Source organism: Tyzzerella sp. An114, assembly GCF_002161055.1.
Lineage (GTDB): Bacteria > Bacillota > Clostridia > Lachnospirales > Anaerotignaceae > Fimicola > Fimicola cottocaccae.
In genome coordinates this window covers 1-46,102 of the sequence record NZ_NFLT01000013.1, presented here as the reverse complement: position 1 = coordinate 46,102, position 46,102 = coordinate 1, and the positions used below count along the sequence as shown (strand labels likewise).

At 30.1% G+C, this 46,102-nt stretch carries 41 protein-coding genes, 3 tRNA genes and 1 rRNA gene; 2 read left to right on the top strand and 43 right to left on the bottom strand.

Going from position 1 to position 46,102, the window contains the following annotated elements:
• The 12 genes from B5E58_RS10540 to B5E58_RS10485 all read right to left on the bottom strand — a co-directional run.
• Positions 1 to 298, bottom strand: a 298-nt coding sequence (locus tag B5E58_RS10540) for a glycosyltransferase family 2 protein (protein WP_143597256.1), incomplete at its 3' end; no start/stop codon positions are given.
• An 8-nt stretch (positions 299 to 306) separates the two neighbouring features.
• Positions 307 to 1,263 (bottom strand): glycosyltransferase family 2 protein, encoded by a 957-nt coding sequence (locus tag B5E58_RS10535; protein WP_088109627.1) that lies wholly within the window; start codon positions 1,261 to 1,263, stop codon positions 307 to 309.
• Between the two features lie 16 nt (positions 1,264 to 1,279).
• Positions 1,280 to 2,266, bottom strand: coding sequence for a glycosyltransferase (locus B5E58_RS10530; RefSeq protein ID WP_088109626.1), 987 nt, complete (start codon positions 2,264 to 2,266; stop codon positions 1,280 to 1,282).
• A 12-nt stretch (positions 2,267 to 2,278) separates the two neighbouring features.
• Complete coding sequence (locus B5E58_RS10525; RefSeq protein WP_330395645.1) at positions 2,279 to 3,307, bottom strand: glycosyltransferase family 2 protein; 1,029 nt, start codon at positions 3,305 to 3,307, stop codon at positions 2,279 to 2,281.
• Positions 3,308 to 3,323: 16 nt separating this feature from the next.
• Entirely contained in the window at positions 3,324 to 4,424 is a 1,101-nt protein-coding gene (locus B5E58_RS10520; RefSeq protein ID WP_158097732.1) for an EpsG family protein, read from the bottom strand.
• 108 nt (positions 4,425 to 4,532) lie between these two features.
• On the bottom strand, positions 4,533 to 5,666 hold the full coding sequence (locus B5E58_RS10515) for a glycosyltransferase (RefSeq protein WP_088109623.1): 1,134 nt from the start codon (positions 5,664 to 5,666) through the stop codon (positions 4,533 to 4,535).
• Complete coding sequence (locus B5E58_RS10510; RefSeq protein ID WP_088109622.1) at positions 5,656 to 6,753, bottom strand: glycosyltransferase; 1,098 nt, start codon at positions 6,751 to 6,753, stop codon at positions 5,656 to 5,658. The genes B5E58_RS10515 and B5E58_RS10510 overlap by 11 nt, the downstream gene beginning before the upstream one ends.
• Before the next feature lie 6 nt (positions 6,754 to 6,759).
• On the bottom strand, positions 6,760 to 7,881 hold the full coding sequence (locus B5E58_RS10505) for a glycosyltransferase family 1 protein (RefSeq protein ID WP_088109621.1): 1,122 nt from the start codon (positions 7,879 to 7,881) through the stop codon (positions 6,760 to 6,762).
• A 2-nt stretch (positions 7,882 to 7,883) separates the two neighbouring features.
• A complete protein-coding gene (locus B5E58_RS10500; RefSeq protein ID WP_242956656.1) occupies positions 7,884 to 8,972 on the bottom strand; it encodes a glycosyltransferase in 1,089 nt (362 codons plus the stop codon).
• Between the two features lie 19 nt (positions 8,973 to 8,991).
• Complete coding sequence (locus B5E58_RS10495; RefSeq protein WP_088109619.1) at positions 8,992 to 10,119, bottom strand: glycosyltransferase family 4 protein; 1,128 nt, start codon at positions 10,117 to 10,119, stop codon at positions 8,992 to 8,994.
• On the bottom strand, positions 10,116 to 10,958 hold the full coding sequence (locus B5E58_RS10490) for an aldolase/citrate lyase family protein (RefSeq protein ID WP_088109618.1): 843 nt from the start codon (positions 10,956 to 10,958) through the stop codon (positions 10,116 to 10,118). The genes B5E58_RS10495 and B5E58_RS10490 overlap by 4 nt, the downstream gene beginning before the upstream one ends.
• A 26-nt stretch (positions 10,959 to 10,984) precedes the next feature.
• The gene (locus B5E58_RS10485) at positions 10,985 to 11,611 is read right to left on the bottom strand and encodes a sugar transferase (protein WP_088109617.1); all 627 of its coding nucleotides are present in this window, start codon (positions 11,609 to 11,611) and stop codon (positions 10,985 to 10,987) included.
• 304 nt (positions 11,612 to 11,915) lie between these two features.
• Here B5E58_RS10485 and B5E58_RS10480 point away from each other — a divergent pair, with 304 nt between their 5' ends.
• Positions 11,916 to 13,634, top strand: coding sequence for an S-layer homology domain-containing protein (locus B5E58_RS10480; protein ID WP_088109616.1), 1,719 nt, complete (start codon positions 11,916 to 11,918; stop codon positions 13,632 to 13,634).
• A 60-nt stretch (positions 13,635 to 13,694) separates the two neighbouring features.
• Here B5E58_RS10480 and B5E58_RS10475 read toward each other — a convergent pair whose 3' ends face one another.
• From B5E58_RS10475 to B5E58_RS10445, 7 genes are all read right to left on the bottom strand, one after another.
• Positions 13,695 to 14,975: an MATE family efflux transporter gene (locus tag B5E58_RS10475; protein ID WP_088109615.1), complete on the bottom strand. Its 1,281-nt coding sequence runs from the start codon at positions 14,973 to 14,975 to the stop codon at positions 13,695 to 13,697.
• 153 nt (positions 14,976 to 15,128) lie between these two features.
• Positions 15,129 to 15,593 carry a hypothetical protein gene (locus tag B5E58_RS10470; protein ID WP_088109614.1) on the bottom strand — a complete coding sequence of 155 codons (465 nt, stop codon included), beginning with the start codon at positions 15,591 to 15,593 and terminating at the stop codon, positions 15,129 to 15,131.
• A gap of 76 nt (positions 15,594 to 15,669) precedes the next feature.
• Positions 15,670 to 15,743 (bottom strand) — tRNA-Met (locus tag B5E58_RS10465).
• Positions 15,744 to 15,818: 75 nt separating this feature from the next.
• Positions 15,819 to 16,541, bottom strand: coding sequence for a M48 family metallopeptidase (locus B5E58_RS10460; protein WP_088109613.1), 723 nt, complete (start codon positions 16,539 to 16,541; stop codon positions 15,819 to 15,821).
• Positions 16,542 to 16,643: 102 nt separating this feature from the next.
• Positions 16,644 to 16,931 carry a septation regulator SpoVG gene (gene spoVG / locus B5E58_RS10455; protein ID WP_088109612.1) on the bottom strand — a complete coding sequence of 96 codons (288 nt, stop codon included), beginning with the start codon at positions 16,929 to 16,931 and terminating at the stop codon, positions 16,644 to 16,646.
• A gap of 102 nt (positions 16,932 to 17,033) precedes the next feature.
• Positions 17,034 to 18,146 (bottom strand): glucose-1-phosphate adenylyltransferase subunit GlgD, encoded by a 1,113-nt coding sequence (glgD, locus tag B5E58_RS10450; protein ID WP_088109611.1) that lies wholly within the window; start codon positions 18,144 to 18,146, stop codon positions 17,034 to 17,036.
• Complete coding sequence (locus B5E58_RS10445; RefSeq protein ID WP_088109610.1) at positions 18,143 to 19,426, bottom strand: glucose-1-phosphate adenylyltransferase; 1,284 nt, start codon at positions 19,424 to 19,426, stop codon at positions 18,143 to 18,145. Before B5E58_RS10445 ends, glgD begins: the two co-directional genes overlap by 4 nt.
• Positions 19,427 to 19,813: 387 nt before the next feature.
• Between B5E58_RS10445 and murC the strand changes: the two genes are divergently transcribed.
• Positions 19,814 to 21,202, top strand: coding sequence for a UDP-N-acetylmuramate--L-alanine ligase (murC, locus tag B5E58_RS10440; protein WP_088109609.1), 1,389 nt, complete (start codon positions 19,814 to 19,816; stop codon positions 21,200 to 21,202).
• 249 nt (positions 21,203 to 21,451) lie between these two features.
• Here the strand turns inward: murC and rlmH are convergent, their stop codons facing one another.
• From rlmH to B5E58_RS10320, 24 genes are all read right to left on the bottom strand, one after another.
• On the bottom strand, positions 21,452 to 21,931 hold the full coding sequence (gene rlmH / locus B5E58_RS10435) for a 23S rRNA (pseudouridine(1915)-N(3))-methyltransferase RlmH (protein ID WP_088109608.1): 480 nt from the start codon (positions 21,929 to 21,931) through the stop codon (positions 21,452 to 21,454).
• Positions 21,932 to 21,939: 8 nt separating this feature from the next.
• Positions 21,940 to 22,734 (bottom strand): MBL fold metallo-hydrolase, encoded by a 795-nt coding sequence (locus B5E58_RS10430; RefSeq protein WP_088109607.1) that lies wholly within the window; start codon positions 22,732 to 22,734, stop codon positions 21,940 to 21,942.
• An 86-nt stretch (positions 22,735 to 22,820) separates the two neighbouring features.
• The gene (locus B5E58_RS10425) at positions 22,821 to 24,074 is read right to left on the bottom strand and encodes a UDP-N-acetylglucosamine 1-carboxyvinyltransferase (protein ID WP_088109606.1); all 1,254 of its coding nucleotides are present in this window, start codon (positions 24,072 to 24,074) and stop codon (positions 22,821 to 22,823) included.
• Positions 24,075 to 24,358: 284 nt separating this feature from the next.
• On the bottom strand, positions 24,359 to 25,195 hold the full coding sequence (locus B5E58_RS10420; protein WP_088109605.1) for a hypothetical protein: 837 nt from the start codon (positions 25,193 to 25,195) through the stop codon (positions 24,359 to 24,361).
• A 9-nt stretch (positions 25,196 to 25,204) separates the two neighbouring features.
• Positions 25,205 to 26,593, bottom strand: coding sequence for a hypothetical protein (locus B5E58_RS10415; protein ID WP_088109604.1), 1,389 nt, complete (start codon positions 26,591 to 26,593; stop codon positions 25,205 to 25,207).
• A gap of 18 nt (positions 26,594 to 26,611) precedes the next feature.
• Positions 26,612 to 27,070 carry a hypothetical protein gene (locus tag B5E58_RS10410; RefSeq protein ID WP_088109603.1) on the bottom strand — a complete coding sequence of 153 codons (459 nt, stop codon included), beginning with the start codon at positions 27,068 to 27,070 and terminating at the stop codon, positions 26,612 to 26,614.
• A 148-nt stretch (positions 27,071 to 27,218) separates the two neighbouring features.
• A complete protein-coding gene (locus tag B5E58_RS10405; RefSeq protein WP_088109602.1) occupies positions 27,219 to 29,018 on the bottom strand; it encodes an ATP-binding protein in 1,800 nt (599 codons plus the stop codon).
• 20 nt (positions 29,019 to 29,038) lie between these two features.
• Entirely contained in the window at positions 29,039 to 29,731 is a 693-nt protein-coding gene (gene yycF / locus B5E58_RS10400) for a response regulator YycF (protein WP_088109601.1), read from the bottom strand.
• Between the two features lie 173 nt (positions 29,732 to 29,904).
• Positions 29,905 to 31,281 carry an NAD(P)/FAD-dependent oxidoreductase gene (locus B5E58_RS10395; protein ID WP_088109600.1) on the bottom strand — a complete coding sequence of 459 codons (1,377 nt, stop codon included), beginning with the start codon at positions 31,279 to 31,281 and terminating at the stop codon, positions 29,905 to 29,907.
• A gap of 204 nt (positions 31,282 to 31,485) precedes the next feature.
• Positions 31,486 to 33,699, bottom strand: coding sequence for an S-layer homology domain-containing protein (locus tag B5E58_RS10390; protein WP_158097731.1), 2,214 nt, complete (start codon positions 33,697 to 33,699; stop codon positions 31,486 to 31,488).
• A 250-nt stretch (positions 33,700 to 33,949) separates the two neighbouring features.
• Positions 33,950 to 34,930, bottom strand: a complete 981-nt coding sequence (locus tag B5E58_RS10385; protein WP_088109598.1) for a 2-hydroxyacid dehydrogenase — start codon at positions 34,928 to 34,930, stop codon at positions 33,950 to 33,952.
• A 390-nt stretch (positions 34,931 to 35,320) separates the two neighbouring features.
• Entirely contained in the window at positions 35,321 to 36,280 is a 960-nt protein-coding gene (locus B5E58_RS10380; RefSeq protein ID WP_088109597.1) for a ribose-phosphate diphosphokinase, read from the bottom strand.
• A 131-nt stretch (positions 36,281 to 36,411) separates the two neighbouring features.
• On the bottom strand, positions 36,412 to 37,773 hold the full coding sequence (glmU, locus tag B5E58_RS10375) for a bifunctional UDP-N-acetylglucosamine diphosphorylase/glucosamine-1-phosphate N-acetyltransferase GlmU (protein WP_088109596.1): 1,362 nt from the start codon (positions 37,771 to 37,773) through the stop codon (positions 36,412 to 36,414).
• A 378-nt stretch (positions 37,774 to 38,151) separates the two neighbouring features.
• On the bottom strand, positions 38,152 to 38,595 hold the full coding sequence (locus B5E58_RS10370; protein WP_088109595.1) for a SoxR reducing system RseC family protein: 444 nt from the start codon (positions 38,593 to 38,595) through the stop codon (positions 38,152 to 38,154).
• A 2-nt stretch (positions 38,596 to 38,597) separates the two neighbouring features.
• The gene (locus B5E58_RS10365; protein WP_088109594.1) at positions 38,598 to 39,329 is read right to left on the bottom strand and encodes a tRNA threonylcarbamoyladenosine dehydratase; all 732 of its coding nucleotides are present in this window, start codon (positions 39,327 to 39,329) and stop codon (positions 38,598 to 38,600) included.
• A gap of 73 nt (positions 39,330 to 39,402) precedes the next feature.
• A complete protein-coding gene (locus B5E58_RS10360; protein WP_088109593.1) occupies positions 39,403 to 40,017 on the bottom strand; it encodes a hypothetical protein in 615 nt (204 codons plus the stop codon).
• A gap of 132 nt (positions 40,018 to 40,149) precedes the next feature.
• Positions 40,150 to 41,334 (bottom strand): AI-2E family transporter, encoded by a 1,185-nt coding sequence (locus B5E58_RS10355; protein WP_088109592.1) that lies wholly within the window; start codon positions 41,332 to 41,334, stop codon positions 40,150 to 40,152.
• Between the two features lie 19 nt (positions 41,335 to 41,353).
• Positions 41,354 to 42,808 (bottom strand): aminoacyl-histidine dipeptidase, encoded by a 1,455-nt coding sequence (locus B5E58_RS10350; protein ID WP_088109591.1) that lies wholly within the window; start codon positions 42,806 to 42,808, stop codon positions 41,354 to 41,356.
• Positions 42,809 to 42,958: 150 nt separating this feature from the next.
• Positions 42,959 to 44,317, bottom strand: a complete 1,359-nt coding sequence (locus B5E58_RS10345) for a PFL family protein (protein WP_088109590.1) — start codon at positions 44,315 to 44,317, stop codon at positions 42,959 to 42,961.
• Positions 44,318 to 44,375: 58 nt separating this feature from the next.
• Entirely contained in the window at positions 44,376 to 44,645 is a 270-nt protein-coding gene (locus tag B5E58_RS10340; protein ID WP_088109589.1) for an ACT domain-containing protein, read from the bottom strand.
• Between the two features lie 209 nt (positions 44,646 to 44,854).
• Positions 44,855 to 45,688: a Cof-type HAD-IIB family hydrolase gene (locus B5E58_RS10335; protein WP_088109588.1), complete on the bottom strand. Its 834-nt coding sequence runs from the start codon at positions 45,686 to 45,688 to the stop codon at positions 44,855 to 44,857.
• 95 nt (positions 45,689 to 45,783) lie between these two features.
• Positions 45,784 to 45,855: transfer RNA gene (locus tag B5E58_RS10330), tRNA-Cys, on the bottom strand.
• 4 nt (positions 45,856 to 45,859) lie between these two features.
• A 5S ribosomal RNA gene (gene rrf / locus B5E58_RS10325) occupies positions 45,860 to 45,977 on the bottom strand.
• A gap of 19 nt (positions 45,978 to 45,996) precedes the next feature.
• A tRNA-Glu gene (locus B5E58_RS10320) sits at positions 45,997 to 46,068 on the bottom strand.
• Positions 46,069 to 46,102: the final 34 nt, after the last annotated feature.

Sequence of the window (46,102 nt, the reverse complement as noted above, 5' to 3'; positions counted from 1 at the left end):
TATATAAATCTATCCAGTCATCACCATCTACAAAACCTATATAATCTCCTGTTGCTATATTTAGACCCACATTTCTTGCTGATGATACTCCTCCATTTTCTTTATGTACAACCTTTATTCTATTATCTTTTTTTGCATATTCATCGCATATTTTTCCACAATTATCTGGTGAACCATCGTCTACAAGTATTATTTCCAAATTTTTATATGTCTGATTTATTATACTGTCTACACATCTATTTAAATATTTTTCTACATTATATATTGGCACTATTACACTTATTTTTTTATTTTCCATATAATCTGTCACCTTTTTCTTTTAACTAAAAATTTATACATAAAAGGCGTATAAATTACTAAGCTAATTTTAACTTTATCTCTAAATTTTATAATTTTACATTTATATATTTCTTTTTTATATTTAATAATATCACTTCTTATATCATTAAATTTTTCTATAAATTTATTTTCTCTTATTAATTGTGTTAATAAGTGTAAAGATATAAAAACAAATCTTTTTAAACAATAAGACTTTGTAATTTTATTATTGATTTCATTATCAATAAATATTTTAGTTATTCTTATCATGTCAAAACTAGCTAAATTTAATCCTGACATTATTATAGAACCTTGTCTAATTAAATAATTATATTTACATTCTTTAATAGCAATAACTTTTTTAGCTTTTTTTAATATATAATAAGATGCAAGACTATCTTCATTTCTAAAAATAGTTTCATCATATCTTATATCATCAAAAAGAAATTTTTTATAAAGTTTATTCCAAGCAGCTCCTTGTAATATTCCACCATCAATAAGCTCTTTTATTTTTACATCCATATCTTTATTTAAATCAATATCTGAATTTACTTCATCAAAAATTTTTCCGTTTTCATGTATATGTATTCCACATCTAATAATATCTGCTTTTTGTGATATTGCATATTTCATCATAGTTTCATACATATCGATATCAATCCAATCATCACTGTCTACAAATCCTATATAATTACCTGTTGCTATATCAAGACCTGAGTTTCTTGCTGATGAAAGACCTCCATTTTCCTTATGTATAACCTTTATTCTACTATCTTTTTTAGCATATTCATCACATATTTTTCCACAATCATCTGGTGAACCATCATCTACTAATATTATTTCTAAGTTTTTATATGTTTGATTTATAATACTATCAATACATTTATTCAAATACTTTTCAACTTTATATATAGGTACTATAACACTTATTTTATATTCTTCCATAAAACTTTACTCCATATCAATTTTTTAAAGCAACTCTTATATGATTTATTTTTATAAGAATTATATATAACCACAACATATAGCATATTATTAAAGCACAAGTCTTTTCTTTAAAAGTGTATACATTATCATTTTTTATATTGTCAATATATTTTCTTATTATATTTCTCATATAACTAACTTTATCTTTATATAAATTGTTAATAATACAACTATTTATAAGAACAATACAATTCCTAACAATTCTCCTTACAGCATAAATATATATTTCTCTATTATCAATTTCGTTACTAATTATTATATTAGCAACTTTTAACATATCAAATGAACTTTCAGATATTTGCACACCTGTTACAGAATCATTTCTTCTAAAATAATGATATTTTTTAATATTTGACACAAAAATTTTATTAGCCTTCTTCATAACATAATAATTAAAAAGCAAATCTTCACAATATTTCAAATCATTTTTTAAACGTATATTTCGAAGTAATGAACTTTTATAAAGTTTATTACATAAAACCCCCTCACTCCAACTTCCTTTAATAATATCAATTATAATATTATCGCTATTTTCAATAATATAATAATTTTCATTTAACGAAATATTTTTATCCGATATATTAAAATCATACTCATCTATAAATTCACATCTTGCTATATCTGTATTATAATATAAGCATTTTTTAATCAAAAACTCATACATATTAGGTTCTATCCAGTCGTCACTATCTACAAATCCTATATAGTCGCCTGTTGCTACATCAAGACCTGCATTTCTTGCTGATGACACTCCTCCATTTTCTTTATGTATAACCTTTATTCTACTATCTTTTTTTGCATATTCATCACATATTTTCCCACAACTATCCGGTGAACCATCATCTACAAGTATTATCTCTAAATTTTTGTATGTCTGATTTATTATGCTATCAACACATTTATTCAAATATTCTTCAACCTTATAAACAGGTACTATTACACTTATTTTATATTCTTCCACAAAAACACCCTGCTATCTTTTAATTCTTAAAAATATAGAAAACATATTAATATATATATACAATCCCAAAACAGATTTTTTTCTTATAAACTTAACAATAGTTTTTGTATGATTTGGTAATATATTTAAGTCAACTTCTTTTATAGCCTTTAAAATATCATCATTGTATAATATTTCTTTTATTATTTTAATTTTATCTTTCAAAGATTTTATTTTTCCAGCTTTCGCTTCATTTCTAATAACAAAATTGATAAGATACAAAAGGTAATAATTCAACTGAAAACTTATATCAAAATCACTTTCAAAACTTTTTTCTTTAAGTCTATAATATGGCAAAAGTATTATATTCCAAAGATTTTTATCATAGCTTTGAGTCATTGATTTTGGATTTATTCTATAATTATAAAGATGCTTATTTTTAATAAAATAAATATTATTTGAGTCAAGCATACAAGGATACGTAAATGCTGCATCTTCACCCATTTTTATTCTTGTATCAACTTTCATAATATTATTCTCAAGTACTTCTCTTTTAAAAATTTTACTCCAACAACTGGGAGTAAAACCAAAAGAATAATAACTTCCAGAAAAAATCATTTTAGGGTAAATATATTTTTCAAGAGATTTTTTATCATAAAATCCGCCTTCAAAATATTGTTTAGACTTAACTTTTTTATCTGGATATAAATGAAAAAAATCACATAAAACCATATCTGCATTATATTCTTTAGCTTTTTCCATCATATCAAAAAACATATTTTCTTCTATATAATCATCACCATCTACAAAACCTATATATTCTCCAGTAGATACTTTAAAACCTGCTTGTCTTGCACTTACAAGACCACCGTTTTTCTTATGTATAACTTTTATTCTATTATCTTTTTTTGAATATTCATCACATATTTTTCCACAATTATCCGGTGAACCATCATCTACCAATATAAGCTCAAAATCTTTAAGTTTTTGATTTAATATACTATCAATGCACTTATTTATGTATTTTTCCACTTTATATATAGGAACTATTATACTAATCAAAACAAACACCTCTATATCAGCTAAAATGAAGCCATATAAGACTACTTAAAGTACATGCATAAACCATATATATAACTGTATAAAAAAATATTAAACAGTTAATAACCATAATATTATTTTTTTCTTTATTTACATTTACAATAATACTTTTACTATGTTGCTTTTTAACTTTTTTATCCTTATTATCACTATATATCTGCAAGCCTATTATTATAAGTATGAAAACCATTGAAGGCATTAGAAATCTAACAAGTCTCAAAAAAACAAGTCCTGATGTAAACATTGAACCAAAAGCAAAAGCCATTGTAAAATTTATAAACTTCATATACTTAAACAAATCATCTTTATATTTAGATTTTTTTATAATAGGTATAAAATATATAAGTAATAAAAGAAGAATAACAAAAGTAGCTATGTTAGATGCATAAGATGCACCAATTTGTGTAATATCTATAACTTCTCCCATATGTCTTTCAGCTTTTCCAGCTATTAAAAGTATATAGTCATTATTAGAAAACTCACTTATATAACCTATAAAACTTGAACCAACAGCCATTCCAAGAAACATAAAGGGTGTTAAAAGTTTACTATCACTTTTTCCTGTTATAATGGTAAGTAATAAAATGACATCAAGCATTATAACGCTAGAATGAAGTCCAGCCATAAGAATAAAACCAATAATACATAAAAACTTATGTTTTTTCTCTACAAAAAAATAGTAGACACACAAACCAAATATACAAAAAGCAAGTCCGTTTCTAATACCACTACATATATCATAGAACCAAAATGTTGATAATATAAAAAATGACATTAAATATGTATACCATTTAGAAATATTAAATCTTACAGATGCTTTACAAATAATAATAAACATACTTCCATAAGCTAAAAATATTGTTATAGCTTGAAGATAATTGTTGCTAGGAAGTCTACTTATAAAATAAAAATAATATCCACATACAGGTAAACTTCCCCAACCACTTTCATCATCACTTATCATTTGTTGTAATTTATCCCAACCACCATATCTAAGATTTTCAATCTGCTTAAAATATCTTGTTAAATCATCAGTTTCGTTAGGAACTGCATTATATGCCATAATTGCCAAAGCCATTACAATAAAAATATAAGCATACTTAAATTTGTCTTTTGGCAAAAAATAATATAATATTGAAAAAGCAATAAATATACTTAAATATACTTCCATATATATGTCCTTTCATTATATATTGTCATAAATTTCCTCAAGCTTTAAAGCTACACTATTTATATCATAATCTTTACACAGATTACTTATATTAATAGAATTTCTATCATTTTTTATCATATATAAAGCTTTTTTTGCCCATTCCTTTGGAGATTGTTTAAGTGACATATAATCAACATTTTCATTATATTTAGCAGATTTTGAAACAGTATCTGAAATAAGACAAGGAAGTTTTGAGGCTTGAGCTTCAATAAGTGTCAAAGGAAGTCCTTCATACAAAGAAGGAAATATCATAATATCCATAGCTTGTAAAAAGTTCTCAACATCACGTCTTATTCCTGTTATTATAACTTTATCCAGTAGCCCTAGTTTATCTGCTTTTTTAATTATATTCTCCCTCTGTTCTCCATCGCCAACAATTAACAATACTGAATTATTATTAATTTTATATATCTCATAAAATACATCTAAAAGAAATGTATGATTTTTTACAAAATTTAACCTTCCTACATGACCTATCACAATACTGTCATTTAATTTCTCTGATTTTCTTAATAAATTTCTAATTTCATTAGAATAAAAATATTTATTTAATTCAATTCCATTATGTAAAATAATACCTCTTTTTTTAAATATCTTTTTTCCATAAAGATAATATCCAGCCTCAGGTCCACAAGCTATAATATCAGTTCCATATTTTACAAGAAAACCTTTCATAATAAAATGATAAAAAATAAAAAGGAAATTTTTTAAATGAGACCTTTGAATACATGGATTGGTCATATGAGAATGAGGAACTCTTTTTTTTACCCCTACCTTTGCAGCAGCTCTCATTACAAGTCCACTATAAAACATAAGATGAGAATGTACTATATCTATATCGTTTTCTATCATAAATTTTTTAAGATATAAATATTGCTTTATGTAACTTTTACCAACATTTTTAGGTCTATGAAAAATAGTTGCACCAGTTTTTAAAACGTAATCTTCCATAGGCCCTATATCCTCACCATTTAGATAATATATAACATTATATTTATCTTTATTTATATGAGTTTGGAGATTTATAGCAACAAGGTCAACTCCTCCAATTTTCAAAGGACTTACAACTATCATAAGATTTTTTTTCAATTTATTATTATTTATCATAATTCAAAATCTCCCCATAAAACTCCTGAAGCCATTTTGCACTTGATTTTATATCATATCCAGCTTTTTCAATTTCTTCACTCATATCTTTTCTATTGTAACCATTAGAATATTTTAAAATAGCTTTTGCCCATTGATTAGATGTTTGTGAAAGAGAATGTGTTTCTATTAACTCAGTAATTTTAACTTGATTTGAAATTGTATCCGAACATATAACCTTTATACCAGATGTTTGAGCTTCTACAAGTGTTAAAGGTAGACCTTCATATAATGACGGAAACACAAAAATATCTGATGCTGAAAGAATTGATTGTATATCACTACAAATCCCTGTAAATATAACATTTTGTTCAATACCCAAATCTACACATTTTTGTTTAACATTCTCTTTCAAAGCTCCATCTCCAACTAATATAAGTTTAGAATTTTTATGTTGAATTAAAATATCTTTAAAAATATCAACAACAAAGGTCTGATTTTTAACATTATTAAAAATACCTATATGACAAATCACAAAATCGTTTTCACAATTATAAAATTGTCTTGTATTTTCTCTTTTATTAAAATCAAATATATAATTTTCAATTTTTATTCCGTTTTTTAAATAATTTATATTATTGTTATAAAACATAAATTTACCAGCCAAATCAGAACAAGCAATATAATAATCAGCAAAAAAAGGAAGTATACACTTATTAATTTTGTGTAAAAACTTAGTTATCTTTCCTCCAGGAGCGTTAGAATTATGACTATGAACAATAGTTTTTAATCCACACAACTTAGCTACTATAACAGGTTCAATGGAGCTACATGAATTTATGTGAACATGAACTATACTATAATCATTATATTTTTTAAAAATATTAAAAAGCTCTTTCCAATATTTAAAAACACCCTTTCTTCTAGGATTAATTCTTATAATGCGACTACCTTTTTCAATATATTTATTTTCAAAATTTATTTTTTCTTTTGATGTTACAACAAAATCTATTTGAAATTCTTCAATATTATCATATAAACCATTTATTAATGTTTCAACCCCACCTAAGTTTGGAGATATACCAAAATATAAAACTCTATTGTTCAAAACAAATCACCTTTTTTTAATCAATATATTCTCATAAAACTCCTGAAGCCATTTTGCACTTGATTTTATATCGTATCCAGCTTTTTTAATTTCGTCACTCATATCTTTTCTATCATAGCCTTCATAATATTTTAATATTTCATTAGCCCATTTTTCCGAACTGTCAGACAAAGAATACATCTCAACAAGATTTGTTATTTTAACCTCTTTAGATATTGTATCTGAACATATAACCTTAAGACCAGATGCTTGAGCTTCCACAAGAGCAACAGGTAATCCTTCTCTTAAAGATGGAAAAAGAACAACATCTGAAGCTTGAAGAATTTCAGGAATATCACTTCTAACTCCTGTAAATATCACACATTCCTGTAAACCTTTATCTCTAACTTTATTTTCAATTTCACTTTTCAGCATGCCATCTCCTACAAGAAGAAGCTTTGAATTTTTATTTTTTTCATATACCTTTTCAAATATATCTATAATAAAAGTATGATTTTTTTGCTCATGAAATCTAGAAACATTTGTTATTACAAAATTATTTTCCAATTTTAATTCTTTTCGTTTTTCATTTCTTTTATTTTCATTATATTTGAAAATTTCTGTATCAACAGCGTTATTAAAAACTCTATAATTACTTTTATTTTCAATATCATTTCCAAACATCCAAAATCCGGCTTCCCTTGAGCAAGCAAACATATAATCAGATATATTAACCAAAGGCTTTCTATACATATTATTTACAGCTTGTCTAAACCCTTTTTGAGACAGAGCAATATGACTATGAGAAATAGCAAAAAGACCATGTTTTTTAGCTATTGGAATATATACAGCAGCTGGTCCTGTTGCATGTGCATGAATAATTTTATATTCTTTATGTTCATCAAAAAATTTGTTCCACCATTTTTCATATGAGAAATGATTTATAACATTATATCTTTCACAATAAAATATATTGCCTCCCAAATCATATATTTCATCATCATAATCTCCTTTATCAGTTTTATGCACAACAAAATCAAACTGCATTTTATCCCTATAAATATTTCTATACATATTCATAATCATTGTCTCGGCACCACCACGGTTCATACTACCGAAGACCTGTAATATTCTAATTTTATCACTCATAATTACACTTCCTTATATATATGTGCAAGATTTTGAGCACTATCTTTTATGTTCCAACCTTTACATTTCATAATATCAAAAGTATCTATCCTAAATTTATTAGATAACTCAATAGCTTTTTTTGCCCATAATTTAGGCGACTCGTCAAGAGAAAGCCTAATTGCATTATCAGTTATACAGACCTCATCTGTTATACAATCTGACATAATAACTGGTAAACCGGCAGCTTGAGCTTCAACAGCTGCAACAGGCAGCCCTTCATAAAAAGAAGGGAATAAGAAAACATCAAAAACCTGAAGTAATTTATCAACGTCTTTTCTCTGTCCCATAAATTTTATATCATCGTATACATTTAAACTTTTAGCAATATTAGAAAGTTCATAATCCTCATCTGCTCCGGCAAGCATAAGAACAGCATTACTATTAATTTTTTTAATCTCAGAAAATATTTTTATTATAAAAGGATGATTTTTTTGTGGAGGTTTAACTCTACCAACATGACCAACTACAAATTTATCACTAACACCCAATTTTTCTCTATACTCATCACGAATATTTTGAGAAAATCTAAATTTTTCACAGTCAACAGCATTATTTATAACAGTGACTTTTCCATTTTTAAAATCTTTTTCACTATACCAAAATATACCTGCATCTCTACCACAAGCAAACATATATGTAGTCATATTTTTAGCAATAATACTTAAAATTCTATTTATTATAATATTTCTCTTTTTAAATGAAAACCATGTGGAATGACAATGTATTGCTATATTCTTTACACCATATTTTTTAGCTGTTGGTGCAAGAAATACTGTCATAGCTGGATGATGTATATGTAAAAAACTGTACTCATCTTTATGATTTTTAAAAAATTTATCAATATCTCTAGTAAAAAAAGCTCTTAAGGAAGGGCGTTCTATTTTATATACCCTTCCTCCGAGCTTCTCAATGTCGCTTTTTCTCGTTCTTTCAGTATCTTTAAAATATATAATATCAAAATCAATATCTTCGGGCATATTGTTATAATAATTTAAAATAACACTCATAATACCATTTGATATTCCTATATCTGGTATAAAATGAAGCACTCTCAAAACCTGCAACTCCTTACTTCAAAACTTCTTTATATATTTCTTCCATTTTTGAAAGAACAACATCTTTTCCGAAGTTTTTAATTTTTTCTTCATTAAATTCTCTAAAACTTTCATTCATAGATTTATCATTGTATATAAAATTTATTTTATCACATATTCTATCAACATCATAAGGATTTACAAGAAAACCGCCTTTTCCATCTTCTATAAGGTCAACATTTCCTCTTATATCAGAAGCAATAACAGGCAATCCTGAAGCCATAGCCTCCATAAGAGCAACAGGCAATCCTTCTTGTAAAGAAGGAAATACAAAAACATCTGCCATTTTGCATATTTCTTGTATATCACGTCTATGTCCACCCAAAATAAATCTATCTTCAAGTCCTTCTTTTTTGGCAAGTTCTTTAAGATACTCTTCCAAAGCTCCAACTCCACATATGACATAATATATATCATCTTTTTTAGTTTTACTTATGGCTTTAATAACAACTTCTTGATTTTTTCTTATACTCATCTCACCAACAGAAAGAACCAAAAAAGCATCTTTAGGTATACCAAGTTCTTTTCTTTTTTCAGCTATATCAACAGATACATCTCTAAATTTAGGTATATCAACACCAATTCCGGGAACGTACTCTATTTTTTTAGCTTTAAATTTTTGTTTTGCAATATTATAATCTTCCTTATTTATAGTGATTAAAACATCTGTAAATTTAGAAAAGTACTTCTCTAATGTATAAAAAAGAACCCAATTCTTTTTGGGAGCACCTTTAAAAAAATGGAAACCATGAGCTGTATATATAACTTTTAAATCTTTTTTGCCTACACTTTTAGCAGCCATTCTTGAAAGAATACCACCAACAGGAGTATTACAATGTATAACATCATAATCATTTTCTTTAATTAAGTTTTTAAGCATTTTATAAGCTTTTATATTATTTTTGCTAATAGGAGAACGAGTAAAAGGAATAGAAAAAGCTTTATCATAATACTCAAGTTTAAGTCCCTTTTTCTCCATAAGGTTATCTCTTGCTGCTACATGTATTTCACAACCATATTTTTCTTTTAACATTTTCATAACATGAAGATGAAAAAGGCAAATATGACTTTGAACAGTTGCTGTAAATAAAATTTTTTTCATACTAAATTCCTCTTTTGCTCTATAATTTTGTCAACTATAATTTCAACTTTTTCAGATACAATGAATTTATTATTCAAAAAATCTTTTTCAGTATATTTTGAAAACTCTAACTCTTTTTTTCTTATTTCTTTAACACCATTATAGAATATTTTTTTAATTTCATTAATATCAGATATTTTTTTAGTATCACAGAATGAACGTGACAATATAACCATTGATGAACCAAGCCTATAATGTTCACAAAGTATATATTCCGCCGGAAGTTCTCCCTCACCTATGCTTGAAATTCCTCCAAATCCATACTTTATACCAGCTTTTTTTATTTTATCACATATTTTTTCAACAGTTCCATTAGAAAGAAGCTGAAACATAAAATCAAGACCATATCCAATATGAAGGTCATTAAGTCCTATATGTATTTCATCAATACCTTTTATAGTAAGTATATCATCTAATACATCAACAGCCTCAGGAGTTTCCAAAAGTATGCATACTTTAGCTCTACCATTAACAATATCTACAAATTTTTGAACTTCATATTTTGTCCTAAAAAATGGGAGCATAACTATATCAGCTCCCAAATTTATAATTTTATCTAATTCTTCACTACTGTTATTATTAATAGGATTTGTACGGACAAGAAGTTCTGCATTTTTAATAACTTTTCTTATTTTACCAACATCTTCAATAGTGTGATAAGAAATAACTGTATCAAGATATCCTTGTCTTTCCTCTTTGCCAAGTATTTCAAGGTCTATAAATATTCTATCAACACCACATTCATCAGCTATACAAGCCACATCTTCTCTATTAGTTATATACATAAGTTTTATACTCATAATAATTCTGTCCTTCTATAATCAAATCAAGCAGTTTTTTTGTTAAGACTATGAGAAACAGTCTCACCAGTATTCATGTTATCAGCTCTCATTAAAATTTTTATAATTGTTTTAAAAAATATTTTAAAATCATTAAAAAAGGACATATTTTCAATATATTCTATGTCATACTCTATACGCTTGTCCCAAGAAATGTCCTTTCTTCCATTAATTTGAGCAAGTCCTGTAACTCCAGGACGAACTAAAAATCTTTTTTTCTGTTCATTTGTATAATCCTCAAATTTCCATGGATGATATGTAAGAGTAGGTCTAGGACCTATTATACTCATCTCACCTTTAAGTATATTAAAAAATTGAGGCAACTCATCAATACTTAAAGCTCTTATTACTTTTCCTACTTTTGTTACTCTAGGGTCTCCCTTAAAACTGTACTGTCCTGTACCTGTTTTTTCAGCCCCAACACACATAGACCTAAATTTGTAAATATTAAAAACTTTACCATTAAGTCCTATTCTCTGCTGTTTAAATATGATTTCTCCTGGAGAATCAAGTTTTATAGCAGCAGCTGTAAAAAGAAATACTGGTGATAAAATTACTATCCCCAAAAATGATAATATAATATCAAGAAATCTTTTTACTTTTAAATAAAACATACTACCACCTTCTATAAATTACAAAATAAAAAAATTTTACTATATTATACCAAATTCCTCTAATTATTTCAACGAAATAATGTAATTAATATTTTTTTAGTAATTATAACAATGTATTAATAAAAAATCTTTTTAAAATTACCTTTTTTTTATAAAATTTCTTAAATAACCAAACATTCTTGACTTTTATGCTCAAGAAGGAATATAATAAGTTATGTATATATAATAATTCAAAAAAGTTATATTATAAAAAATGTAATTAAACTTTATATTTTAGGTATGACTTTTTGGAAAGGAGAAAGACATGAAAAAAGGATTTAAAAAACTTGTTGCTTGTTCAATGAGTATTGCTATGCTTTCTGCTATGTTCCCTGTTTCCGCTTCTGCTTTTGATTTAAACACAGTTAAAATCAACTCAAATCACGGAAATAACACAGCTATTGAATATTGTTTTGGAACTCCTGAAACAAACAGTATTTCTTACACAGCTACATTAAACATGACTGATAGTATGGCTAAACTTCTTACTGACTGGCATTCAAGAGAACTTGAATCAGCAAAATTCACTATCAATGTAGATGTATCAGTTACATCTGAAGGTACAAGCGAAAATGTAATTACTGATGGTTTAAAATTCAATACAGATGCTAATGGTAATATTGAATGTACTTTTAGCAGTACATTTTTAACACCAGACCCAGAACAGTTTGGAGAAATCGTTCCAACTGAAAGTAAAGATGAAAACGGATTTACAGTATATACATACAAAATACCTGTAAAACCATCAGAAATAAAATCACTTAAGATGATTGTAAATGATGATATGCTTGCATATATCAATGATAATACTATAACTAAAGATACAAAACAGTTTACATCAACAATAACATTAAGCGGTGTTTCTGCTGACCTTTCAGGAGGTGCTGTTACTGCACTTAGAAACGGTGACACAGTAAAAGTTTATGCTGATGGTACTGTTGACAGTATTATAAATGTTGCATTTGTTGCTAATGATGTTACATTCAAATTTGATGCTGATGAAGTCTACAATGATTTTAAAGCTGATACACATACTGTAACATTTAACTCAAATGGTGGTACATCAGTTGCTCCACAGACTGTTGTATGTGGTAATACAATAACAAGACCTGAAGTAACAAATGGTGTACGTCCTCTTAACAACTGGCTTGTAGTTGGAGAAGGAACAGTTTTTGACTTCTCAACACCTATAACAAAAGATATCACTCTTATAGCTGACTGGGGCAGTGGCTCTGGCGGCGGCACCGGCGGCGGTGGCGGTGGTGGAATTACTATCGAAGATGAAGAACCACCATTAGCAGACCTTAACCTTGAGGACCACTTTGCTTATATCGTAGGTTATGATGATGGAACAATTCGTCCAGAAAACCAGATAACAAGAGCCGAAGTTGCTGCAATATATTACAGACTTCTTACAGACTATGCAAGAACAATGAATCTTTCACGTACAACAAACTTTACTGATGTTAATGCTAACTCATGGTACAACACATCAGTTGCTACTCTTACAAATATGGGAATTATATCTGGTTATCCAGACGGAACATTTAAACCAGACGCTCCTATATCAAGAGCAGAGCTTGCAACAATAGCTTCTAAGTTCTCAGAACTTACAGAAGGTACAAGTACATTTACAGATGTTGCAGGTCATTGGGCTGAAGATTATATTAACTTTGCATACACATATGGTTGGATTTCAGGATACCCTGACAACACATTCAAACCAAATCAGGCAATCACTCGTGCCGAGGTTATGTCTCTTACTAACCGTGTTCTTCAGCGTGCAACTCACGCAGGAGATATGCTTGATACTATGAGAACATACACAGATGTTCCAACAACAGCTTGGTATTATGAAGCAGTTCAGGAGGCTACAAATACTCATGGTTATGAAAGAACAGAAGAAATCGTTGAAGGTAGAGGTTTCTGCTACGAAAAATGGACAGAACTCCTTCCAGACCCTGATTGGTCAACATACAACTAAAATTTAAAACAAAAAGTCAGTAGATTAATATCTACTGACTTTTTTATTATATTTATAAAATTATATGTTCTTTCTAACAATAAACATTGAAAAACAAGAAACAATAAGTTCTGACACTGTAAGTGTCCACCAAACACCTGTCATTCCAAAAAGTCTTGACATTATAAATGCCATAGGAACAATTACAACAAAACCTCTCATTATTGATATTATAAAAGCTGGTTTTGGATTATCTGTTGAGCTAAAAAATATTGATGTTATAACATTTATTCCAACAAAAATAAAAGCAGTAAAATAAAATTTCATACCATCAACAGCCATATTCATAAGTACAGGGTCATTTTCTCTGTTAAATATTGTGACAATAGGCTCTGCATATATAAATGATACTAAATAAACAACAATAGATATAGAAATAGCTGTTATTACGCCATATTTATAAACCTTTTTAACATTATCTTTTTCACCTTTTCCATAACTTCTACTTACAAGAGGCTGTATTCCCTCTGAAATACCTGTAAATATAGATATTATTACAAGGGCAATATTAACAATTATACCATAAGCCGCAACACCTGTATTTCCCGCAAGACCAAGTATTACAAAATTAAAAACAACTATTACAACTCCAGATGAAATTTCGCTTATTAAAGAAGAAACACCAAGAGCCCCTATATCTTTAATGACAGAAAATATGGGTTTTATAGCCTTTACATGGAAAGAATTTTTCTTTCTCCATATATGAGATGACTGTATTATAAGACTTACAACAGGAGCTGTACCAGTTGCCAAAGCAGCTCCAAATATTCCAAGGTTCATAGGGAATACATAAACATAGTCAAGTATAATATTAGATATACTTCCACAAGTCATTGCAATCATAGCGAGTTTTGGATTATTATCATTTCTTACAAAACAAAGCATTGTATTATTAAGCATAAACATAGGCGAAAACATTAATATTACTTTTAAATAACTGCTTGTCATATCCTTAGTGACTTCATCAGCTCCAAGAAGTAAACTTAAATTATCAGAAAATAAAAACCCTATAACAGCCAATATAAGTGATAAAAAAAGAGCGAAATATAAAGCCTGTGTAAAAACTACCTCTGATTTTGATATAGAAAATCTTGTTGAAGCTCCCATTCCAATCATAAGCCCTGACCCTTGAATTACATTAAAAAGTGGCAAAGCAAGGTTTAAAGCTGTAAGACCATCAGCTCCAATTCCTCTTGCAATAAACACTGTATCAGCCAATATATAAGCAGATATTCCTATCATACTTATAATATTTAAAACTACATATTTTGCAAAAGCTTTCTCAATACTCACATTCTCCATAAATCCCTCCAAAAAAAATACACTCTATAAATTGTATCTGCTAAGGCCTATCGATACAAAATCAGAGTGTAATATTTTTCTCTACCCGGCGGCAGAGATTTCCCCTATTTATTTTTTAATATTTTATCACAACAAACAAAATTCGTCCACATATTATTCAAAAAAGCCATTCAAATAGTTATAAACAGCTTCCCCATTACATTTATAATATGGTCTTTTAAAATCAAAACTTATATTTTTATTTATCTCATATTTATCCACAGACTTATATAAAGTAAAATTATCAACAAGCATTTCATTTTCAGCATTATACATATCAACAATAAAATATGTGACTATATCTGTATTTGTAGATTTAATTGACGTTGTAAATTTTTTCGATATTTTGTCATTTGACAAATCATCAATAAATTTTGATATTTTGTCTTTAGAAGAAATGTCATAATATTTTATATCACTACCACCATTAAATCCGGGGTGTATTATAACTTTTGTGATTTTTATTAAAGACACATCATTTTTAATTTTTTTAGATATAAGATTTTCAGGAAAGGTATAAACAATATAAATTAATACAAAAACAATAATAACAATTAAAAATCTTTTACTTTTAATCATAGAATACCCCCTTTTTAAAATTATATCATAAAATTTAGCAAAAAAATAAACCACTATAATTAGTGGTTTAAAGAAATTGCGGAGACAGGATTTGAACCTGTGACCTTCGGGTTATGAGCCCGACGAGCTACCGAGCTGCTCCACTCCGCGATATTATATAGTTTTTATCTAAAAATAATTATATCACTATCATATATATACGTCAACTGTATTATAACTAAACTTTTATATGCCATCTTTAAAATTATTTTCAAGACAATCTTTACGCTCTTTATAATCAGGCATATATTTTTTTATAACTGAGTAAAAATCTTTACTATGATTAAAATATATAAAATGAACAAGCTCATGAAGTACAACTTGGTCTATACACTTAATATCAGCTTTAATAAGCTGTAAATTTAATCGTATACTCTTTTTTGAAGGAGTACAGCTCCCCCATCTTGTTTTCATATTTCTGACAGAGATTTTAGGAAAATCTATATTATAATCAGATAAAAGTTCAATCATTCTTTCAACTGACTCTTTAAAAACAATATTACAATTAAATTCAAGCCAATCTAAATATAATTTTTTTATATATTCAGAATTATCATATGCAGTATATATATTTATATACATATTTTCATAATCCAATATAATATTGTTTTTCAAATCTTTAATAATATTAACTTTAAATTTATTTCCCATAAAAAACACAATTTTATTATTATAAATATCACTATCAATTTTATTATTCTGTCTTTTTTCAATATCAGCAATATTTTTAAATATCCACTTAGATTTTGATGAAACAAAATTTTGTATAAAATCTAAAGGCACATTATAGGGAGCTGACACATAAACCTTTTTATCACTTTTTAATCGTATATTGACACGGCGAATATTTTTTCTCTCAAGAGTGTATTGAATTTTATTGTCTTTATAATACAAATCATATATTTCCATAATAAATAATCTCCAAAAAATATTATAAAAACAATTTTATCATATATACCCCAAAAATAAAAAGAGCCTGTTTATAAAAACAGGCTCTAAATATAAATAAAATTATTCTTCAGTTATTTCTTCACTATCATTGTTTAAAAGAGCTGCTTCATATTTTTCGAGTACAGCTGTTTGAATTTTTTCTCTAGTTTCGGCATTTATAGGGTGTGCTATATCCCTAAATTCTCCGTCTGCGGTCTTTCTGCTGGGCATAGCTATAAAAAGACTATCTTCACGTTCGATAACTTTTATATCATGAACAACAAATTCATTATCAAAAGTTACAGAAACAACGGCTTTCATTTTTCCGTCTTTATTAACTTTTCTAACTCTAACATCTGTGATTTTCATAAAAATTCCCCCTTAGTTTGCCGAATGCCGATAAAAATTTAAACAGCACTCACTTACATTCTGCTTGAATATTATGCCCCAATTTTTTAATTATAAAAGATATTATATAACTGTTCCTTTGCTTATAATTACAGGGTTACCTTCTTCTCCTATAATCTGTTTTCCATCAGAAAGTACAACATCTTTATCAAGGATTGCATTTTCAACAACGCAATTATTTCCTATATAGCTTCCTTCCATAATAATGGAGTTTTTAACAGTAGAATTTTCTCCTGTATATACTTTACGGAATACAACAGAATGTTCAATCTTGCCGTTTAATATACTTCCGCTTCCTACTATTGTGTCGCTTACATCAGCACCTGCATTATATTTTGCTGGTGGTTCATCTTTTGGTTTTGTTTCAACAAAAGGAGCATTTTTTGTAAATATGTCTCTTACATCTCTGTTTAAGAAATCCATATTTGTGTTAAAGTAATCATTAACACCACCAGAAATTGAGCTCCAATATCCATCAAACTCATAACCATAGATTTTAAGAGTTTTTCTAAATCTTATAATAATATCTTTAACAAGGTCATATCTTCCTTCAGGAATAATCTGTCCAAGTAGACTTATAAGAAGTGTTCTTGATATTACATATATACCTAAGGAAGCATTTGAAGACTGAGCCTGTAAAGGTTTTTCTTCAAACTCATTAAGACGTTTGTCATCGTCCATCTGAAGTATACCAAATTTTGAAAGGTCTTTTCCTTCCATGTTTTTATATACAACAGTAATATCAGCACCTTTTTCAACATGGTACTTAATTACTTCTCTATAATCCATTTTGTAGATTGTATCACCAGATGTTATAACAACATAAGGTTCATTACTTCTCTTAAGATATGAAAGGTTCTGATAAATAGAGTCTGCTGTACCTCTAAACCAGCTATTATCGTTACGGCTTGTATAAGGTGTGAAAACAAAGAGACCTCCCTGTTTTCTTCCGAAATCCCACCATTTTGAAGATGTAAGGTGGTCCTGAAGAGAACGTGAGTTGTACTGTGTAAGTACAGCTACTTTGTTTATTCCTGAGCTTGACATACTACTTAAAGTAAAGTCGATTGCTCTGTAACAGCTAGCTACCGGCATAGCTGCTGCTGCTCTTAATTCTGTAAGTGTTCCAAGACCTTCGTTATTTCCTCCGGCTAAAATAATACCTATTGCTTTCATAATGATGCCCCCTCTTTGATAATTGATTTTCCGCTTTCAAGTTTATTTTCGGGGTAATCACTCTCTGTTGTGTTTCCAAAAATTACACAGTTCTTTCCGATTTCAACATTTGAAGGAATATTTGTATTATCCCCAACTACTGTAATACCTGTATTATAGATTTTAGGTTTGCTTTCGTTAGCAATATTTTCGCCAAGACCCATTTTTACATTAGCACCAACAGTACAGTTTTCATCAAGGATACATCTATCAATGTAACAGCCTGAGTTAATAACAGTGTTTTCCATAATAATTGAGTCTTTAACAACAGCACCTTTTTCAATTATAACTCCAGGTCCTAAAACTGAGTTATAAACTTCGCCGTAAACTTCACAGCCTTCAGAAACAATACTTGTAGAAACTTTTGCATCTTTAGCTGTGTACTGTGGAGGCTGGTGGTCACTGTTTGTATAAATCTTCCAGAAATCTTCATAAAGATTGAATTCTGGTAAAGTTTTAATAAGTTCCATATTAGCCTGCCAGTAAGACTCTATTGTTCCAACATCTTTCCAATAATCTTTAAATCTGTAAGCATACATTGTCTGTCCTTCACTAAGCATTTTAGGAATGATATGCATACCAAAGTCACTATCTGGATGAACTTTGCTGTCCTCAATTAAAGCTTCACGAAGTCTTGACCATGTAAATATGTAAATACCCATAGAAGCAAGGTTACTCTTAGGATTAGCAGGTTTTTCCTCAAACTCATAAATCTTGTCGTTTCCTTCAGTATTCATGATACCGAAACGGCTAGCTTCCTCAATAGGAACTTCCATAACAGCGATAGTAGCTGCACAGTTGTTTTCTTTGTGGAATTCGAGCATTTTTGAGTAGTCCATTTTATAAATATGGTCTCCTGATAAAACAAGAACATACTCAGGGTTATTGCTATCAATATATTCGATGTTCTGGAAAATGGCATTTGCAGTACCCATGAACCATTCACCTGAATCACCGCCGCCTTTAACATGTGGTGCAAGAATTGTTACACCGCCGTTTCTCTTGTCGAGGTCCCATGGAATACCAATGCCAATATGCTGGTTAAGTCTTAAAGGCTGGTACTGTGTAAGAACACCAACAGTGTCAACGCCCGAATTAATACAGTTACTTAATGGAAAGTCAATAATTCTATATTTTCCGCCAAATGTAACTGCTGGTTTTGCAACATTTCTTGTTAAAATCCCAAGTCGACTACCTTGTCCTCCGGCCAGAAGCATGGCCATCATTTCTTTTTTTCGCATAAACTCTTTACCCCCAATGATGCATTTTATAAAACTAAAGGCTTATTTTATTAAAACGCAATAAAATTTTTATGTAAACGCATTGTAAAATAGGCAATTTACACTAATATAATAACACATTTTTTCACACTTGTACACCAAAATTAAAAAAATTTAATTATTTTTTTACCATAATTTGATTGTTTTTTTACTTTTAATCAAATAAATCACATATTTATGTATACAATACACTTTTGTTACACTTTTTTCACTGTATTTTAATATTTTTATTCTATATTTATAAATAAAGTGATAATGACAATAATAATATAAGTATTATGGACTTTAAATTGTCATTGTAGTATACTCTAAAAAAAGAATTTTTTATGGAATTGAGGCGTTCACAGTATGAAAAGCGGTTTTAGCGAAAAATATAAAAATGTATATTTTATAGGTATTGGCGGAATAAGTATGTCTGGCCTTGCAGAAATACTCAAATCAAGAGGAGTAAATGTAGCAGGAACTGATATGAAAGTATCAGATACAACAAAACATCTTGAAAGTATTGGTGTAAAAATAAATATAGGTCATAAAAAAGAGAACATAACTAATGAATTTAATCTTGTTGTATACACAGCAGCAGTAAAACAGGATAATCCTGAACTTATAGCTGCAAAAGAATTAAACATAGACATAATGGATAGAGCAGAACTTTTAGGTCATATAATGGCAGAGTATGAAAATTCAATAGCAGTAGCAGGAACTCATGGAAAAACAACTACAACTTCAATGGTATCCGAAATACTTCTCTGTGCAAACACAGACCCAACAATATCAGTAGGTGGTATACTTCCATCAATAGGAGGAAACACAAAAGTAGGTACATCAAAATATTTTGTTGCTGAAGCCTGTGAATATTTTGATAGTTTCCTCAAATTCAATCCTCTTGTAGGTATAATACTTAATATAGAAGCTGACCATTTAGACTATTTTAAAACATTTGAAAATGTAAGAAAATCTTTCCACAAGTTCGCCCAAAGAATACCTGAAAATGGTATGCTTGTAATAAACGGAGAGATAGAAGACACTAAATTTATAACAGACAGCATAAGTTGTCCTTTTGAAATATACAGCACAAAAGATAAAAATGCAGATTGGTATGCTGGAAACATAATACATCACAGCGACGGAAAAAACTCTTTTGATGTATATTATAAAGGAAAAGACATAGGACAAATAAATCTTAATATTCCGGGAGAACACAATATAAGTAACGCTCTTGCTGCTTGTGCTGCTGCATACTGTCTTGGTATACCTTTTGAAAAAATAGCCTTAGGGCTTTCAAATTATGGTGGAACAAACAGAAGATTTCAGAGAAAAGGAACATATAAGGGAGCTTTAGTAATAGATGACTACGCTCATCATCCAACAGAAATAAAAGCAACTCTCTCCGCTGCAAGAAATGTAAAACATAATAGACTTTGGTGTATATTCCAACCTCACACATACACAAGAACATACAACCTTTTTGATGAGTTTGTAAATGCTTTTGATGAAGCAGATAAAATAATAATAGCTGATATTTATGCAGCAAGAGAAAAAGACACAGGATTAGTTTCATCAAAGGATTTAGCTGAAAAAATAAAAGAAAAAGGCAAAGATGTGACATATATAGGAAAACTTGATGATATTATCAAGTTTGTTTCTGAAAATTCAGAAGAAAATGACCTTTTAATAACTATGGGAGCTGGAGACATTTACACAGTAGGAGAAAAACTTGTTTCAATGGACTTATAAACATTATCCACACAGTTGTAAACAAGTGAATTATTGTCTACTTAAATATGTGATAACAATATTTTAAACAGTGACACAAATCATAATAAACATAAAAGCCTTGAGATTTTAATATAATCTCAAGGCTTTTTTATGCATATCATATAAAATTTTAATATTTTAATATATTTATAGAACACAGAAAAACATATTTAATAAAAATACTATAATTAAATATATGTATATAGTTATCCACAGCATTTTTAAATATTATTTGTGGTAAGGTTCATTCCTATTTATTTTTATAGCTCTGTAAATCTGTTCAAGAAGTATAACTCTCATCATCTGATGTGGAAAAGTCATTTTTGAGAAACTAAGATAATAATTAGCCCTATTCATAAAATCTTTAGACAACCCAAGGGAGCCTCCTATAACAAAAACAATATGGCTTACACCTCTAAGAGTTGTTTTTTCAACAAAATCAGCCAACTCCTCAGAGCTTAAATTTTTACCCTCTATGGCAAGAGCTACACAATAGGCATCATCTTTTATATTTTTAAGTATTCTTTCCCCTTCTTTTTTCTTAACGATTTCCTCCTCAGCCAAACTCATTGACTCAGGAGCTTTCTCGTCAGGAACTTCTATAATTTCAAGTTTAACATACTTTCCAAGACGTTTTGAATATTCATCAATAGCCATATTCCAATATTTTTCTTTAAGTTTTCCAACACATATAATAGAAATTTTCATATTTCACCTCAAAGTATAACAGGACAACTATTACTATAACGAGAAGCCATATCCATTTTAAGATATGTACCAACTTTTATATCATTTTCATTCAAAATACTTTTAACAGTCTCATAAGCCAAATGAGGTTCATTATTTTCATCGCTTAAATGACCTAAATAAATATGTTTAAGTTTGCCGTCCATAATTTCAGAAATAAGTTTTCCAGCAGTCTCATTTGATATATGGCCCTTATCTCCAAGTATTCTCTGTTTCAAAGCCCAAGGATATGAACCACATTTTAACATATCAACATCATGATTTGACTCTAAAAGAAGAACATCAGAGCCTTGTATATTTTCTTTAACAGTGTCTGTAACATGACCTAAATCTGTTGCTATTGTCATTTTAAAGTCTTTTGCAAATATACTGTAACCAACAGGCTCAGCCGCATCATGAGGTATATCAAAAGGCATTATACACATATCATTTATTACACAAGGTTCACCGCTATATATAAATTTTTTATTTCTACGTCCAATATTTCCTATTGTGTTTTCCATAGCCTCCCATGTTCCCTCAGTTGCATATATAGGTATATCAAATCGTCTTGATATTATTCCCGCTCCTTTTATATGGTCACTGTGTTCATGAGTTATAAAGAGAGCATCAATATTTGTTCCGTCAACATTTAAAATGTCAAGCCCCTCTTTTATTCTTTTTCCACTAAGTCCCGCATCAAAAAGTATATTTGTACTTTCGGTTCCTGCATATATACAGTTTCCACTACTTCCGCTGGCTATGGGACAAAATCTTACAGCCATTAAAAACACACCTCTTTTCAATAATTATTATAAATCATGATAATCATAAAAAAACGCTGAAACAAAAGTTCCAGCGTTTTTATAATTTATTTTACTCTTTTTATGTCAGCTCCAAGGTTTCCGAATTTGTTTTCAACATCTTCATAGCCTCTGTCAATGTACTTCACATTTTTAATTTCAGTTGTACCACGAGCTGCAAGACCTGCTATAATCATAGCTGCTCCCGCTCTAAGGTCTGTTGCACATACATCTGTTCCAACAAGTTCTGGAACACCGTTAATTCTTGCAACTCTACCTTCTATTGAAATATCAGCACCCATTTTCTTGAGCTGGTCAATATACTGGTATCTGTTATCCCAAACATTTTCAGTTATTATATTTTCACCCATACAAACAGTCAAAAGAGCCGCCATTTGAGGCTGTAAATCAGTAGGGAAACCTGGATAGCTCATTGTTTTTACATTTACGTTTTTAAGAGCTCTGTCAGATATAACTCTTATAGAGTCGTCTCCCTCCTCTATTGTTACATTCATTTCCTCAAGTTTCGCTGAAAGACAATCCATATGTTTCGGTATTATATTTTTTACAACAACATCTCCACCTGTAATAGCAGCAGCTATCATATATGTACCTGCTTCAATCTGGTCTGGAATAATTGTATATTCAGCTCCATGAAGTTTAGGAACACCAGTAATTCTTATTACGTCTGTACCAGCACCCTTTATTTTTGCTCCCATAATATTAAGGAAGTTAGCAGTATCAACCACATGAGGTTCTTTAGCTGCATTTTCAATTACAGTATTACCCTCAGCAAGACATGCTGCAAGCATAATATTTATTGTTGCACCAACACTTACTTGGTCCATGTATATTGAAGCACCATGAAGTTTTTCAGCATAAACCTTAACAACATTGTCATCAACAAAAACTTCTGCACCAAGAGCTCTAAAGCCTTTAAGATGAAGGTCAATAGGTCTTGAACCAAAGTTACAGCCTCCCGGCATAGCAACTTCAGCTTTTTTAAATCTTCCAAGAAGTGCTCCTAAAAGATAATATGAAGCTCTTATTTTTCTTACTTCCTCATAAGTTGCACTTACATTCTCAATATTTCTACTGTCTATTTTAAGAGTATGTTTATCTAAAAATTCGCATTTAGCTCCCATTTTTGTAAGAGTATTAAAAAGACTTGTAACGTCCTCAATACAAGGGAGGTTATCTATAAAACAAATATCATCAGCCATAATAGCTGCAGGTAATATTGCAACAGCTGCATTCTTTGCACCGCTTATGCTGACTTCACCACAAAGTTTTTTCTGACCATTAATAATCAGTTTCTCCATAGAATTACTCAAATCCTTCCACTTTTTTATCCCAACAAAAGAGACGATTTCATAATTGTTTATACAGTAAAAAAGCCTTCAAAAAAGGCTTTTTTTATACAATCTAAAATCAAATTACTTAAGAATTATACCACTAAAACTTAAAACAATAAAGACTTTTTTAATCATATAAAAATAAAACGGATTTTAGCTTATATTTTAGAGTTAAAACCCGTTTTTTTTATTAAATTTGCTAATATTATAAAGTTAAATTCTGTATTAAAATACATTTTTTTCATCAAAATCTATTTAATTTTATTTGTATAGGCGTTAACCATATAAGGCTGGTCCCTATCCATAACAAAAATAAAGTAATATGGAACAAGCTTAGTTGACATATCAACATCAGGATTGTCATCTGAAGGATAATCATAAACAATCTCAATTCTGTTTACAGTAGCACTTTTCCCTATAAAATCAGAGAATGTAAAAAGAGCCTCGTCTGCACCATAAATTTCAATTTTATCATCTGAATAACCTTCTATTTCACAAAACTTTATATTCGCCGTTTTTACGCCCTTATTATTAACAGTTATATCATATCTACTGCTATAAACAAATTGTCCTTTATACTTTTCACAGTATGTAAAAGTATATTCACCATCATTTTCAACAGTATTTAAAAGTGCAAATCTATTTGATTTCCCAGCAGATTGTGATAAAACTAAATCTGCCTGTTCTCGTGCAGTTTTAACATTAAAATTTTCATTTATTTCATCAGATTGATTATAATAAACTATAACATCATTACCTTTATAGGATACTGTTTTAGTATCACTTTTAAGTATATCTCTATCAAACTCTATTGAAATTTTTATATCTTCATTTTCAAAAAATGTATCTTCAATACTTTCACGAGTAACTGTAATAGGTTTTACTTTTATTTTTCTCTTTGGAGAGTAATCTTCTATTATATCAGTATAAATATATACATCTCTTTTTGCCAAAACTTCAATAGCTGATTTTTCTCTTGCTGGAGAAATTTTAAAATCATCTTTTTCATTTCTATTAAGCACAAAGAGGCAGACATTAAGCACTATAAGTATAATTATAACTGTTTTTTTAGCTATGCTCCAGTCCATAATAACCTCCTATTTTTCGCAATCCACAGAATGGACTTCTCCATTTATTGTTGTAAACCATTTGAGTTTTAAAATATCTCTACCACTCATATAGTATCCAAGTTTTATGTCCTGAACATTAGTTACTATGTTTTCGCTGTTATTTTCATACATAACTGTAATAGTTTCATCAAGAGCCTTTATAAACTCTTTATCAGCAACAGCAGTTTTATTATCTTTAGAATAGTTATAAGCAATTCTTCGATATTTTTTTACGCTGTTATTTTTTACACTTATCTCAATACAATATTTCATATCTGTCATATTTGATAAAACATCAGAAGGTATAAGAGGCATATTATTTACTGTATAATTAAAATAATAAACAGCCTCATCTTCATTTATTTCCCAATCTGCTAAATATACATCAGTTTTAAGAGATGTGTCTTGCTCAATAAAACTTTTAGCTACCGAATACGAAGTTATAAAACTTTGATTTATACTTCTATCAATAGGCTCATAATTATAATATTCAAGAAGACCTGTTGTCATATACTTTACAACAATATCATCATCACTAAAAAGATAAGTTCCTGTATTATCAGTTTCACTCCATTTTGATGTACTACTATCAAAAAATTGGTCAATATACATTTCAAGAGTTGCCAAAGAAAACTCTCCATTTTTTTCAAAAGGATTTACTCTTTTTAACACAGGATACACAAATTCAGTTTCAGACCATTGGGGAACAAAAATATCATCAGAAAATATATTAAAACCACTCTGTTTAGTTGATATATAGGTTATAAAATTATCTGATTTCATTTCTTCATTTTGTGCTTTTTCCAATGTATTATACAAATTTTGTGCAGACTTACTTTTCGATACATTACACTCATAAACTTTTTCCGTCTGTGAATTTATAAATAAAACTCTCAAAATAGAACCATAGTTCATTTGAGAATATATTACTATACTATCAAATTCAATATATTTTTCAAAAACATTATTTTTTTCAAATCCGTCCTCAAAATCATCAAGAGTTATAGCATGAGCATATTTAAAAATAACACATTTTGATGCCAAAACAGAGTTCCATTCCAACTCTGACTCTTTAACAAACTCACCTTTTGTAAGGACTTCAAAAATTGCATCGTTACCTTGTTCATATAAACCTGTTTCATCAGACTGTGCATAAAACTTCGAAAACTTTTTATTACCATAACCTGCAACAATTTCTAAAGGTTCCAATATATAAGTTTCACCACTGTATTTTATATTATTTTTCCCTATATTCTGAAAAACTGTATAAAAAAAGTTATGGCTATCGTTATTATAAAGCCATAACTTTCCTGTCTGAATCACGGCAGCTATGACCAAAGCAATGATTACAAAATTTTGTATTCTGCTAAGTCTCATAATTATCACCGTTGTGTATTAATATAAAACTACCGTGGTGCTCATACCCGGTATACTTATTCCATTCTCAAGCTCTGTTTTTATTTCACGTTTTTTTCTTTTTATAACACATTCACCATAACTTGAGTTTTTACCTTCTTTATCCGCAGATACAGAAACTATATTTTCTCCGAGTTCAAGCTCAACAGTCTGACTAAACAGACCAGTAGGACCTATCTCTATTTCATAGCTTGCGTACTCATTAAGCGTTCCACTAGCATTTTTTTTGCTAAGTGTTATGGAAATAAGAGAACCATTTTCACTAGAACCTGTTATAGTTCTAAGTTTATCAAAAGTTGACTCTGTACCTCCAAGCTCAACTCCGCTTGTAACAGAAAATTCTACCTTATTGGAAGAAGAAAACTGGTCTGCATAAGCGAAAGTTGGAGCAATAAACATAAACAAAAGCACAAACAATGCTAAAAATTTAGTTTTCATCTCTATGCAGCCTCCTTCCCTTGCTATTTTATAGTTTTAAATCCATGTATAGACATTATAAAACAGTAATGTTACATTTATGTTACACGAGCCTTACGTTTGAATTACATTATATTGGAACACAAGGAAAATAGAGAAAATAGACGTATTAAATATCTTTTTCAATACTATTTTCATCAAATTTTTTATTAAACCATATTGTCATGGCAGTTCCTTTTCCATATTCACTCTCAACAGTAATTTTGCCTTTGTGTATTTCCATAATCTCTTTAGCTATGGCAAGTCCTAAACCTGTTCCACCCATAGCACGACTTCTTGCTTTATCAACACGATAAAATCTCTCGAATATTCTTGAAATATCCTCTTTCTGTATACCCATTCCCGTATCTTTTATTGTCAATTTATAATAATTTGCATCTTCATCTATAAAAGCCTTTATTTCAGCTTTTTCATAACTATATTTTATTGCATTTGTTATTATATTATTTACTACCTGTGTTATTCTGTCACGGTCACCTTTTATATAAACATCATTTTTATAAGGTATAAAATAAAGATTTTGTTCTTTTGCATCGGCATGAATTTTGTTTTGTTTAACAATTTCAGTCATATATCTATTAAGCTCTATTTCAGATACTGAAAGCACAATTTGTTTATTATCAAATCGAGAAAGCTGTAAAAGGTCATGGACAAGGAAAGACATTCTATCAGCCTCACTATTTATAATACCCAAAAATTCCATAGCTATTTCAATATCTTCCACAGCCCCATCCATAAGAGTTTCAGTATAACTTTTTACTGTTGTAAGAGGTGTTCTAAGCTCATGAGAAACATTTGCAACGAACTCTTTTCGCATATCATCAAGTTTTTTAGCCTCTGTTATATCCTGAAGAACAACAACAATACCATCAATTACGTCTTCTTCTCTATAGTAAGGTGTAAAGTTTGCTGTTATAAATTTTTTTCCTATTGGAAATGTAATTTTCTTTGAATTTTCAGAAGTTACATTAATATAAAGACTTTCACTTAAATTAAACTCTTTTATAAAATCTGTAAAACTCATATTAAATTCCGAAACTTCAAGCATATCCATAGCGGCACTATTAACATGAATAAGATTTCCTAAACTGTCATAGGAAATTACACCATCACTCATATTATGGAGTATTATTTCAAGTTTATTTTTTTCATTAGATATAATTTTTATATTTTTGTCCAGCTCTTGAGCCATATTATTAAAGCTAACTGTAAGCTGACCTATTTCATCTTTAGACTTAACAACAACTTGTTGATTAAGATTTCCACCGGCAAGAGCTTTTGCCTTTGATGTAAGTTCAAGAATTGGACCTGTAATAGTTTTTGCAAAAACATATCCCATTACAATAGTAAGGGAAAATGCCAAAAGAACAGCAATTATTATACTTTTTCTCGTCTGTTCAAGACCTGCTTTTATATCACTAGCATCTATTCTTGAAAATATCACATATTTAACATTACCCTCTGCATCTTTTACAGGTGAAGCATAGCTTATCCAATACTTAGCAAGACCGGAAGTATCTGTACTTCTCTTAAACATATCAAAGGACTCTGTACCTGAAAGAGCAGATATTACAGAAGCATTTCTATATTGAGGGAAAGGTGGCTCAACAACAGTTGTGGAAGCAATAGTATTTCCTTTAGAATTTATTATATTTCCTTGAGTATTTGATATACTAGAGCCTCCCTGTGAAAATTTCAAAAGCTCCTCTTGAAATTTTTCCTCATCTCCTCCGGAAATAACTTGCTCATTAATTCTCTCTGTATAAAGTTCAAGTTGAGTTTTAGCCTTATCCTGTTCTATATTTTGGAGACTTAAAAGTATATAAGTTCCGCTTACAATCATAACAATAAGAACAAGTCCAAGATACATTATAATAAGTTTATATTTTATACTCTCTTTAATTTTCATAAACACACCAGACCTTAAAATCAGCTATTAAAATAATAGCCTACTCCTCTTTTAGTGAGTATATAAGAAGGTTTTCCCGGGTCATCTTCAATTTTTTCTCTCAAACGTCTTATGGTAACATCAACAGTTCTAACATCTCCAAAATACTCATAGCCCCAAACTTTTTCAAGGAGAACTTCTCTTGAAAATACTTGTGATTTCTGCTGTGCAAGGAATTTTAAAAGCTCAAACTCTCTGAATGTTAAATCAATTACATTTCCATCTTTTTTAACTTCATATCTGTCAAGGTCTATAACAAGTCTACCAAAATCTATAATATTAGATGACATTTCAGATGTTTTTATGACAGCGTCATATTTTCTAAGATTAGCTTTAACTCTCGCCATAAGCTCTCTTATACCGAAAGGCTTTGTAACATAGTCATCAGCCCCAAGCTCAAGACCTAAAACTTTATCAACCTCCTCAGCTCTTGCAGTAAGCATTATTATTGGAGTTGACATTTTCTCACGAATTCTCTTACAAGCCTCATATCCATCAATTTTAGGCATCATAATATCTAAAAGTATAAGGTCAGGATTTTCTGTAAAAGCCTTTATAACTCCCATTTCCCCATCTTCCGCTGTAATTACATCATATCCTTCCTTTTTCAAATTAAATTTAATAATATTGGCAATAGCCTTTTCGTCATCAACGACAAGTATTTTTTTACCCATAAAATACCTCCAAAAACACCTTTAAAGGCTCTTTTTATTATTATAATTATTATATATTTACTAAATTTAATTATACTAAATTTAAAGTACAATGTAAAATTATAGAGATAATATTCATAAAATCTTAATAATATAAAAAGCCGACACAAAGTGTCGGCAAAAATATTTTAAATTTATTTATTAAGTATAATATCAGCAACATAAAGACCATTTGCAGCAGCCTGTGAAAGAGAGCGTGTAAATCCAGCTCCATCACCTATGGCATATATTCCGTCACAACCTTCAATTTCAAAATCAACAGTTTTAGGTCTTGCAGAATAATATTTACATTCTATACCATAAAGAAGTGTATCATAGTTAGCTGTACCTGGTGCAATTTTATCCAATGCATGAAGTGTCTCAACAATATTATCAAGCTGTCTTTTTGGTATACAAAGGCTCAAATCTCCTGCAACAGCTTTCATTGTAGGTCTTGTAGTTGACTGAGCAAGACGTTTTTCATCTGTTCTTCTTCCGTTTTCCAGGTCTCCAAGACGCTGTACAAGTACACTTCCACCACTTATAAGATTAGCAAGTTTAGCAACGTGTCTTGCATATTCAATAGGCTCTTTAAAAGGCTCTGTAAATCTTATTGTTGATAAAAGTGCAAAGTTAGAATTTTGAGTTTTTCTTGAAGCATCTCTATATGAATGACCATTTACAGTAAGTATTCCGTCTGTATTTTCAGTTACAACACTTCCACGTTCATTAAAACAGAACATTCTAGTTGTATCCCCATAACCTTTACTTCTGTACCATATTTTAGGTTCATAAATTTTCTTTGAAAAATGTTCCCATATCATAGAAGGAAGCTCTACACGAACACCAATATCAACCTGATTATTTTTAAGGGATATATTATTATCCTCACACCATTTTGAGAAAAATCTACTTCCAGCTCTACCAACAGCAAATATTATTTTGTCAGCAGAAATCATTCTTGTTCCTTCTCTATCTTCAATTGTTATTTCTTTTGTGTCTTTATTTACATCGACAGCTTTTGTATCTGAAAGTATTTCACATCTTTTTCCAACAGCAACAATAAGTTTTCTCATTGTCTCAAAATTGCTATCTGTACCAAGATGTTTAAGCTGAGCTTGGCTCATATGAAGGTCATTTTGTAAACATAATCTTTTAAGCTCATTGTCAGGCATAAATCTTTCTGTTGTAGCGCCATATTTTACAAGTATCTCGTCAGCCTGTTCAATATAGTTTATAACAGTTTCAGGCTCTAAAAATTCTGTAAGCCAACCGCCATACTCTGTTGATATTACATATTTACCATCAGAAAAAGCTCCTGCTCCTGCCATACCTTCCATAATAGCACATGATTTACATTTTATACACTTATCTGTTTTCTTTGCTACAATAGGACATATTCTCTTTTCAATTTCATGTCCCTTTTCAATTATAACAACTTTAAGTTCCGGATTTTTTTCTGTGAGACGAAAAGCATTCATAATTCCGCCTATACCGCCACCAATAATAGCAACATCATAATTCTTATTCATAGGAAAACACCTCCGAAAATCTAAAAAACAATATTTACATGTATGTGCACAAAACATCTTATTATGTACTGCAAACCTATATTTTGTCAACACAATTTTATATATTTTTTTATTTTTTATGTTTTACACAAAAAAGCAAATCTATTTTTATAAATATATAACAATAAAAAGGAGTATGCAAAGCATACTCCTAAAAATGTACAATTATATTTCTGTTACAGTTATAGTTGAAGCATATCCATTTGAAGGGTCAACCTCAACAACAACTTCATATTCTCTACCCTTGTCATTCATGTAATATTCAAGGTCATCAACAGACCTTTCATCACCTTTTACATTAAGAGTTGATGTTTTAAAATCAAAGGCCATTGTTGTTCTGTCTGGAGTTCTAACTTCAAGCTCTCCACGTCTGCTGTCAAAGTATCTAAGATCACCCTCAACTTTTTTAATATGAGCTTCAATTTTTGTTACTTTAGATGATTTTATTGTTAAGTTAGCTTCCATTGTTATATATCTATCATCAACAAATTTTCTAAGGTCATCAATATTATAATCGCTGTTTCCATCTATTGAAACACTTACACCACTAGCAATATCATATTTATTTGATGATGAACCTATTGCTATTGTTGATGATGTCATGCTCTTTATTACTCCTGATGTATCAGAACTACTTGTTGTTGTAGCAGTAATTCTTGTAACTTCATCTTTACTGTTAACTTCTATTGTTACAGATAAAGTGCCTGCACTGTCAAGCTTGTCTCTGAAATCATAGTAATCATATGTTTTTCCGTCAATTTTAAGAGTTGCGTTATCAATATCATCACCCTTAAAATTATATTCTTTATATGAACTTGAACCTGATTTCTTAAAGTTTACATATCTTCTGCTTACATCATTTATTGTACCTTTATAAGTACCATCACTGCTGCTATTATCTTCAAAATCATATTTTGAAACATAAAGTCTCTTAACGTCATCTCTACTGTCTGTAACATATTTTACATATGTTGTACTATAACTATCAAAAGCATCTCTTACATCTGTATATGATGAATTCTTACCTTCAAGATAGAAATCAACATCGTCAGATTCACCATTTATCCAACTATAATCTGTTGTGTATGTTCTTCCTGATTTCTTTATTGTAAGACCACTTCTTGATATACTTCTAAGTTCACCGTACATATAATCACTTTCTTTAGTAGTACAATCAAGTTTTGTAGCCTCACCTTTAACATTAAGACTTACCGATACATCAACTCTGCCTTTTTTATAAGCATCAAATATATCTTTCTGTGAAGCAGTCTTTCCGTCAAGAATATAATCACAATTTACATTTATATAATATTTAGCTGTACCGCCTGTACTCTTATTTATATAAACAATATCGTTATATATCTCATCAATAGTACCTTCAACTTTACCTATGTTCTGATTGAGACCAGGGTCAGCATCATATGTTATTGTAAGACTCTTTATGTCAGCTCCACTATAAGTAATATCTTTAAGAGTATCTCCAGCAGAAAGAGCAGTATATGTTGAAGTTCCTCCTCCAATATTTGTTACAGTTGTTGAAGAACTTGCAAAAAGACCTATTTTATCTCCATCACTCTTAAGTATTGTAACAAGATATGATGAACCCATATCGTTTACAGATATAACACTTCCTGCTGCAATAGTTGTTCCAGTTGAAGGCTGTTCAGTTTCTGATGAATTATTATTATCTTCATTGTTTGAGCTTCCTGTATTCATTTTATCATAAGCCTTTGTTATTATTGTAGCCATTTCAGCTCTATTTATGGCAACTTTAGGATTGAAATTGTTATTATAATCTCCAAGGAAAATTTCAAGTCTAGCAAGAAGTTCTACATACTGAACACTTGTGTCATTTACAGAAGATGCATCACTAAATGAAAGTTTAGCATCTGTATCAAGAGTATACTTATCAGACATAGCTTTTCCAAGTATTACAGCTGCTGCTTCACGTGTTGCATATGTAGGAGTTCCCTTTGATGCATTTGTAAATTTTCCAACCTCTGACATAGAAACTATTCCATATTCAAGAGAATAAGAAATACAAGGATATGCCCATTCAGGAACACTCAACTGTTTCATAACATAAGACCATTTGCTTTCAACACCTTCAGTACTCTTAAGGTTTCCAGTCTTATCAAGCATACTATACACAAGCTGAACAGTCTCAAAACAAGTAACGTTGTCTTTACCTCTGAAATAACGTTCTCCGTCAACAACTTCTCCAACCATAATTTCAAGCTCTCCGGCTCTATTTATAAATGTCTGAGCTCCTTGCCAAGGCACATCATCAATATCTTTAAATGTTACAGCACCAAAAGTTGGAACAACAGAAGAACAAGCCATTAACATGGCCATTGTTACCGCTATTTTGCGTTTCATAATTATCTTCCCCCTTTTATTTATTAAAAAAATCATTATAAAACTAATAATCTACTAATATTTTTTTAATTTTTTTATAATTTTAACATAAAATGGACTTTTATTAAATACAATATATACTAATTAATTCTTTCAATTTCATTACAAAAGTACATTTTATTTGTTTTGACGTATAATAATACAATTTTGTTCCCCAAAACAAAAAAAGATACCGAAAAAATCGGTATCTTTTTTGTAATATTTTTAAATATTATTTTACTTCATTAACAAGCTCTCTACCTTCTTCAAAAGCTTTTAAGTTATCAAGAGTAACTTTAGCAATAGAATTTAAAGCAACGTCTGTTAAGAATGCAAGATGTCCTGTAAGGAGTATATTTTCATTTGAAAGCATTCTTGAAAGAGTTGGGTCATGTTTTTCAAGGTTACTTCTGTCTTCGAAGAAATAATCATGTTCAACTTCACAAACGTCAAGACCTGCACCACGAACTTTTCCAGATTCAACAGCATCAACAAGAGCTTCTGAATCAATTAAAGCACCTCTTGCAACGTTTACGATTATAACGCCGTCTTTCATTTTAGCGATAGACTCAGCATTAATCATATGATGTGTTGATGGCATATATGGGCAGTGAAGAGATATAATATCTGACTCTTTGTAAAGTGTGTCAAGGTCTACATATTCAAGACCACTCTTTGTGTCTGGGTATGCATCATAGCATATAATTTTCATTCCGAAACCTTTTAATATGTTAATCATACATTTACCGATTTTACCTGTACCGATAACACCAGCTGTTCTGCCATAGAGACCAATACCGTCTAATCCAGCAACATTAAAGTTGAATTTAACTGATCTGTTGTATGATAAATGAACTTTTCTGTTTACTCCTAAAAGTAAAGCTGCACCATGCTCAGCAACTGACTCTGGAGAATAAGCAGGAACACGAAGAACAGGAAGACCACACTCTTTAGCAACAGCAAGGTCAACACTGTCAAATCCAGCACAACGAAGAAGTATAACTTTTACACCAACTTCTTTAAGTGTTCTAACAGCTTCTGCTGGAACTTCATCATTAACGAAAGAACAAGTTGCATCATGACCTGCTGCAAGTTTAGCTGTTTCTGGAGTTAATCTTTCATCAAAGAAAGTTATTTCATATCCATACTCTTTAGCTAAAGGGCCAAAAGTATCTTTGAAATAAGGTTTTGTGTCAAAAAATGCTATTTTCATTTAAAATCCTCCCTATAAAAGAACATATTATAAAAAACTTAAATAAATAACTTCAACTTTACTTTATAAATTTTGCTTTGTTTTACTTTTAACAATATAATACAATTTTACAGCTTTGTCAATAACCCTTTCATATAATTAATAGCTGTACACTTGTAAGTATTGCATAAGTAGTTACCTTTTATTCAAATAAAATATTTTTCCGTTTTTACTATAAAACTTACTCACTTTATGTAAAAAATGCCATATAAGAATATTGTATTTTGTTAATAAATACTCAATTAAAGTTTTGTATGTAATATACAATTTTTATATGTGCATTTATTTTTGTACATAAATACTACAAATAAAAAAAGAGTATGGATTATAATCCATACTCTCTTTTTATTATTAGTCAAATAATTTTGAAACTGAAATACCTTCGTGAATACGATTGATAGCATCAGCAAAAATAGGAGCAACAGAAACCTGTTTGATTTTTGCAATTTTCTTCTCTTCTGGAAGTTCTATTGTATCAAGTATAAGAAGTTCATCAATAGCTGATTTTTCAATTCTTTCAATAGCAGGACCTGATAAAACAGGGTGTGTACAACAAGCGTCAACTTCAATAGCTCCTCTTTCTTTAAGAGCATTTGCAGCGTTTGTAATAGTACCTGCTGTATCAATCATATCGTCTACGATTATAACTCTCTTTCCTTCAACATTACCTATGATGTTCATAATCTCGCTGACATTTGCTTTTGGTCTTCTCTTGTCGATAATTGCAAGAGGAATATCAAGTTTTGTAGCAAAACCTCTTGTTCTTCCAACGCTTCCAAGGTCTGGAGAAACAGCAACAAACTCGCTTAAATCTTCGCCATATTTCTGGCTGTAATAGTTCGTAAGTAATGGAAGTCCAACAAGGTTATCAACAGGGATATCAAAGAAGCCCTGTATCTGAGCACAGTGAAGATCCATTGTAAGAACTCTGTTAGCACCTGCTGATGTAAGAAGGTTTGCAACAAGTTTTGCACTGATTGGGTCTCTAGCTCTTGTTTTTCTATCCTGTCTAGCATATCCATAGTAAGGAATAACAGCTGTTATTCTTCCTGCTGAAGCTCTCTTCATGGCATCAATCATGATAAGAAGCTCCATAAGGTTATCATTTACTGGATAAGATGTTGACTGGATAATATAAACGTCTGCACCACGGATTGTTTCATTGATTTTCATTGAAATTTCTCCATCGCTGAACTGGCTAACTTCAGCATCTCCAAGTGATAATCCTAAACTTTTGGCAATTGACTTTGCAAGTTCAATATTTGAATTACAAGCAAAGATTTTGATGTTGCTTCTGCAAGTATACATCATAATGTTTGTGTCCCCCTAATTCTTTCGTTAGTTTAATAAAATTAATGGTTTATAATAAAGTTTTAAATTGATAAACAATTTCGCAAAGAATATAGTATCACAGTACTATTTAAAATTCAACACATTAAAAATTAGTGTTTTTTTGTCCAACCTTCAATAATCTGCTGTCTAGCTCTTGCAACAGCTAAAACATCTTCTGGAACATCTTTTGTTATAGTTGAACCTGCTGCTACATAAGAGCCTTTTTTAAGTGTTACAGGTGCAACAAGGTTAGCATTACAGCCAATAAATACATCATCTTCAATGACAGTTCTAAATTTCTTTTTACCGTCATAGTTTACAGTTACAGTACCACAGCCAAAGTTTATTCTCTCACCACAGTCACTGTCTCCAACATAAGTAAGATGTGAAATCTTTGTACCATTTCCAACATTTGAATTTTTAATTTCAACAAAGTCTCCAACTTTAACATCTTCACCAATATTTGAATTTGGTCTTATATAAGCGTAAGGACCTACTGTTGTGCGATTTCCAACCTTAGAATCCATACCAGTTGAAGCTTGGAATTTAACACCATCACCGATAATCATGTTTGTTATTCTGGCATTTGGGCCAATTTTACAATCTTCACCGATAACAGTTTTTCCCTCAATAACAGAACCAGGATATACTATTGTATCACAGCCAATCTCAACTGAAGCATCAATATATGTGTTAGCTGGGTCAATTATTGTAACACCATTTTCCATGTGTTTTCTGTTAATTCTCTTTTTCATAAGCTCTGTTGCCTCAGCAAGCTGAACTCTTGAATTAACACCAAAAAACTCTGTCACATCATCTGTTGTCATAGCATTAACATTACTTCCATCAGAGAGTATTATCTCAAGGGTATCAGGAAGATAATATTCACCCTGAGCATTATTATTTGTAAGTTTTTTAAGTGCACTTTTAAGTTTTGCACCGTCAAAACAATATATACCTGTATTTATTTCTTTTACAGCTTTTTCTTCATCTGTTGCATCTTTATGCTCAACATTCTTTTTAAAACTTCCATCTTCATTTCTTATAATATGACCATATCCAGTTGGGTCATCAACAATAGCAGAAACTATTGTACAGCCGTTTTTCTCGTTTCTATGGAAAGCTACAAGTTTTTCTATTGTCTCAGCTGTAATAAGAGGAGTATCTCCATAAAGTATTATGATATCTTTATTTTCATCTATAAAATCCTCAGCCTGCATAACAGCATGACCTGTTCCAAGCTGCTCTTTTTGTACTGCAAATTTAACTTTATCATTTCCAATGGCTTCTTTAACCATATCGGCTTTGTGTCCTATAACAACACATACATCTTCAGAACCACATTTAAAAGCTTCATCTATAACATAATCTACCATTGATTTATTTAAAATCTGATGTAAAACTTTAGGCATTTTTGACTTCATTCTTGTACCTTCTCCGGCAGCAAGAATAATCGATTTAAGATTGTCCATATGATACCTCCGTAAACCATATTAAAATTCTGTTAATTATATATTATTTATTTTCTCATTTTACAAGACTATTTTCAATATACTTATTTACCTAAAATAATATCCTATAAACCGATTTTACCAACAAAATTAGTCATAAGACATTAAAAATATTCAACACTTTAAAATTTATAACAAAAAATAGATTGTATGCTAAATAATTAACAAACTGCATATAATATGTACTTAAAAAAGTACATATTTTCACAATGAAATATTATGATTTTATTTCGTACGCTAAATAATTTTTGTGAAAAACATACATATAAAAAGTGTTATATTTTTTATAACTGTATATATACACAAAAAAAGCGGAGTATAAACTCCGCATAAAAACTCTTATTCACCCTTTTCAGCAGGTGTTGTTATTCTTGCAGCAATAGGTCTATACTTTTTACTCTCCCATCTTTTTTCTTGACTTCTAATCCATAAGTAAACAAGAGCAGTAAAACCAAAGCCCATTACACAACTTAAAATATCTCTATTTATAAAAGGAATTAAAGGTGATACAACAAAATATCCCAAAAGTATGCCAGCAACCAAAGCCACAAAAGGTATGCCGTACATAATCATAACAGCATAAAAAAATCCATTATCAGCAAGTTCAAGTTCAACCCACTGACCTTTCTCTGCATCGCATACATTTTCAGCTTCAATAAACATATCCTTTTCACTCATACCAGCAACACAAGCTCTACATTTAGCACAAGCCTCTGTTCTTGTCATTTTAACAAGGGCAAGATTATTATCTTTAATCTCCATAACAACGCCTTTTTCAGCCATAATCAATTCACCTCCGCCAAATCTTTTATAACCTCTCCGCCTATCATAAGTCCAGCCACTGGTGGAACAAAAGATATACTAGCCGGAGTTCTTCTTTTATTTGTATTTTCTCCTTTTTTCAAAAGTTCCTCCTCAGACATAGACGCCTTTATTGGTTCTTCTTTTGAATATAAAACTTTAAGTTTTTTTATACCCCTTGTCTTAAGCTCTTTTCTCATAACTTTAGCCAAAGGACACACAGAAGTTTTATATATATCTGTAATTTCAAACATAGCAGGATTAAGTTTATTTCCAGTACCCATGGAAGAAATAACAGGTATACCCATTCTCTCACCAGCAAGGACAAGAGCTATTTTTGCTGTGACAGTATCAACAGCATCAACTATATAATTACAATCATCATCTATTATACAGTCATCTTCCTCACCTAAATAAAACTTATTATATATTTTAACTTCTGCATTAGGATTTATATCTTTTATTCTCTTAGCCATAGCCTCAGTTTTATACATACCAACAGTACTTTCCAAAGCTATAATCTGACGATTTATATTTGATATACTAACAGTATCATTATCAACAAGTATAAATTTTCCAATACCTGAACGAGCCAGAGCCTCACAAACATATCCTCCAACTCCGCCTATACCAAAAACAGCAACCTTTGAATTTTTCAGTTTTCCAAGACCTTCATTTCCTATAAGCATTTCTGTTCTTATAAATCTGTTATCCATAAAAAACTCCTTATCATAAAATTACAGGCTTAATTATATCCCAAAACAAATTAAAACTCAACATCACAATTATCTAATGGAATATTTTACTTAAAAAAGTAAAACAACATATAACCAAAATTGAGACAGGATATATATAATAGGCATAATATGCCTTTGTTCCAAGAAGGCTAAATATTGCAAGAACCATAAATATTGCTGTTGTAAAAACGTATATAATTCCACATCTTCCTTTAGATAAAAAATATGATACTATAAATGATGTTCCAATAATTGCGAAAAAAGCTGATGCACAAGTAAATCTTACATTTTCAAAATATACAGCAACTATAAACAGACCAGCAAAAAACATAAAACTTCCAAAAACAGCATAGGCATAATTTTTTGTTTTATAATACATAATAATAAGCATTATTCCGGGAATGGCAAAAATCATACCTTTATATATTATTCCACCTATAACAGGTATTTTTATAATAAAGTCATATAGACATAAAACAAATACAAAAACACTTGAAATCAAAGCCCATGTTTTTTTCTTAGTATAGTACAAACAAAAAAGGGCTATTCCTAAAGCTATAATGGGGAAAATGCCATATGTAACATCAAAAAAGTTTATGGCAACAGAAAGTATAAATAAAACAACCATAATAACAGCCAGAAGAATTCCACTTCCACTTTTATTCATACAAAAGCTCTCCTTTTTATTTTAAAATATAATTTTTAAATATATACATAAAAAAAACACTTTTTGTCTGAAAAACAAAATCCCTCTGCAATCAAATTGCTAGAGGGATTTTTTGTATATTTTATATTAATTTTATTTTAAAGAAAACTTAGACTCTCTTTTTTTAATATACCACCTTGTTATAAAAAGTTTTATTAATGCTGTAACAGGCACAGCAACAACCATTCCAAAAAGACCAAAAAGGCTTCCAAAAACAGATAATGAGAGAAGTACAAGAACAGGGTGAAGTTCAACACTCTTTCCAACAACTCTAGGAACAATAAATATACTGTCTATCTGTTGAAGAACAAGAACAATTATGGCAGCATAGAGAGCTTTTATAGGTGTACCACTTAAAAGTCCAACACCAACAGCAAGTATAAATGCAACAATAGCACCAACATAAGGAATAAGATTTGAAAATCCTGAAACTATACCTATTACAAGAGCATAATTTATTCCAACAATGCTAAATGATATACTTATAAGAGTTGCCATTATAATTGCATCTGTAATCTGTCCACCAATATATCCTGAAAAGGTATTATTCATATCTGTAAAAACACCTTTTATTTTTTTTGCAGTATCATTTTTAAAGAACACATCTATGGCATCATTACAATAATACAATATTCTTTCTTTTTCAACCAAAAGATAAAAAGATATTGTAAGACCTATAAATGTATTTAAAACACCACTTCCAACCTTTGAAAATGAATTGGCAAGTCCCATAACATAATTAGTTACAGTTGTTGTAGCTGTTGCAATCCATTGTTGAGCAGAGCTTCCATTTACATTCTGTAAAAATCCAAACTCCTCAAGTTTAACATATATAAATGTTATAAGGTCGGAAAACTCCTGTATACTGGCATTAATCATATTTGCAAACATATTAGCATCAGCACTACCTATTTTTGCAATAAGCATTTTTACTATAATACCGATAACAGCAAATATTGTAATATATGTCAAAAGTGTTCCTCTTGTACGCACCTTAAATCTAGGGTCATCTTCCTTATGATTTTTAAAAGGTATTTTGTCCCATAAGATTTGAGTTTTATTATGAAAAATCTCAACAACAGGATTTACTATATAAGAAAACACAAGAGCTATTATAAGTGGTGACAGTATAGTGGTAATAAAGGATATAATCTGTCCTGCAACCTCATTAAACATATAAATATTTTTAATAAGTATACTTAAAACATATATCACTATTATTGTAAAAATAACATGAAAGGAAATTTTAAGGTATTCCTTATCCCATGGTAATTTCATATTATCCTCCTTAAATTAATTATTTAAGTCTGGAAAGTAAAGCCTTTAAGAACTCCCATGTACTTTCAGTAGATGAAATTTTAAGTCTCTCATCAGGAGTATGAACATCAAACATATCAGGACCTATTGAAATCATATCAATTCCTTTTATTTTTTCAGCAAAAAGACCACATTCAAGACCGGCGTGTATTGCCTCAACAACAGGTTCTTTTTTATAAAAATCACGGAATACATCTTTTGTTATAGCCAAAAGTTCAGAATTTGGATTAAACTCCCAAGCAGGATAAGCAGATGTTGCATAAGTCTTACCACCAAGAATTCTTCCTATTGTATCAATCTCATTAAAAATTATATCTTTTCTTGACGCAACAGAACTTCTTGCAGCACATATGAATTTTATGCAATCTTTTTCAGTTCTCACAATTCCAATATTATTTGAACTTTCAACAAGACCAGGTATATTCATGCTCATTGTAATAACACCGTACGGAATAAGTATAAGCATATCTCTTACAGAATTTTTAGTTTTTGTGTCAAAGGCTTTATACTCAATTTCCTCAACAGTTTCTTCCATAAATACTTTTATACCTTCTTCAACACCTGTGTATTCGTGAATAAATTTAGTTTCTATATCTACGAGAATACTTTTAATATTGTCTGATATATCCTCTTTTAAAAATACAAGAGCGTCACATTCTCTAGCAATAGCATTATCCATAAGACCGCCATTTACTTTTGAAAATCTCACATCAACATCATCAAGGGCAGCAATAACTCTACCCATTAATTTTTCAGCATTAGCTCTCTGAAGATGAATATCAGAACCACTGTGTCCACCTTTAAGACCTCTTATTTTTATAAAATATGGTTTAAAATCACTAGGTACATCTTCATAAATAACAGGTAATTCAGTAGTAATTTTCATACCACCACAACAACTTACAAGGAGTTTACCCTCCTCCTCAGTATCCATATTTATAAGTCTTTTTCCTTCAAGAATTGAAGTATCAAGGGCAATAGCTCCTTTCATTCCAACTTCCTCATCAGTTGTGAAAACACATTCAATAGGTGGGTGTGAAATTGTATCATCATCAAGGAGAGCTAACATATAAGCCACAGCAATTCCATTATCAGCTCCCAAAGTTGTTCCCTCAGCAAAAACAAAATCACCATCAACACGAAGTTTAAGACCTTCTTTAATAAAATCATGGGAAACATCGCTGTTTTTCTCACAAACCATATCAATATGTCCCTGAAGTATAACAGCTAAAGAATTTTCATATCCCTTAGAACCAGATTTTTTGATAACAACATTATTAGCGTTATCCTGATGTACAAACAAACCTCTATCTTTTGCAAAAGTGACAATATAGTCACTTATAGCCTTTTCATTTCCGCTTCCTCTAGGAATTCTACTTATCTCCTCAAAGTAATAAAAAACTTTTTCAGGTTTTAAACCTTCCAAAACTCTCATGAAATCCCCTCCATAAAATAAAAAATATACATTTATTATATTCAATAATGTAATAAATATAAAAACAGACTGCGAAAGCTGTATATTAATATAATCAATTATACATCATCGCAGTCTTTAATTGTGTTTAATTATATATAAAATTTTAAATTAATTTTTAAAGCTGTGGATAGGTGCAGGAATTCTTCCGCCTCTATTTATAAAAGCTTCACAGCTATATTTATTTACAGGCATAATAGGTGCATATCCTAAAAGACCGCCGAATGTTACAGACTCACCAACACCTTTTCCAATAACAGGTATAAGTCTTACAGCAGTTGTTTTATTATTAACCATACCGATAGCAGCCTCATCAGCTATAATACCTGAAATTGTAGTAGCTTTAGTATCTCCCGGAATTGCAATCATATCAAGACCTACTGAACAAACACAAGTCATAGCCTCAAGTTTTTCAAGAGTTAAAGCACCCATTTCAGCAGCTTCAATCATACCATGGTCTTCACTTACAGGAATAAAAGCGCCACTAAGACCACCAACATAAGATGAAGCCATAACTCCGCCTTTTTTAACATTATCATTAAGTATAGCTAAAGCAGCAGTTGTTCCCGGAGCACCAGCTTGCTCAAGTCCCATAACCTGGAATATTTCAGCAATACTGTCACCAATAGCAGGTGTAGGAGCAAGAGAAAGGTCAATTATACCAAAAGGAACATTAAGTCTTTTTGAAGCTTCCTGAGCAACAATCTGACCAACTCTTGTAATTTTAAAAGCTGTTTTCTTAACTGTCTCACAAAGTGTTTCAAAGTCTGTATTTTTAACTTCTTCAAGGGCTTTTTTAACAACACCAGGACCACTTACACCAACATTTATAACACAGTCAGCCTCTCCAACACCATGGAAAGCACCAGCCATAAATGGGTTATCTTCAACAGCGTTACAGAATACAACAAATTTTGCACAACCTATACAATCTCTGTCTTTTGTTCTCTCTGCTGTCTCAACAATAATTTCACCAAGTCTCTTTACAGCGTCCATATTGAGACCATTTCTTGATGTACCGATATTTACAGATGAACACACTCTCTCTGTAACATCAAGAGCCTCTGGAATTGACTCTATAAGAATTTTATCAGCCTTTGTAAATCCCTTATGTACAAGGGCAGAAAAACCACCTATAAAGTTTACTCCAACTTCTTTAGCTGCTCTATCAAGAGTTTTTGCAACACTTACATAAGAATCAGTGTTACAACCAGCAGCAGCAATAGCAATAGGAGTAACAGAAATTCTCTTGTTTACAATAGGCACACCAAACTGTTTTTCAAGTTCCTCTCCTACTTTAACAAGATCTTTAGCATATGTTGTTATTTTTTTATATATTTTCTCATTAAATCTATCAATATCAGAGTCAGCACAGTCCATAAGACTTATACCCATTGTTATGGTACGAACATCAAGGTTTGACTCTGCAATCATTCTGTTCGTTTCCTGTATCTCCATTCTGGAAAGCATAAAAATTATCCTCCTGTTTTACACTATATTTTTTTTAAAACCAACTGTCAACAAAACATCAGATACGGTGCATACAGTTGAATATATCCTCATGCTGCATTTTTATAACAACACCAAGTTCATTTCCGATATTTTCAAGGTCTGATGACATAACTTCAAAAGATTTTGAAGGATTTGAAATATCAACAATCATCATCATATTAAAGTAACCTGCAACAATAGTCTGAGATATATCAAGTATGTTTACATTAGTTTCTGCAAGATAGTTACAAACTTTTGCAATAATACCAACTTTATCTGTTCCTAAAACAGTTATTATGCTTTTCATAAAAAACGCCTCCTGAAATTTTTATATTTTAAAAAGCCAAATTAAAACTAGATTTAATTGTATCATAACAATTACAAATATATCAATATAAATAATAATAGTAAATAATCAATAATATATGTAAATAAACAGCTTATTACACAAACAAACATGTTCATATAATATAAACAACAAAAAGGTATATGTTAAAAACATATACCTTTAAATTATTATTTTAAAAGCTTTTCAAGGGCATAAGCAATACCATCCTCATCATTTGAAAGAGTAACAAAGTCAGCAACATCTTTAAGTTCTTTTGTAGCATTACCCATAGCAACACCAATTCCAGCATATTCAATCATAGTTTTATCATTTTCAGCATCACCAAAAGCAATCATGTCATCTTTTGTATATCCAAGAGGTAAAAGTGACAGACGAATAGCGTTAGCTTTATCAATGCCCTTTGCAGTAAATTCAAAATACATAGGTGCAGTAAATACGCAATTTAATGTATCTTTAAAAGGCTCCATCATAGCCTTATAATTTTCCTGTAAATAATCAGGCTCACCAGTTGTAAGTATTTTATTCATAGGATAATCAGCAAATTTTTCAAGGTCGTCAATTTCACAGAGTTTGTATTTTCCTATATTAGCCTCATATTTCATTACATTAAGCTCTCTATTCCAAACATGAACTATGTTATTGTAAACATCGTTTACATATATATAGTCATCTTTATAAACCATAGGGCGAACATCAAATTTTTTCATATGATTAAGAACTTTTTGACACATTTCAACAGACATAGCCTGATTAAAAAGAACCTCTTTAGTCTGGCAATCAATAACTTTAGCACCATTAAAAGCTACAATAATACCATGATGTTTATCCATTTCAAGTTCTTCAATAAAATCAATAAGACCTCTGTCTGGTCTACCTGATGCAAGAACAAGAACAGCACCTTCAGACTGAAGTTGTAAGAGTTTTTCTTTTGTTTTAGGTGTTATAACTTTTTCCTCATTGGTCAAAGTTCCGTCAATATCCATAATAATAACTTTTTTCATATTAAACCTCCTCTTTTTAATCAGTATAAATAAATATGAAATAAAAATCAACAAAGACACAAAAAAAGAACCAACAAATATGTTGGTTCTAAGAGAGGCGCTGATCGGATTTGAACCGATGAATAGAGGTGTTGCAGACCTTTGCCTTACCACTTGGCTACAGCGCCATAATCTCGGCGACCACTTACTTTCCCAGGCGGCTTCCCACCAAGTATCATCAGCCGTTTAGGTCTTAACCGTCGTGTTCGGAATGGGAACGGGTGTGTCCCCTAAACGCATCATCACCGAAAATTTTTATTAAATTAAAATGACCCAACCGGGAATCGAACCCGGGTTACAGCCGTGAAAGGGCCGTGTCTTAACCGCTTGACCATTGGGCCTTATTAAAATTGGCTCCCCGAGTAGGATTCGAAC

Bases quoted from the DNA above. Each gene is read 5' to 3' on its own strand.
- B5E58_RS10535 (WP_088109627.1), bottom strand. From the start codon at position 1,263: ATGGAAGAATATAAAATAAGTGTTATAGTACCTATATATAAAGTTGAA.
- B5E58_RS10520 (WP_158097732.1), bottom strand. From the start codon at position 4,424: ATGGCTTTGGCAATTATGGCATATAATGCAGTTCCTAACGAAACTGAT.
- B5E58_RS10515 (WP_088109623.1), bottom strand. From the start codon at position 5,666: ATGATAAATAATAATAAATTGAAAAAAAATCTTATGATAGTTGTAAGT.
- B5E58_RS10505 (WP_088109621.1), bottom strand. From the start codon at position 7,881: ATGAGTGATAAAATTAGAATATTACAGGTCTTCGGTAGTATGAACCGT.
- B5E58_RS10495 (WP_088109619.1), bottom strand. From the start codon at position 10,119: ATGAAAAAAATTTTATTTACAGCAACTGTTCAAAGTCATATTTGCCTT.
- B5E58_RS10490 (WP_088109618.1), bottom strand. From the start codon at position 10,958: ATGAGTATAAAACTTATGTATATAACTAATAGAGAAGATGTGGCTTGT.
- B5E58_RS10485 (WP_088109617.1), bottom strand. From the start codon at position 11,611: ATGTTTTATTTAAAAGTAAAAAGATTTCTTGATATTATATTATCATTT.
- B5E58_RS10480 (WP_088109616.1), top strand. From the start codon at position 11,916: ATGAAAAAAGGATTTAAAAAACTTGTTGCTTGTTCAATGAGTATTGCT.
- B5E58_RS10475 (WP_088109615.1), bottom strand. From the start codon at position 14,975: ATGGAGAATGTGAGTATTGAGAAAGCTTTTGCAAAATATGTAGTTTTA.
- B5E58_RS10470 (WP_088109614.1), bottom strand. From the start codon at position 15,593: ATGATTAAAAGTAAAAGATTTTTAATTGTTATTATTGTTTTTGTATTA.
- B5E58_RS10460 (WP_088109613.1), bottom strand. From the start codon at position 16,541: ATGGAAATATATGATTTGTATTATAAAGACAATAAAATTCAATACACT.
- spoVG (WP_088109612.1), bottom strand. From the start codon at position 16,931: ATGAAAATCACAGATGTTAGAGTTAGAAAAGTTAATAAAGACGGAAAA.
- glgD (WP_088109611.1), bottom strand. From the start codon at position 18,146: ATGAAAGCAATAGGTATTATTTTAGCCGGAGGAAATAACGAAGGTCTT.
- B5E58_RS10445 (WP_088109610.1), bottom strand. From the start codon at position 19,426: ATGCGAAAAAAAGAAATGATGGCCATGCTTCTGGCCGGAGGACAAGGT.
- murC (WP_088109609.1), top strand. From the start codon at position 19,814: ATGAAAAGCGGTTTTAGCGAAAAATATAAAAATGTATATTTTATAGGT.
- rlmH (WP_088109608.1), bottom strand. From the start codon at position 21,931: ATGAAAATTTCTATTATATGTGTTGGAAAACTTAAAGAAAAATATTGG.
- B5E58_RS10430 (WP_088109607.1), bottom strand. From the start codon at position 22,734: ATGGCTGTAAGATTTTGTCCCATAGCCAGCGGAAGTAGTGGAAACTGT.
- B5E58_RS10425 (WP_088109606.1), bottom strand. From the start codon at position 24,074: ATGGAGAAACTGATTATTAATGGTCAGAAAAAACTTTGTGGTGAAGTC.
- B5E58_RS10420 (WP_088109605.1), bottom strand. From the start codon at position 25,195: ATGGACTGGAGCATAGCTAAAAAAACAGTTATAATTATACTTATAGTG.
- B5E58_RS10415 (WP_088109604.1), bottom strand. From the start codon at position 26,593: ATGAGACTTAGCAGAATACAAAATTTTGTAATCATTGCTTTGGTCATA.
- B5E58_RS10410 (WP_088109603.1), bottom strand. From the start codon at position 27,070: ATGAAAACTAAATTTTTAGCATTGTTTGTGCTTTTGTTTATGTTTATT.
- B5E58_RS10405 (WP_088109602.1), bottom strand. From the start codon at position 29,018: ATGAAAATTAAAGAGAGTATAAAATATAAACTTATTATAATGTATCTT.
- yycF (WP_088109601.1), bottom strand. From the start codon at position 29,731: ATGGGTAAAAAAATACTTGTCGTTGATGACGAAAAGGCTATTGCCAAT.
- B5E58_RS10395 (WP_088109600.1), bottom strand. From the start codon at position 31,281: ATGAATAAGAATTATGATGTTGCTATTATTGGTGGCGGTATAGGCGGA.
- B5E58_RS10390 (WP_158097731.1), bottom strand. From the start codon at position 33,699: ATGAAACGCAAAATAGCGGTAACAATGGCCATGTTAATGGCTTGTTCT.
- B5E58_RS10385 (WP_088109598.1), bottom strand. From the start codon at position 34,930: ATGAAAATAGCATTTTTTGACACAAAACCTTATTTCAAAGATACTTTT.
- B5E58_RS10380 (WP_088109597.1), bottom strand. From the start codon at position 36,280: ATGATGTATACTTGCAGAAGCAACATCAAAATCTTTGCTTGTAATTCA.
- glmU (WP_088109596.1), bottom strand. From the start codon at position 37,773: ATGGACAATCTTAAATCGATTATTCTTGCTGCCGGAGAAGGTACAAGA.
- B5E58_RS10370 (WP_088109595.1), bottom strand. From the start codon at position 38,595: ATGGCTGAAAAAGGCGTTGTTATGGAGATTAAAGATAATAATCTTGCC.
- B5E58_RS10365 (WP_088109594.1), bottom strand. From the start codon at position 39,329: ATGGATAACAGATTTATAAGAACAGAAATGCTTATAGGAAATGAAGGT.
- B5E58_RS10360 (WP_088109593.1), bottom strand. From the start codon at position 40,017: ATGAATAAAAGTGGAAGTGGAATTCTTCTGGCTGTTATTATGGTTGTT.
- B5E58_RS10355 (WP_088109592.1), bottom strand. From the start codon at position 41,334: ATGAAATTACCATGGGATAAGGAATACCTTAAAATTTCCTTTCATGTT.
- B5E58_RS10350 (WP_088109591.1), bottom strand. From the start codon at position 42,808: ATGAGAGTTTTGGAAGGTTTAAAACCTGAAAAAGTTTTTTATTACTTT.
- B5E58_RS10345 (WP_088109590.1), bottom strand. From the start codon at position 44,317: ATGCTTTCCAGAATGGAGATACAGGAAACGAACAGAATGATTGCAGAG.
- B5E58_RS10340 (WP_088109589.1), bottom strand. From the start codon at position 44,645: ATGAAAAGCATAATAACTGTTTTAGGAACAGATAAAGTTGGTATTATT.
- B5E58_RS10335 (WP_088109588.1), bottom strand. From the start codon at position 45,688: ATGAAAAAAGTTATTATTATGGATATTGACGGAACTTTGACCAATGAG.